The sequence below is a fragment of the Actinoplanes cyaneus genome (genome assembly GCF_016862095.1).
GTDB classification, from domain to species: domain Bacteria; phylum Actinomycetota; class Actinomycetes; order Mycobacteriales; family Micromonosporaceae; genus Actinoplanes; species Actinoplanes cyaneus.
Window position 1 is genome coordinate 1 of record NZ_BOMH01000022.1, and the last position, 55425, is coordinate 55425.

General features: G+C 72.2%; 55 protein-coding genes (1 of these 55 only partly in view). 25 read left to right on the forward strand and 30 right to left on the reverse strand.

Annotation, left to right across the window (positions count from 1 at the left end):
- Positions 1 to 1510, reverse strand: a 1510-nt coding sequence (locus Acy02nite_RS15270; protein ID WP_203741112.1) for a Clp protease N-terminal domain-containing protein, incomplete at its 3' end; no start/stop codon positions are given.
- 208 nt (positions 1511 to 1718) lie between these two features.
- Between Acy02nite_RS15270 and Acy02nite_RS15275 the strand changes: the two genes are divergently transcribed.
- Both Acy02nite_RS15275 and Acy02nite_RS15280 read left to right on the forward strand, forming a co-directional pair.
- A complete protein-coding gene (locus tag Acy02nite_RS15275; RefSeq protein WP_203741113.1) occupies positions 1719 to 2603 on the forward strand; it encodes a hypothetical protein in 885 nt (294 codons plus the stop codon).
- Between the two features lie 165 nt (positions 2604 to 2768).
- The gene (locus Acy02nite_RS15280) at positions 2769 to 3230 is read left to right on the forward strand and encodes a hypothetical protein (RefSeq protein WP_203741114.1); all 462 of its coding nucleotides are present in this window, start codon (positions 2769 to 2771) and stop codon (positions 3228 to 3230) included.
- Between the two features lie 43 nt (positions 3231 to 3273).
- Here Acy02nite_RS15280 and Acy02nite_RS15285 read toward each other — a convergent pair whose 3' ends face one another.
- From Acy02nite_RS15285 to Acy02nite_RS15305, 5 genes are all read right to left on the reverse strand, one after another.
- Positions 3274 to 5190 (reverse strand): discoidin domain-containing protein, encoded by a 1917-nt coding sequence (locus tag Acy02nite_RS15285; RefSeq protein ID WP_239174842.1) that lies wholly within the window; start codon positions 5188 to 5190, stop codon positions 3274 to 3276.
- Positions 5191 to 5330: 140 nt separating this feature from the next.
- On the reverse strand, positions 5331 to 6176 hold the full coding sequence (locus tag Acy02nite_RS15290) for a lipoyl protein ligase domain-containing protein (RefSeq protein ID WP_203741116.1): 846 nt from the start codon (positions 6174 to 6176) through the stop codon (positions 5331 to 5333).
- Positions 6173 to 7498 (reverse strand): dihydrolipoamide acetyltransferase family protein, encoded by a 1326-nt coding sequence (locus tag Acy02nite_RS15295; RefSeq protein ID WP_203741118.1) that lies wholly within the window; start codon positions 7496 to 7498, stop codon positions 6173 to 6175. Before Acy02nite_RS15295 ends, Acy02nite_RS15290 begins: the two co-directional genes overlap by 4 nt.
- Positions 7498 to 8487, reverse strand: a complete 990-nt coding sequence (locus Acy02nite_RS15300) for an alpha-ketoacid dehydrogenase subunit beta (protein ID WP_203741120.1) — start codon at positions 8485 to 8487, stop codon at positions 7498 to 7500. Before Acy02nite_RS15300 ends, Acy02nite_RS15295 begins: the two co-directional genes overlap by 1 nt.
- 73 nt (positions 8488 to 8560) lie before the next feature.
- Positions 8561 to 9643 (reverse strand): thiamine pyrophosphate-dependent dehydrogenase E1 component subunit alpha, encoded by a 1083-nt coding sequence (locus Acy02nite_RS15305; RefSeq protein WP_203741121.1) that lies wholly within the window; start codon positions 9641 to 9643, stop codon positions 8561 to 8563.
- A gap of 131 nt (positions 9644 to 9774) precedes the next feature.
- Between Acy02nite_RS15305 and Acy02nite_RS15310 the strand changes: the two genes are divergently transcribed.
- Both Acy02nite_RS15310 and Acy02nite_RS15315 read left to right on the forward strand, forming a co-directional pair.
- The gene (locus tag Acy02nite_RS15310) at positions 9775 to 10227 is read left to right on the forward strand and encodes an Lrp/AsnC family transcriptional regulator (protein ID WP_203741122.1); all 453 of its coding nucleotides are present in this window, start codon (positions 9775 to 9777) and stop codon (positions 10225 to 10227) included.
- Positions 10228 to 10394: 167 nt separating this feature from the next.
- Positions 10395 to 10820 (forward strand): Rieske (2Fe-2S) protein, encoded by a 426-nt coding sequence (locus Acy02nite_RS15315; protein ID WP_203741123.1) that lies wholly within the window; start codon positions 10395 to 10397, stop codon positions 10818 to 10820.
- On the opposite strand, the gene Acy02nite_RS15320 is transcribed toward Acy02nite_RS15315, so the two are convergent.
- Entirely contained in the window at positions 10810 to 11547 is a 738-nt protein-coding gene (locus Acy02nite_RS15320) for a LamG domain-containing protein (RefSeq protein WP_239174844.1), read from the reverse strand. The two genes, Acy02nite_RS15315 and Acy02nite_RS15320, sit on opposite strands and share 11 nt — an antisense overlap.
- 45 nt (positions 11548 to 11592) lie before the next feature.
- Positions 11593 to 11796 carry a hypothetical protein gene (locus Acy02nite_RS15325; RefSeq protein ID WP_203741125.1) on the reverse strand — a complete coding sequence of 68 codons (204 nt, stop codon included), beginning with the start codon at positions 11794 to 11796 and terminating at the stop codon, positions 11593 to 11595.
- A gap of 153 nt (positions 11797 to 11949) precedes the next feature.
- Between Acy02nite_RS15325 and Acy02nite_RS15330 the strand changes: the two genes are divergently transcribed.
- From Acy02nite_RS15330 to Acy02nite_RS15345, 4 genes are read left to right on the forward strand one after another with little or no spacing between them, the layout of a single operon-like run.
- On the forward strand, positions 11950 to 12342 hold the full coding sequence (locus tag Acy02nite_RS15330) for a PPOX class F420-dependent oxidoreductase (protein WP_203741126.1): 393 nt from the start codon (positions 11950 to 11952) through the stop codon (positions 12340 to 12342).
- A 34-nt stretch (positions 12343 to 12376) separates the two neighbouring features.
- Entirely contained in the window at positions 12377 to 12769 is a 393-nt protein-coding gene (locus Acy02nite_RS15335) for a nuclear transport factor 2 family protein (protein ID WP_203741127.1), read from the forward strand.
- A complete protein-coding gene (locus Acy02nite_RS15340; RefSeq protein ID WP_203741129.1) occupies positions 12762 to 13205 on the forward strand; it encodes a GNAT family N-acetyltransferase in 444 nt (147 codons plus the stop codon). Before Acy02nite_RS15335 ends, Acy02nite_RS15340 begins: the two co-directional genes overlap by 8 nt.
- 1 nt (position 13206) lies before the next feature.
- Entirely contained in the window at positions 13207 to 14226 is a 1020-nt protein-coding gene (locus Acy02nite_RS15345) for a threonine aldolase family protein (RefSeq protein WP_239174846.1), read from the forward strand.
- 63 nt (positions 14227 to 14289) lie between these two features.
- Here the strand turns inward: Acy02nite_RS15345 and Acy02nite_RS15350 are convergent, their stop codons facing one another.
- Genes Acy02nite_RS15350 through Acy02nite_RS15360 form a run of 3 tightly spaced genes read right to left on the reverse strand, consistent with a single transcriptional unit; the run spans position 14290 to position 16816 of the window.
- Complete coding sequence (locus tag Acy02nite_RS15350) at positions 14290 to 14538, reverse strand: hypothetical protein (RefSeq protein WP_203741133.1); 249 nt, start codon at positions 14536 to 14538, stop codon at positions 14290 to 14292.
- Complete coding sequence (locus Acy02nite_RS15355; protein WP_203741140.1) at positions 14535 to 16067, reverse strand: radical SAM protein; 1533 nt, start codon at positions 16065 to 16067, stop codon at positions 14535 to 14537. The genes Acy02nite_RS15350 and Acy02nite_RS15355 overlap by 4 nt, the downstream gene beginning before the upstream one ends.
- Positions 16055 to 16816, reverse strand: a complete 762-nt coding sequence (locus tag Acy02nite_RS15360; RefSeq protein ID WP_203741142.1) for a prolipoprotein diacylglyceryl transferase — start codon at positions 16814 to 16816, stop codon at positions 16055 to 16057. Before Acy02nite_RS15360 ends, Acy02nite_RS15355 begins: the two co-directional genes overlap by 13 nt.
- Before the next feature lie 24 nt (positions 16817 to 16840).
- Here Acy02nite_RS15360 and Acy02nite_RS15365 point away from each other — a divergent pair, with 24 nt between their 5' ends.
- Complete coding sequence (locus Acy02nite_RS15365) at positions 16841 to 17464, forward strand: hypothetical protein (protein ID WP_203741144.1); 624 nt, start codon at positions 16841 to 16843, stop codon at positions 17462 to 17464.
- 72 nt (positions 17465 to 17536) lie between these two features.
- Here the strand turns inward: Acy02nite_RS15365 and Acy02nite_RS15370 are convergent, their stop codons facing one another.
- The 3 genes from Acy02nite_RS15370 to Acy02nite_RS15380 form a co-directional block, all read right to left on the reverse strand.
- Positions 17537 to 17893 (reverse strand): nitroreductase family deazaflavin-dependent oxidoreductase, encoded by a 357-nt coding sequence (locus Acy02nite_RS15370; RefSeq protein ID WP_203741146.1) that lies wholly within the window; start codon positions 17891 to 17893, stop codon positions 17537 to 17539.
- 330 nt (positions 17894 to 18223) lie between these two features.
- Positions 18224 to 19507, reverse strand: coding sequence for a multidrug effflux MFS transporter (locus Acy02nite_RS15375; protein ID WP_203741148.1), 1284 nt, complete (start codon positions 19505 to 19507; stop codon positions 18224 to 18226).
- Between the two features lie 145 nt (positions 19508 to 19652).
- Positions 19653 to 20534 (reverse strand): TIGR03619 family F420-dependent LLM class oxidoreductase, encoded by an 882-nt coding sequence (locus Acy02nite_RS15380; protein WP_203741150.1) that lies wholly within the window; start codon positions 20532 to 20534, stop codon positions 19653 to 19655.
- 241 nt (positions 20535 to 20775) lie between these two features.
- Between Acy02nite_RS15380 and Acy02nite_RS15385 the strand changes: the two genes are divergently transcribed.
- Positions 20776 to 23280, forward strand: coding sequence for an alpha-L-rhamnosidase-related protein (locus Acy02nite_RS15385; protein ID WP_239174864.1), 2505 nt, complete (start codon positions 20776 to 20778; stop codon positions 23278 to 23280).
- Positions 23281 to 23360: 80 nt separating this feature from the next.
- Here Acy02nite_RS15385 and Acy02nite_RS15390 read toward each other — a convergent pair whose 3' ends face one another.
- The 3 genes from Acy02nite_RS15390 to Acy02nite_RS15400 form a co-directional block, all read right to left on the reverse strand.
- Positions 23361 to 24458, reverse strand: coding sequence for a LacI family DNA-binding transcriptional regulator (locus Acy02nite_RS15390; protein ID WP_203741154.1), 1098 nt, complete (start codon positions 24456 to 24458; stop codon positions 23361 to 23363).
- Positions 24459 to 24800: 342 nt separating this feature from the next.
- A complete protein-coding gene (locus Acy02nite_RS15395; RefSeq protein ID WP_239174848.1) occupies positions 24801 to 25781 on the reverse strand; it encodes a glycoside hydrolase family 5 protein in 981 nt (326 codons plus the stop codon).
- A gap of 397 nt (positions 25782 to 26178) precedes the next feature.
- Positions 26179 to 27075 (reverse strand): alpha/beta hydrolase fold domain-containing protein, encoded by an 897-nt coding sequence (locus Acy02nite_RS15400; protein ID WP_203741156.1) that lies wholly within the window; start codon positions 27073 to 27075, stop codon positions 26179 to 26181.
- 82 nt (positions 27076 to 27157) lie between these two features.
- Between Acy02nite_RS15400 and Acy02nite_RS15405 the strand changes: the two genes are divergently transcribed.
- Complete coding sequence (locus tag Acy02nite_RS15405; protein ID WP_203741158.1) at positions 27158 to 27604, forward strand: MarR family winged helix-turn-helix transcriptional regulator; 447 nt, start codon at positions 27158 to 27160, stop codon at positions 27602 to 27604.
- Positions 27605 to 27617: 13 nt separating this feature from the next.
- On the opposite strand, the gene Acy02nite_RS15410 is transcribed toward Acy02nite_RS15405, so the two are convergent.
- From Acy02nite_RS15410 to Acy02nite_RS15420, 3 genes are read right to left on the reverse strand one after another with little or no spacing between them, the layout of a single operon-like run.
- Positions 27618 to 29036, reverse strand: coding sequence for a family 43 glycosylhydrolase (locus Acy02nite_RS15410; RefSeq protein WP_203741161.1), 1419 nt, complete (start codon positions 29034 to 29036; stop codon positions 27618 to 27620).
- 59 nt (positions 29037 to 29095) lie between these two features.
- Positions 29096 to 29584 carry a hypothetical protein gene (locus Acy02nite_RS15415; RefSeq protein WP_203741163.1) on the reverse strand — a complete coding sequence of 163 codons (489 nt, stop codon included), beginning with the start codon at positions 29582 to 29584 and terminating at the stop codon, positions 29096 to 29098.
- 49 nt (positions 29585 to 29633) lie between these two features.
- Positions 29634 to 30107: a hypothetical protein gene (locus Acy02nite_RS15420; protein ID WP_203741165.1), complete on the reverse strand. Its 474-nt coding sequence runs from the start codon at positions 30105 to 30107 to the stop codon at positions 29634 to 29636.
- A gap of 250 nt (positions 30108 to 30357) precedes the next feature.
- Between Acy02nite_RS15420 and Acy02nite_RS15425 the strand changes: the two genes are divergently transcribed.
- Entirely contained in the window at positions 30358 to 31881 is a 1524-nt protein-coding gene (locus tag Acy02nite_RS15425; protein ID WP_203741167.1) for a M4 family metallopeptidase, read from the forward strand.
- Between the two features lie 108 nt (positions 31882 to 31989).
- On the opposite strand, the gene Acy02nite_RS15430 is transcribed toward Acy02nite_RS15425, so the two are convergent.
- Positions 31990 to 32592 carry a class I SAM-dependent methyltransferase gene (locus Acy02nite_RS15430; RefSeq protein WP_203741168.1) on the reverse strand — a complete coding sequence of 201 codons (603 nt, stop codon included), beginning with the start codon at positions 32590 to 32592 and terminating at the stop codon, positions 31990 to 31992.
- 130 nt (positions 32593 to 32722) lie between these two features.
- Between Acy02nite_RS15430 and Acy02nite_RS15435 the strand changes: the two genes are divergently transcribed.
- Positions 32723 to 33571 (forward strand): AraC family transcriptional regulator, encoded by an 849-nt coding sequence (locus tag Acy02nite_RS15435; protein ID WP_203741232.1) that lies wholly within the window; start codon positions 32723 to 32725, stop codon positions 33569 to 33571.
- 22 nt (positions 33572 to 33593) lie between these two features.
- Here Acy02nite_RS15435 and Acy02nite_RS15440 read toward each other — a convergent pair whose 3' ends face one another.
- Entirely contained in the window at positions 33594 to 36263 is a 2670-nt protein-coding gene (locus tag Acy02nite_RS15440) for a glycosyl hydrolase (RefSeq protein WP_203741169.1), read from the reverse strand.
- Between the two features lie 417 nt (positions 36264 to 36680).
- On the opposite strand from Acy02nite_RS15440, the gene Acy02nite_RS15445 reads away from it, so the two are divergent.
- On the forward strand, positions 36681 to 37292 hold the full coding sequence (locus Acy02nite_RS15445) for a TetR/AcrR family transcriptional regulator (protein ID WP_203741170.1): 612 nt from the start codon (positions 36681 to 36683) through the stop codon (positions 37290 to 37292).
- 197 nt (positions 37293 to 37489) lie between these two features.
- Here Acy02nite_RS15445 and Acy02nite_RS15450 read toward each other — a convergent pair whose 3' ends face one another.
- Positions 37490 to 37780 carry a helix-turn-helix domain-containing protein gene (locus tag Acy02nite_RS15450; protein ID WP_203741171.1) on the reverse strand — a complete coding sequence of 97 codons (291 nt, stop codon included), beginning with the start codon at positions 37778 to 37780 and terminating at the stop codon, positions 37490 to 37492.
- A 51-nt stretch (positions 37781 to 37831) separates the two neighbouring features.
- On the opposite strand from Acy02nite_RS15450, the gene map reads away from it, so the two are divergent.
- Positions 37832 to 38599 carry a type I methionyl aminopeptidase gene (gene map, locus Acy02nite_RS15455; protein ID WP_203741172.1) on the forward strand — a complete coding sequence of 256 codons (768 nt, stop codon included), beginning with the start codon at positions 37832 to 37834 and terminating at the stop codon, positions 38597 to 38599.
- 76 nt (positions 38600 to 38675) lie between these two features.
- Here map and Acy02nite_RS15460 read toward each other — a convergent pair whose 3' ends face one another.
- The 3 genes from Acy02nite_RS15460 to Acy02nite_RS15470 form a co-directional block, all read right to left on the reverse strand.
- Positions 38676 to 38846, reverse strand: coding sequence for a hypothetical protein (locus tag Acy02nite_RS15460; RefSeq protein WP_203741173.1), 171 nt, complete (start codon positions 38844 to 38846; stop codon positions 38676 to 38678).
- A 34-nt stretch (positions 38847 to 38880) separates the two neighbouring features.
- Entirely contained in the window at positions 38881 to 39183 is a 303-nt protein-coding gene (locus Acy02nite_RS15465) for a hypothetical protein (RefSeq protein WP_203741175.1), read from the reverse strand.
- A gap of 92 nt (positions 39184 to 39275) precedes the next feature.
- Positions 39276 to 40031, reverse strand: a complete 756-nt coding sequence (locus tag Acy02nite_RS15470; RefSeq protein ID WP_203741177.1) for a class I SAM-dependent methyltransferase — start codon at positions 40029 to 40031, stop codon at positions 39276 to 39278.
- Positions 40032 to 40119: 88 nt separating this feature from the next.
- Here Acy02nite_RS15470 and Acy02nite_RS15475 point away from each other — a divergent pair, with 88 nt between their 5' ends.
- From Acy02nite_RS15475 to Acy02nite_RS15485, 3 genes are read left to right on the forward strand one after another with little or no spacing between them, the layout of a single operon-like run.
- Complete coding sequence (locus Acy02nite_RS15475) at positions 40120 to 40653, forward strand: PadR family transcriptional regulator (RefSeq protein ID WP_203741179.1); 534 nt, start codon at positions 40120 to 40122, stop codon at positions 40651 to 40653.
- Positions 40650 to 41333 carry an ABC transporter ATP-binding protein gene (locus Acy02nite_RS15480; protein ID WP_203741181.1) on the forward strand — a complete coding sequence of 228 codons (684 nt, stop codon included), beginning with the start codon at positions 40650 to 40652 and terminating at the stop codon, positions 41331 to 41333. Before Acy02nite_RS15475 ends, Acy02nite_RS15480 begins: the two co-directional genes overlap by 4 nt.
- Positions 41330 to 43531 (forward strand): FtsX-like permease family protein, encoded by a 2202-nt coding sequence (locus Acy02nite_RS15485; protein ID WP_203741183.1) that lies wholly within the window; start codon positions 41330 to 41332, stop codon positions 43529 to 43531. Before Acy02nite_RS15480 ends, Acy02nite_RS15485 begins: the two co-directional genes overlap by 4 nt.
- A gap of 25 nt (positions 43532 to 43556) precedes the next feature.
- Here the strand turns inward: Acy02nite_RS15485 and Acy02nite_RS15490 are convergent, their stop codons facing one another.
- Positions 43557 to 44024, reverse strand: coding sequence for an OsmC family protein (locus Acy02nite_RS15490; RefSeq protein WP_203741185.1), 468 nt, complete (start codon positions 44022 to 44024; stop codon positions 43557 to 43559).
- 101 nt (positions 44025 to 44125) lie between these two features.
- Between Acy02nite_RS15490 and Acy02nite_RS15495 the strand changes: the two genes are divergently transcribed.
- The 3 genes from Acy02nite_RS15495 (at position 44126) to Acy02nite_RS15505 (ending at position 47697) form a co-directional block, all read left to right on the forward strand.
- The gene (locus Acy02nite_RS15495; protein ID WP_203741187.1) at positions 44126 to 44656 is read left to right on the forward strand and encodes a GNAT family N-acetyltransferase; all 531 of its coding nucleotides are present in this window, start codon (positions 44126 to 44128) and stop codon (positions 44654 to 44656) included.
- Between the two features lie 122 nt (positions 44657 to 44778).
- Positions 44779 to 46155: a S28 family serine protease gene (locus Acy02nite_RS15500; protein WP_203741189.1), complete on the forward strand. Its 1377-nt coding sequence runs from the start codon at positions 44779 to 44781 to the stop codon at positions 46153 to 46155.
- A gap of 300 nt (positions 46156 to 46455) precedes the next feature.
- A complete protein-coding gene (locus Acy02nite_RS15505; RefSeq protein ID WP_203741191.1) occupies positions 46456 to 47697 on the forward strand; it encodes a L,D-transpeptidase in 1242 nt (413 codons plus the stop codon).
- Positions 47698 to 47721: 24 nt separating this feature from the next.
- Here Acy02nite_RS15505 and Acy02nite_RS15510 read toward each other — a convergent pair whose 3' ends face one another.
- Complete coding sequence (locus Acy02nite_RS15510) at positions 47722 to 48090, reverse strand: hypothetical protein (RefSeq protein WP_203741193.1); 369 nt, start codon at positions 48088 to 48090, stop codon at positions 47722 to 47724.
- A gap of 250 nt (positions 48091 to 48340) precedes the next feature.
- On the opposite strand from Acy02nite_RS15510, the gene Acy02nite_RS15515 reads away from it, so the two are divergent.
- A complete protein-coding gene (locus Acy02nite_RS15515; protein ID WP_203741195.1) occupies positions 48341 to 49321 on the forward strand; it encodes an SMP-30/gluconolactonase/LRE family protein in 981 nt (326 codons plus the stop codon).
- Positions 49322 to 49409: 88 nt separating this feature from the next.
- Here Acy02nite_RS15515 and Acy02nite_RS15520 read toward each other — a convergent pair whose 3' ends face one another.
- Positions 49410 to 52094: an alpha/beta hydrolase family protein gene (locus tag Acy02nite_RS15520; protein WP_203741197.1), complete on the reverse strand. Its 2685-nt coding sequence runs from the start codon at positions 52092 to 52094 to the stop codon at positions 49410 to 49412.
- Between the two features lie 162 nt (positions 52095 to 52256).
- Here Acy02nite_RS15520 and Acy02nite_RS15525 point away from each other — a divergent pair, with 162 nt between their 5' ends.
- Together Acy02nite_RS15525 and Acy02nite_RS15530 are read left to right on the forward strand one after the other, a co-directional pair.
- The gene (locus tag Acy02nite_RS15525) at positions 52257 to 52580 is read left to right on the forward strand and encodes a YciI family protein (RefSeq protein WP_203741199.1); all 324 of its coding nucleotides are present in this window, start codon (positions 52257 to 52259) and stop codon (positions 52578 to 52580) included.
- Between the two features lie 20 nt (positions 52581 to 52600).
- Entirely contained in the window at positions 52601 to 53833 is a 1233-nt protein-coding gene (locus Acy02nite_RS15530; protein WP_203741201.1) for an RNA polymerase sigma factor, read from the forward strand.
- An 88-nt stretch (positions 53834 to 53921) separates the two neighbouring features.
- On the opposite strand, the gene Acy02nite_RS15535 is transcribed toward Acy02nite_RS15530, so the two are convergent.
- Positions 53922 to 54776 carry an aldo/keto reductase gene (locus Acy02nite_RS15535; protein WP_203741202.1) on the reverse strand — a complete coding sequence of 285 codons (855 nt, stop codon included), beginning with the start codon at positions 54774 to 54776 and terminating at the stop codon, positions 53922 to 53924.
- A gap of 97 nt (positions 54777 to 54873) precedes the next feature.
- On the opposite strand from Acy02nite_RS15535, the gene Acy02nite_RS15540 reads away from it, so the two are divergent.
- On the forward strand, positions 54874 to 55425 hold the 5' portion of the coding sequence (locus Acy02nite_RS15540) for a TetR/AcrR family transcriptional regulator (RefSeq protein WP_239174850.1). It continues 15 nt past the right edge of the window; the window shows 552 of its 567 coding nt (coding positions 1-552); it begins with the start codon at positions 54874 to 54876; the stop codon falls past the right edge of the window.

Below are 55425 nucleotides of genomic sequence, written 5' to 3' on the forward strand. Positions count from 1 at the left end.
GCGAGGTCTCCTCCTCGGTCAGCTTGTAGACCGGGATGCCCGTCCAGAGCCCGAGCACTTCCGCGATCTGCTCGTCGTCGATCTCGGACACGACGTCGAGGTCGCCGGCCTTCCACTCCTTCTCCCGCTGCGAGCGCTGGTCGAGGAGCTTCTTCTCGTCGTCACGCAGTTGCGCGGCGCGCTCGAAGTCCTGCGAGTCGATGACCGACTCCTTGTCGCGGCGCACCTGGGCGATCTTCTCGTCGAGATCGCGCAGGTCCGGCGGGGTGCTCATGCGGCGGATGCGCATCCGGGCGCCGGCCTCGTCGATCAGGTCGATCGCCTTGTCCGGCAGGAACCGGTCGGAGATGTAGCGGTCGGCGAGGGTGGCCGCCGCGACCAGGGCCGCGTCGGTGTAGGTGACCCGGTGGTGCGCCTCGTACGCATCCCGCAGGCCCTTCAGGATCTCGATCGAGTGGGCCAGGGACGGCTCGCCGACCTGGATCGGCAGCAGGCGGCGCTCGAGGGCCTTGTCCTTCTCGACGAACTTCCGGTACTCGTCGAGGGTCGTGGCGCCGATCATCTGCAGCTCGCCCCGCGCCAGCATCGGCTTGAGGATCGAGGCCGCGTCGATCGCGCCCTCGGCCGCGCCGGCCCCGACCAGGGTGTGGATCTCGTCGATGAACAGGATGATGTCGCCGCGCGTGCGGATCTCCTTGAGCACCTTCTTCAGGCGCTCCTCGAAGTCACCGCGGTACCGCGAGCCGGCCACCATCGAGCCCATGTCCATGGTGTAGAGCTGCTTCTCCTTGAGCGTCTCGGGCACGTCGCCCTTGACGATCGCCTGCGCGAGACCCTCGACCGCCGCGGTCTTGCCGACGCCGGGCTCGCCGATCAGCACCGGATTGTTCTTCCGGCGCCGGGACAGGCCCTGCATGACCTGCTCGATCTCCTTCTCCCGGCCGATGACCGGGTCGAGCTTGCCGTCACGCGCGTCCTGGGTGAGGTTGCGCCCGAACTGGTCGAGCAGAGCCGAATTCGTCGTGCCGGCCGCCTCGCCCGCCGTGCCGCCGGCCGCTGCCGCCGGCGCCTCGGTGTGGCCCGCGACCAGCTGGATCACCTGCTGGCGGACCCGGCCCAGATCGGCGCCGAGCTTGACCAGCACCTGGGCGGCGACGCCCTCACCCTCACGGATCAGCCCGAGCAGGATGTGCTCGGTGCCGATGTAGTTGTGGCCGAGCTGCAGCGCCTCCCGCAGAGACAGCTCCAGCACCTTCTTCGCCCGCGGCGTGAACGGGATGTGCCCGCTCGGCGCCTGCTGGCCCTGGCCGATGATCTCCTCAACCTGCTGCCGGACACCCTCGAGGGAGACGCCGAGGCTCTCCAGAGCCTTCGCGGCGACACCTTCGCCCTCGTGGATCAGGCCCAGCAGGACATGTTCCGTACCGATGTAGTTGTGGTTGAGCATCCGGGCCTCTTCCTGGGCCAGGACGACAACCCGGCGAGCCCGGTCGGTGAACCGCTCGAACACGACACACGTCCTCACGGCGAAGCCCCACGCACCCCGCCCAACACAACGCACGCAGACGTGCGAAAACGGACAGGTGTCACATGCGCTGAGTCGGGGCCTCTTGGCGTTGACGCGCGGCCCGCGTGGGGAACCGCACAACGCTCGTGCAGGCGCGCTGCACCACCACCTTACAACCCCGGCGGCATACGATATGCCCGGGAGGACGCCCATGAGCGCAACGCGAAACCGACGACCCGTGCCCGACCGGGCCCGCAAACGTGCGATCCGGGCGCTGGCCGCCGAGCTCGGGGTGGCGTATTCGGTCGCCGCCCGGCTGCACGCCGCGCAGAACCCGGCCGCTCGCCCGCACGCCGACGCCCCGGCCGCGAGCGTCGACGAGCACCGCGCGTGGATGTCCGACGCCCGCGCGAACCGGACGTTCCACGCCCGCGTCCACGACACCCGGCTCGCCGCCGACCTGCCGCTGGGCCGGGCCGAGCACCTGGTCCGGCGCTTCCCGCCGCTGCGCGCGATCACCGCGGCCGGCCCGCTCTACGCGGGCGAGGGCCGGGAGACGATCATCGCGATGCTGTACGCGGTTCTCCGGCACGAGTGCCCCGCGCTGTCGCCCCCGGCGGACGAGCTGGCCTGGGCCGCCGAGCTGGGCGAGGAGGCCGCCGTCGACATCGCCTGCGCCGGGCTGGACCGGGCCGCCCGGCACCTGCTCGACCAGGGCCGGTGGCAGCTGTGGGCGCGCGTGGAGACCGCTCTCACAGCCGGCGAGACCGACACCGACCGGCGGGTGCGCGACGCGGCGATCACGCTCGGGCGGGAGTTGCGCTCGACCAGTCTGCGCGGGTCGCTCGAGGGGGTCCGGCACATCCTGGACGCGGTGCTCGTGGAGCCGTTCGGGGCCCCGGCGCCGGGCACCCGGATCCGGGTCGACGGCCGGGAGGGCACGGTGATCGGCGCCGAGTGGGAGCGGTCCGGGCCACCGGCCGGGTTCCGGGTGCGGGTGGACAGCGAGCCGCTCGCCCGGGTGGTGCCGGCCGCCGAGCTCGACGGCGGCCTGGACACGGGCACGGCGCCCGAACCGGACCTGATCCCGAGCTGAGCCGCCCGGAGCGGGACGGGCCGGCCCTGTGACCGCCACGGTCCGGGGAGGCCGTGGCAACGACCCGGCCGGCCGAGGCGCCACGGTGCCCGCCTCCACGCCCGCCTCCACGGAACGTCAGCGAACGGGTGGGAACCGGCCGTCCGGCGGGTACGTCAGAACTCCATGACTCGAAGCCTTGTCCCGGCACTGCTGCTCCTGGCCGTCATCGCGGGGTGCGCCGATCAGACCGCGGGCGCCCCGGGCGGCTCCACGCCGCAGGTGAGTGGCGGCGCCACCACCCCGGCCGCCGCGGTGTTCCCGCTGGACTTCTCGCGCACCGGCGGCTTCGCAGGCTTCGACGATCGGCTGCACCTGGGCGCGGACGGCATGATGACGGTCTCGCACCGGGGTGTCGCCGGGCAGCCGGTCGCCGCCGATCCCGCCGTCATCTCCGCGTTGCAGCAGGTCCTGAGCGCGTCGAAGCTGGCGGTGGCGTCCCCTTCGAAGGGTTCGGCGGTCTGCGCGGACGGGTTCCGTTACCGGCTGGTCACCCCGTCGTGGACCTACACCGCCGACGACTGCTCGGGCGACCACCCCGAGTTCGAACGGGCGCTCGACCTGCTGATGCCTCTGCTGAAGGGCTGACCGGCGGGCACCGTGGCCGCCCGCGCCGCCCCTGCGGGCGCGGTCATCGCACGTGCCGGTAGAGCCGCAGGTCGGCGATGCTCCACCCGCTCGCGCTGCTGCCGGTCGAGGTGATCCGCAGGTAACGCGCCCGGGTGGGCGGCAGGTCGACGTCCGTGAGCTGACCGGTGCCGCTCCCGGTGGCCGCGGTCCGCCACGACGCGCCGTCGCGGCTCACCTCCAGTTTCCAGGCGCGGGCGTAGTCGCCGAGGTTGCCACCGCTGTCGATCGCCACCCGCCGGAACGTCTTGGCAGCACCCAGATCGACCTGCAGATACTGTCCCGGGGCCTGGGCGGTACCGCTGGACCAGCGGGTCGAGGCGTCACCGTCGACGGCCAGGGGCGCGCCCTCGCCGGGCGGGGACGCGACGGCCGTGGCGCCAGCCAGGGGAATCTGGCCCGGATGCGCGTCCGTCAAGCGGGGCAGGACCATCGTCGCAAGCGCCCCGCCGGGCAGCGTGTACTCGGCGATGCGGGAGCCGAGGGCCACCGCGAACGTACGCGCCTCGTCGTTCTGGTTGTGGACGACGAGCACCGTGGAGCCGTCCGGGTTGCGGAACGCCACATCCATGATCTGCCCGTTCCAGCCGGTGGTGCCGAAGGACGTGCTCGCGATCCGGACCGCGCCGGGCCGGACGAACTTCGACAGGTGACCGATCGTGAAGTATTCGGCGTCCGGCCGGACCGTGCCGTCGGGCAGCACAGTGAGCAGGCCGGTGCAGGTGCCGCAGCCACCCAGGTGCGGGCCGCCGGTGCTGTCCAGCGCGATGTTCCAGTTGACGACGGACTTCCCCCAGTTGCGGGGAACGCCGATCGCGAGGGTACGGGCGTGCCAGGTCAGCGTGCCCCGGAAGATCTGTTCTTCGGTGTCGCCGGCGCCGTGCGAACCGGAGCACTCGGTGAACCAGATGCCCTTGTCCGGGTGGGCGTCGTGCAGGGCGGTCTGCGCACTCGGGTCACCGGAATAGCAGTGGTACGCGGTTCCGGCGATCCATCTCGCGGCCGGGGTGTCCAGCAACCGGTCCGGATAGTCGGTCTCCGGGTCCTCCCCCGGCGGGGTGGAGCCCACATCGCCCGGATGCGTCTGCCAGTTGTGGTCGTACCCGAGAATCCGCGTTCCCGGGCTGAGCTTCCGCAGCATCGGGCCGAGCCGTTCGATGACCGCCGCTTCCTGCCGCACCGGCATGTCCGTGCCGGGATAACCGCCGGGTTTACGGTTCTGCGGCTCGTTCTGCACGGTCAGGTAATCGATCGGGACGCCCGCTTCGGCGTACGCCTGGACGAACCTCACCAGATAGCGCGCGTACGCGTCGTAGACCCGCGGATCATCCTTGAGCCGCCCGCCGACCAGGGAATCCGTGGTCTTCATCCAGGCCGGCGGGCTCCACGGCGTACCGAGGATGCGCAGGTCGGGGTTGAGCCGGCGGGCCTGTCGCAGCAGGGGCAGGATCTGCGCCCGGTCGTGCTCGATGCTGAAATGCCGCAGCGCGAAATCGGTCTGCCCGGCCGGCACGTCGTCATAGGTGTAATGCTCGGCGGCAGCCGTGAAATCGGACGAGCCGATCGGCTGCCGCAGAAAGCTCACCCCGATTCCCTTTTCCCGATCGAACAATTGGCGTACGGCGTTGTCCCGCGCCCGCGGCGCCAGCCGGTACAGCACGCTCGCGGCCGAGTCGGTGATCGACGCCCCGAACCCGTCCATCCGCTGATAGGTGGTCTCCGGATTGACGACGATGGTCGGATGCGCGCTCCGTCCCCGGTGGAACGTGATGGGCGCCCGCTCGTGCAGCAGTTCGCCGCGATCCACCGTGGTGACCCAGACCCGCGCCTGCCCGTCCCCGGCGGGTGGATGCGCGGTGGCCGCCGCCGGCCCGGACACGACCAGCACCATTCCGAGAAGTCCCGCCGCACCGCGCCGCATCACGTCTCCTCACTCCCAGCCTGCCGAGTGAGTCCAGAATTGTTACATCCTGAGATCGACGTCAATACGTTGTGGTTCCGGAACCCGGTGAAACAAATGAAACAACGCGATGGCCCGAGAGGGATCGCAACCCGGCCGGGTCAGCCCGGCAGTCCCGCGATCAGTACGGCGGGCAGCGTGACGGCGGGGCCGCTCACGCCGTAGGCGGCCAGGACCGCCGTGGTGACCGCGGCGACCGTCACCGCGGCGGCTGTGTCCTCGGCGGCGCCGACCGTGGACGGGTCGAAGTCGTAGCCCAGCTCCCGGTACGCCGGCGTCAGGACGGCTCGGAGGCGGGCCGCGCCGCTGACCTGGATGACGGTGCTGAACAGCCAGCCGTCCCGGGTGACGCGCTGCGCGGAGCCGACGATCTTCGCCCCGGCGGCGTGCAGGCTGTACTCGCCCGGGCAGTACTCGCGCGGGACCGGGCCGATCCGCGCCGGGACGCCGAGCCGGACGAGCATCGCGGCGTGCATCTCGGCGAAGTGCCGGAACCGTGGACCGGGGTCGGAGAGCGAGGAGCCCGACCGGTGGACGTGGTCGACCACGACACTGCCGCGGTCGTACGCGGCGAGACTGCCGCCCTGCGGCCGGATGACAGGAAGAAAGTTTCCTTCCCGGACAGCTGCCGCGGCCCGGGCGTAGCCGGGCCGCAGCGTGTCCCGGCGGCTGAACGCCGCGGTCGGCGACGGCGAGTAGACCCGGAGGATGTCGCGGGCGTCGCCGAGGCCGTGCCGCAGCAGCAGCGGCCCGAGCGCGACGTCCTGCGCCGGGCCGCTGCCGGGAAGATCGACCAGGACCACGGCCGGGCCACGGCCGGGTGCACCCGCCGGGACCACGGCTGGGTCGCGGCCGGGCACGCCCGCCGGGACCAGGGCCGGATCGCCGCCGGGCGAATCCGCCGGGACCGCGGAACGGCCGTGGCCGGTGGGATCGGCCGGGGTCACAGGTGGGCGATCGCCGAGGCCGGGTTCTCGATCGCGTCGGCGACGCGGCGCATGAAGCCGGCGGCGACGGCGCCGTCGCAGACGCGGTGGTCGAAGACGAAGCTCATCTGCGTGATCTTACGAACGCACAACTGGCCGTCGACGACCCAGGGCCGGTCCAGGATCCGGCCGAAGCCGAGGATCGCGACCTGCGGGTGGTTGATGATCGCTGCGCTGCCGTCGACGCCGAGACTGCCGTAGTTGTTCAGGGTGAAGGTTCCCGCCGACAGCTCCTCCGCGGAGACGCGTCCCTCCCGTGCCGCGGCCGTCAACCGGCGGATGTTCTCGCCGAGCGTGGTGGTGGTCATTTTCTCCGCGCCGAGCACCGCCGGTGCCATCAGGCCCCGATCCCCCTGGACCGCGATGCCGAGGTTGACCGCGTCGACGGTGACGATTTCCTGCGCCGCCGCGTCGAAGCGGGCATTCAGCACCGGGAACTCCCGCAGCGCCGCCACCGTGAACCGCGCGAGGTAGGCGAGCAACCCCGGCCCGTCCGGCGTGCTCTCGCGCAGCTCCCAGAGTTTCGTCGCGTCCACGTCGACCCACACGGTCGCCTCGGGGATCTCCGCCCGGCTCCTGGTCAGTGCCGCCGCGGCCGCCTTCCCGAAACCGTTCAGCGCCACCCGCCTCTCCCCGGCCGCCGACAGCGGCGGCGAGGCCGGAGCGGCGAGGCCCGCCGGCGCCAGGGCGGCCGCCCGAGAGCCGGCACCCGCGGATGCAACGCCGGCCGACGCGATGTCGCCCGGTGCAACGCCGGCCGGCGCGATGCCGGCCGGCTGCACCGCGAGGGCCGCCATCGCGCGCTCGACGTCGGCGCGCACGATCACGCCCCCACGCCCGGTCGGCGTCACCTTCTCCAGGTCGACGCCGTTGCTGCGCGCGAGATTGCGGACCAGCGGCGAGACCACCCGCGCCGGGCGGACGTGCGTGGCCGGCCGCACCGGCACCCGCGGCCTGCGATGCCGGCGCGACGACACGGTCGTCGAGGTGCCGTACCCCACGAGGACGCTGCCGGACCCGGCCTGCTCCTCCTCGCGGTAGGTCTCGGCGGCCAGGTCCTCCACGGTGATCAGGGGCTCGCCGACAGCGAGCGTCTCACCGGCTTTCGCGTGCAGGACGGCGACCTTTCCCGCGTACGGCGACGGCACCTCCACCATCGACTTCGCGGTCTCCACCTCGGCGATGCTCTGGTCCACCGCGACGACGTCGCCCTCGGCCACCATCCAGCGCACGATCTCGGCCTCGGTCAGCCCCTCCCCGAGGTCCGGCAGACGGAAGATCATCACTGCTCCCACTGGAGGTCGTCGACGGCGTCGAGCACCCGGTCCACGCCGGGCAGCTGGAAGTGTTCGAGCTTCGGCGGCGGGTACGGGATGTCGAACCCGGTCACCCGGCGCACCGGCGCGGCCAGGCTGGAGAAGCAGCGTTCGGTGACCCGGGCGGCGATCTCCGCGGCGACCCCGGCGAAGCCGGCCGACTCGGTGACCACCACGGCGCGGCCGGTGGCGCGGACCGCGGCGCAGACCGTCTCGTCGTCGAACGGGACGATCGAGCGCAGGTCCACCACCTGGAGCTCGCGGCCCTCCTGCGCGGCGACCTCGGCGGCTTCCAGTGCCACGGGGACGCTGGGCCCGTACGCGATGAGGGTGGCGTCCGTGCCGGCGCGGCGGATCACGGCCGTGCCGATGCCCGGCGCCCGTACCGGGAACTCGATCTCCTCCTTGCTCCAGTAGAGCTTCTTCGGTTCCAGGAAGACGACCGGGTCGGGTGCCTCGATCGCCGCTCTGAGCAGCGCGTACGCGTCAGCGGGCGTGGCCGGCGCGACGACCTGCAGCCCGGGGGTGTGCGCGTAGTACGCCTCGGAGGAGTCGCAGTGGTGCTCGACGCCGCCGATGCCACCGGCGTACGGCACCCGGATCACCATCGGCAGCCTCACCCGCCCGCGGGTGCGGTTGTGCATCTTCGCGACGTGGCTGACGATCTGCTCGAACGCCGGGTACGCGAACGCGTCGAACTGCATCTCGACGACCGGGCGCATGCCGTTCATCGCCATCCCGACCGCCATCCCGACGATGCCGGACTCGGCGAGCGGGGTGTCGAAGCACCTGTTCTCCCCGAACTCGGCGGTCAGCCCGTCGGTGATCCGGAAGACGCCGCCGAGCGGGCCGACGTCCTCGCCGAACATCACCACCGCCGGATCCTCGGCCATGGCGTCGCGCAGCGCCTGGTTCAGCGCCTGCGCCATCGACAGCTTGTCATGCGTGACCGTCATGCCGTCACCTCCGCTTCGCTCCGGCATCGCCGTGACTCCTGGACCGATCTCGATGTGGGGTTCGCCGGCCGGCTCATGACGGCGCCACCTCCCGGCTCAGCTCGTCCGCCACCAGCGCCGCCTGCTCGCGCAGCTGCGGGGTGGGCGTCGCGAAGACGTACGCGAAAAGGTCGTCGGGGTCGGGGGTGATGTCCTGGTTGAGCCCGTCGCGCAGGTGGGTGGCCGCGCGCTCCGCCTCGGCGGTGAACTCCGTCTCGACCGCGGGGGTCAGCACGCCGCGGCCGGTCAGGTAGGCGCGCAGCCGGGTGATCGGGTCGCGCTCCACCCAGGGCCGCACCTCGGCGTCGTCGCGGTAGCGGGTCGCGTCGTCGGCGTTGGTGTGCGCCTGCATGCGGTAGGTGTGCGCCTCGACGAGCTGCGGCCCCTCCCCCGCGCGGGCTCGGGCGACGGCGTCGCCGAGCACGGTGAGCAGGGCGGCCATGTCGTTGCCGTCGACGCGCTCACCGGGGATGCCGTAGCCGATGCCCTTGTGCGCGAGGGACGGCGCGTGGGTCTGGCGGGCGAGCGGCACGCTGATCGCGTACTCGTTGTTCTGGATGAAGAAAACCACCGGCGCCTGGAACACGGCGGCGAAGTTCAGCGCCTCGTGGAAATCTCCTTCGCTGGTGCCGCCGTCGCCGCACATCGCCATCACCACCGTCGGCTCGCCGCGCAGCCGGGCCGCGTGCGCCACGCCGACCGCGTGCGGCAGCTGGGTGGCCAGCGGCGTGGTGTGCGGGGCGACGTGGTGCTCGTACGGGTCGTAGCCGCAGTGCCAGTCGCCCTTGAGCAGGCTCAGCGCCTCGACCGGGTCGACGCCCTTGACCGACGCGGCGATCGTGTCGCGATAGGTCGGGAACAGCCAGTCTCCGGCGTCGAGCACCTGCGCGGCGGCGACCTGGCAGGCCTCCTGCCCGTGCGACGACGGGTAGACGGCCAGTCGGCCCTGCCTGACCAGCGCGTACGCCTGGTCGTTGAGCCGCCGGGCGGTCGTCAGCAGCCCGAGCGAGTGCAGCAGCGTCGCGTCGTCGGGCACGTCGCCGCGCGCTTCTCCCTGTGGATCGATCATGGTGACGGGGGCATCGGACGGCAACAGCCGACGGGAGTCAGGCGTCATGCGGTAATGCTGTGCCCTGGACCACAGTTGTTCCATAATCTGAGACAGATCGAGAAAGATGCGTTCCGCTTACGGCGTGACGGGGCCAACCGTCCAACCAAGTGAACGTTAAGGCGAGGAGTGGCAGACAGGTGGTCAGTGAGCTCGACGACATCGACCGGCGCATCCTCGCGGAGCTCACGCGGGACGGGCGCATGTCGATCCGCCAGCTCTCCGAATCGCTGCACATCTCGCGCGCCAACGCGTACGCCCGGGTGCAGCGCCTGCGCGAGACGAACGTGATCAGGGGATTCCGCGCGCAGATCGACCACGCCGCGGCCGGGCTGGGCACGTCCGCCTACGTGACGGTGAACCTGCACCAGGCGGAGTGGCGCGAGGTCGGCGAACGGCTGCGCACCCTGCCCGGGGTCGTGCACATCGCGCTGGTCGGCGGCGAGTTCGACGTCATCATGCTGGTGCGCGCGAAGGACAACACGGATCTGCGGCGCCTGGTCCTCGACGAGATCCAGGGCATGCCCGGCGTCGTGAACACGCGCACGTTGCTGGTCTTCGACGAGTTCGACCCGGCGGGCTTCGAGCCCTGAGCGGCGGCCCGCAAAGGCTCGCATCGACACCGGCTGCACGCAGGGGCTCGCGTCGACCGGCCGTCATACGCGCCGGCCAATCGGTTCACCATGGCAGAAATCGCCCGATCCGCATACCACGGTCGGTAAGGTTGCGCACAACGTCCAGGCCACGGGAAGCGGAAACGATGAGCGGTGTGGATCGGCGCGCGGCGATCGGCATGGCCGGGGTGGCCGGCACGGGGATGCTGCTGGCCGCCTGCGGTGACTCCGGAAGCGACTCGGGCTCCGGCTCCGGCGGGTCGGCAACCGCCACCACCGCGGGCGGCGGCGGAACCGTCATCACGAAGGCGTCCGACGTGCCGGTCGGCGGCGGGGTCATCACCGGGATCTACGTCGTGACGCAGCCCGAGGCGGGTTCCTACAAGGCGTTCTCGAGCGTCTGCACGCACCAGGGCTGCACGGTCGCCGAGGTGACCGGCAAGGCGATCAGGTGCATCTGCCACCAGAGCACATTCGACATCACGACCGGCGCCCCGACCGGTGGGCCCGCGACGAAAGCGCTGGCCGAGACCGCCGTCAAGGAGAGCGACGGCAACATCGTCACGGCGTGAGGTCCCACCCGCGTACGTGATGGAGGTGTGCGGTCTTGGGGTAGGGCCCGGAGCGAGGCCCGATCTCCCACAGGTCGATCAGCAGGAACTGCGGGTAGAGCGGGGCCTGCGCAGACCGTTTCACGACGACGCCCTCGCAGCCGATGACCGTGCCGGCCGGGCCCCAGATCGCGGTCCACGTGTGCCGCCCGGACGGGACCGGCACCTCCGACATGTCGGTGGTGAGGCGGTCGTCGTGGTGCGCCTTGATCCCGCAGCGGGCCACCGCGGCTCCGGCGTCGATCTCGAAGAGGCAGATCTCGCCGCTGTCACGGGGGTCGTGGTGCTCGGTGCCGACGGTCCAGGCGGCGAGCATGCAGCCGGCGTCGGGGCTCGCGGTCACGGTGACGTCGACGCGGCCGGCGCTCGGGGCCCAGAGCAGCCGGGTCGGTGACGCGGTGCGCACCACCAGGCCGTCCGGACGGTGCCGGTGCGTGCCCTGGTGGTTGCCGGTCTGCACGTTCGAGACGCGCAGCGGGGCATCCTCGGGGCGCCAGTCGAGCTGATCCTCGTCGATGCGCAGCCGCAGACCCCGGTCGTCGAAGTCGTAACGGGCCCCGGACCGGTCCGGAGTGGTCCAGTGGGGCAGGTAGTGATCGATCCACAGGTCCTCGCGCAGGCGGGGGCCGGCGAAGTCGTCGTCGAGGTCGGGCTGCCGCGCGGGCGGCTCGGGAAGCGTCTCCGGCACGCCGCCCATCCCACCACATCCGGCGGCGGGAGGAGACGGCTGCGCTCAGCGGCTGAGGGAGAAGCGGCGCTGCTGCTTCTTCTGGCGGCCGAAACCCTGCAGCGTGTCCGCGCCCTTGCGCAGCAGGGTGCTGGTGCGGTTCCTGCCGCGCCGCGCTTCCAGGACGTCGCCGAGCTTGCGGGCGCCGGCCGCCGCCAGCGGCACGGCGATCGCCATGATGACGAAGCGTCGGATCAGGTTGGGGATCATGGCGGGCACTCCTCGTGGCAGCGGGTCGACGCCGCTGCAATACCCGGCTCGCGACCGGCTACGCCTGGTGGCTCGAAAGGGGAAGGTCCGGCGACGCCTGTTCCGGTCAGTCGTGGTGTCCCCTCTCGGCGGCGTCACCATAGGATCTTCGTCATGACCGTCCCCGCGGAGATCGCCGCCAGCAAGCAGATCAGCCTGACCACGTTCCGCAGGAACGGGACGCCGGTGCCGACCGCCGTCTGGCACGTCGCCGAGGGCGACACGGTGACCACCGTGTCCGCGGCCGGCGCCGGCAAGGTCAAGCGGATCCGCAACAACCCGCAGGTCGAGATCACCGCCTGTGACCTGCGCGGGAAGGTGGCGCCGGGCGCGCAGACCATCCGGGGCACCGCGGTGCTGCTGCCGGAGTCGGAGACCGAGAACGCCCGCCGGCTGCTGGAGCGCCGCTACGTCACCGCGCGCATCGGCGGTTTCTTCGTGCGGCTGCTGCACCTGAAGCGCCCGGCCGGCGTCGGCATCGTCGTCACCCTGTCGTCGCCGCTGTAAAGCCCTGTCGTCACCGCTGTAGGAAGAGGTCGGCATGAAAGCGTTCCGTGACGCGGTCTACGCACGTGACACCGCCGCGATCGAGGCCCTGCTCGCCGAGAACGTGGTGTTCACCAGCCCAGTGGCGTTCAAGCCGTACCCCGGGAAGGCGATCACCGCGGCGATCCTCCGGGCAGTCCTGCGGGTCTTCGAGGACTTCCGGTACGTGAAGGAGCTTTCCGCCGCCGGCGACCGTGACCACGCGCTGGTGTTCGAGGCGACGGTCGGCGGCCGGGCGATCACCGGATGCGACTTCCTCCACCTCGACGAGGACGGCCTGATCGACGAGTTCACCGTGATGGTCCGCCCGCTGTCGGCCGCGCAGGCCCTCGCCGAGGCGATGAACGCGCAGTTCCCGCGGATCCAGCGCGAGGCCACCGATGGCTGAGGTGCGGATCAGGCGCCTGGCGGAGAGCGACCGCAACGGGTGGGAGGCGCTGGCCCGGGGCTTCCACGGGTTCTTCGGCACCGAGGTGGGTGACGACGACTACGGGCGGACCTGGCGGCGGCTGATCGACGGCTCGGAGCTCCGCGGGGCCGGTGTGTGGACCGGCGGCGAGATGACCGGCCTCGCCCACTACCTGTTCCACCCCGGGGTGTGGCGGGCCGGGCGCTGCTACCTCGCCGATCTGTTCGTGGCGCCCGCCGCGCGGCGTCAGGGGCTCGCCACCGCCCTGATCCGGTGGGTGGCCCGCGACGGCGAGGAGCACGGCTTCCCGCGCCTCTACTGGAACACCCTCGCGGACGCCGAGGCCCGGGCGCTCTATGACACCGTCGCCGACGTCACCGAACATGTCGTCTACAACTACCGCCGGGACTCGTAGGGTGACAAGTTTCGCCAGTGACAACCACTCCGGGGCGCATCCGGAGGTTCTTGCCGCGATCGCCGCCGCCAACGGAGGGCACGAGCCCAGTTACGGTGCCGACTCGTACACCGGGCGGCTCCAGGACGTGTTCCGGCACCATTTCGGGGACACCGCCCGCGCCTACCCCGTGCTCAACGGGACCGGCGCGAACGTCGTGGCGCTCCAGGCCGCCTGCGATCGCTGGGGCGCGGTGATCTGCGCGGACGGCGCGCACATCAACGTGGACGAGTGCGCGGCGCCGGAGAAGGTGGGCGGGCTCAAGCTGCTGCCCGTTCCCACGTCGCACGGCAAGATCGACCTTTCCGGCGTACGTCGTGAGGCCTGGGGTTTCGACGACGAGCACCGCGCCCGGCCGCAGGTGGTGTCGCTCTCCCAGGCCACCGAGCTCGGCACGGTCTACACCCCGGACGAGATCCGGGAGGTCGCCGGGTTCGCCCACGAGCGGGACATGCTGGTGCACCTCGACGGCGCCCGGCTCGCCAACGCGGCGGCCCACCTGGGTGAGCCGTTCCGCGCGTTCACCACCGACGCCGGGGTGGACCTCGTGTCGTTCGGCGGCACCAAGAACGGCATGCTCTTCGGTGAGGCCGTGGTGGTGCTGAACCCGCGGCTCAACCACGGCATGGACTACCTGCGCAAGTCGTCGATGCAGCTGATCTCGAAGATGCGGTTCGTCTCCGCGCAGTTCCTCGCGCTCCTCGACGGCGACCTGTGGCTGCGCAGCGCCTCGCACGCCAACGCGATGGCGGCCCGGCTCGCCGAGGGGGTGGGTGCCCTGCCCGGCGCCGAGATCGGCCACCCGGTGCAGGCCAACGCCGTGTTCGTCGGTCTGCCCGCGGCCGCCCTGGCGGCGTTGCACGAGCGGTTCGACTTCTACGACTGGCCGACCGGCGAGGCGCGCTGGATGACGTCGTTCGACACCACCGCCGAGGACGTCGACGCCCTGGTGGCAGCGACCCGCGCGGCGCTGTCCCGCTGATCCGGCCGCGGCTCCCGGCGCAGGCCCGCACCCGCGACACTCGGAACGCGGAGGTGGCCGTGACTAGGCGGGCCACCAGGTGTGCAGGGTGCCGGCGAGGGCGGCCACCAGCAGCACCGCGAGGTAGGCGACGACCAGCCGGACGTCGCGCAGCACGCAGGCCGAGCGGCGCAGCCCCTGCCGGCGCGCGCGAAGATAACCGGCCAGGCCGAGGGCGGCGAAGAAAACCACCGCCACCGGGCCGCACAGCCAGGTGAGCGCCGCGACCGTGGCGTAGACGCAGAGGCGCAGCGGATCGGGCGGCGTGGTCACCGGGACAGTCGCTGGGCGGCGAGCGCCGGCCACGCCTGGACCGCGCAGAACGGCGCGCACTGATCGCCGGACGCGCCGCGGGTGCCGACGTGCACGCAGCACTGCAGCAGCCGTTCCTCGATCATCGTGGCGATGTCCATGAACGGCTTCACGGTGATCCGCTTGACGCGTTCGGCGAGCAGGGTGCGCAGCCGCTGCCGGCCGCCGGGCAGCACGAGCGTCGCGAGGGTGCCGATGCCCAGGTCGCAGCCGGTGCAGATGTCGCGCCACAGGTCGGCGACCCGGGGGTGCGACAGCGAGGACTGTTCCGACAGCAGACCCAGCACCGACTCGCGGACGGCCCGGCGCAGCTCCGCGGGCAGGTCGCTGTCGGCGATCCGGTTCGCGACAGTGCCGGGCGCGTCCCTGAGCAGGGCCAGCAAGTTCTCCTCGCCGATCAGCGCGGTCAGTGATCGCCACTGCCCGCTGTCGTCGCGCAGCAGGTAGCCGACCGAGCAGCAGTGCGGGTGGGAGCAGGGCAGCGCGGTCAGGTCGCGCCAGGTGACCCGGCCGCCGGTCTGCGGGCCGAGGCGGGCCAGCACGCCGGTGTGGGTGAGCCGGTCGTTCGCGTCGATCGGCCCCGACCTGCCGGAGCCGAACTGCGGCTGCACGCTGACCCCGCCGACGTACGGCGTCTCCAGTGCCCGGTCGATCACCGCCCCGATCTCCCCGTCGTTCACGCCGAGCGCCGCGGTCATCGTCAGCGTGGTGAAGACCCCGGCCGCGGAGAGCCGCTCGATCGCCTGGTCCTTGTGCCGGGACAGGTCGGCGCCGCGGTGGTGGCGGTGGGCGGCCGCGGTGACACCGTCGTACTGCAGATAGATCTCGACGCGTTCCCGGTGGCGCGTGATCGTCTCGAGCAGCGCGTCGTCGTGGGCGAGGGTCAGCCCGTTGGTGTTGATCAGCACCCGCACGATCGGCCGCGCGGCCACCTCGTCGAGCAGTTCCGGCAGGCCGGGGTGCAGGGTCGGCTCGCCGCCGGAGAGCATGAGCACGTCGAGGCGGCCGTTCTCGCGGGCCAGCCGGGCGTCGATGCCGGCCAGCACGGTGGTCAGCGGCACGGGTTCGCCGGCGCCGGGCCCGGAGGCGGTGAAGCAGGTCGGGCAGCGCAGGTTGCAACCCTCGGTCAGGTCGGTGAGCAGGATGCACGTGTGCTGGGTCTGCATCTCCGGCAGTCCGTCGAGGTAGGCGGCCGGCACCGGAGTGAAGTTCCCAGTCACGTCCGGCACGTGCCGCTTGGTCGGGGCGGTCCACTGTTCCAGGTAGTTCAGGATCGCCGGGTCCTCGTCGTAGAGCGTCCGGATCAGGCCGTGCCGGGTGCAGCCGCGCTCCAGCCACACCCGCTCGTCACGGACCACCAGCCAGCCGGAGAGCCGCGCCACCTCGGTCAGGTCGCGGTGCGGATCCTCGGCGTGGCACACCGGGCAGAACGCGTTCACGTAACGGTGGATGCGGTCACCGCGCAGCGGCATCCCGGTCAGCGCGCCCATACGGTCTCCTCCTCGCGGGTGGTCAGCAGCCGGCGCAGCCGCCAGCCGAGCAGCGGCAGGCAGCAGAGCAGGAAGATCTGGGACCGGCTGAGCCCGGCGGCGACCACCTCGTTGCCGCGCACGAACTCCACCGCGAACCGGAAGGCCGCGTAGCCCACCAGATAGCCGGTGAACAGCGCGTCCGGCCGCGTGACCCGGTCCCGCAGCACGATCAGCAGGACAAGGGCGACAACCTGGAAGACGATCTCGTACGCGAACGAGGGGTGCAGCGCCACGCCCGGAGGCGTTCCCGGGAAACGGGCGGCGTCGGCCGCGCCGAGCGTGACCCCCCAGGGCGCACCGGTCGGCGTGCCGGGCCGCTCGGTGAGCAGGCAGCCGACCCGCCCGACGGCCATCCCGGCCGCGACCGCCGGCGCGAACAGGTCCCCGGAGCGCCACGGGTACCGGCACCACCGCTTGGCGACCAGCACCCCCGCGTAGGCGCCGGCCAGACCGGACAGGATGCTGCGCCCGCCGTAGAGCCACTGCTCCGCGAGGCTCGGGTTGGCGCCCGGGTCGAGGTGACGGGCCCACCCGGCGAGGCGGCCGGCCAGCAGGCCGCCGACGAGCGCGCCGCAGAGCAGGTACCAGAGCCGCGGGTCGGAGCGGCCGCGGCGGCGCACCTCGTACCCGAACGTCGCTGCGGCCACGGCCAGCCCCGCACCGACGAAGACGTCGTGCGCCGACGCCGGGAGGAGCCCGATTTGCACCCTTTGACGGTATAGCATGATCGGGTGGACCCGGCAGAGTTGCGGCGCGGCGTCGACGAACGGATCACGGCGACCCTGCGGGCCTGCCAGGTGCCCGCCGACGCGGTCGTCCCGTTCCCGCCGCATCCCGGCGTCATCGGCCCGGAACCCGGCCCGCCGGGAGTCGAGCGGCTGCGCGCCGGCATGCGGATCGACCGCCTGCCGCCCGGCACGGACCTGTTCGGCGCGGCCGCCGAGCTGTGGCGGCGCGGCGGCTGCCAGGTCACCGAGACTCACACCGCGACCGGACCGGCGCTGACCGGCGTCGACCCGCAGGGCTATCTGCTGCACCTGACCGCCGGCCCGCCCGCCGTGCTCGTCGTCGCCTCGCCGCCGCTGCCACACCGGAATCGCGGTCTCGGTCCCGGCATCGCCGCCGGCGTGATCCTCGGCCCGCTGGGCACCTGCCTGTCGTTCACCGGCAACCTCGACACCTCGGGCGGCGGGAGCCCACTGGCGGTCTGGCTCTGGCTACCGTTCCTGCTGCTGATCGGCGGTCTGCTCCTGATCCGCCCGGCGACCCGGCGGTTCGGCGCCGGCCTGCTGATCGGCGGCGCGGTCACCGGCATCGTCCTCTCCGGCATCTGCAGCAGCATGATGATCGCCTGACCGCTGGGATGGGCGACCCTCCGGCACACCGCCGCGCAGGCTCCCGGTGGTCGCGGCCGCCGCCTGAGTTCCTCAGTCCAGCTCGATCTCGACCAGGGGGCTGCCGGCTGTCCAGCTCGCCAGGCTGCCCGCCCAGTCCAGGGCCGGCACGATCTCACCGAACACCCGGGCGCGCTCGTCCGGATCGGTCACCACCCGGCCGCGTACGCGCAGATCGTGGCCGTCGAGGTGGAGCGTGAACCCGGGGTGGGCGACGAGATTGGCGTACCAGTCGCGGGCGCCCGGGCTACCGGTGAGCCAGTACCGGCCGGCCGCCACGTACCTCCACGTCTCGATGCGTCGCGGCTGCCCGCTGCGGCGGCCGACCGTGGTGATCTCCACGGTCCGCTGCCGGTCCAGCGCCTGTCGTACCTCGTCGGTCACCGTCATCCGCCCACTCTGCAACCTCAACCGAGGTTCACCTCAAGGATGGGCCGTGGCGACTCCGCGGACCTGTCGTCACCGCCGCCGGCCCGGACTACGCGCGGCGCAGGACCAGGGTGACGAATCCGAGGACCCCGCGGTAGCCGCGCAGCCAGCTGTCCCGGTGCCGCTGCGCGACCGACAGGGCCTCGGCGACGTCCGGGTGACCGGGGTTGTCCAGGGCCCAGGCCGTCGGCGACCCGGTCCACGACCACTCGTAGTCGTCCCCGGCCCGACGGCGTCAGTGAGCCGGCGCCACGACCGGCTTCCCCGCCGTGCTCGGCCGGCCCGATGGGGTCAGTGAGCCAGCGCCACGACCGGCCCCGCGGCGTGCTCGGCCGGGAGGCGGTGCGGCCGGACCACCAGGAAGCACACCAGGGTGGCGGCGAGCATGCCGGCGAAGACCACGACCGCCATCGCGACCGCGCCGACGCCGAGCACCCCGACCAGGGGCGCGGCCAGGGCGCCGACGCCGAACTGGACCGCGCCGAGCAGCGCCGCCGCGGTGCCGGCCGCCTCGCCGTGACGGGAGAGCGCCAGGGCGGGAGCGTTCGGCATGGCCAGGCCGACCATGGCCAGGACCAGCCAGAGCGGGATCAGGATGCCGACCAGGCCGCCGACCCCGGTGGCCGCCAGGAGCAGCAGGACCGAGCCGAAGGCGAGCCCGAGGACCAGCGACCCCGCGAGGATCTGCTGGGGCATCCAGCGGCGCAGCAGCCGCACGTTCAACTGGGTCGCGCCGATCAGGCCGACCGCGCCACCCGCGAACACGTACGCGAACTGTTGCTCGCTGAGCCCGAAGCCCTCCTGCAGGACGTAGGACGAGCCGCTCACGTAGGCGAACAGGGCGGCCATGGCGAGGCCGGCGACGAGGATCAGGCCCACGTAGACCCGGTCGCCGAGCAGCCGGCCGTAGTCCCGGACGGTGCCCGCGATCCCGCCGCTGCGACGGTTCTGCGGGGCGAGGGTCTCGGGCAGCACGAGGGCGGTGGCGGTGAGGATGGCCGCGGCTGCCACGGCGAGCACCACGAAGACCCCGCGCCACGAGGTGAACTGCAGGGTCTGGCCGCCGATGGTCGGGGCCAGGATGGGCGCGACGCCGACCACGAGCATCAGCCGGGAGAGCAGTTTGGCCGCGGCGAACCCGGTGAACAGGTCACGGACGACTGCCATGGCCACCACCGCGGCAGCTGCCGCACCGAGCCCCTGCAGCACCCGCAGCGAGCCGAGGACGGCCAGGTTCGGCGCGACGACGCACAGCACCGAGGCGATCAGGTGGACGGCGACGCCGGCGATCAACGGCACGCGGCGCCCGACCGCGTCGGAGAGCGGGCCGATGATCAACTGGCCGAGAGCCAGACCGACGAGGGTGCCGGTGAGCGTGAGCTGCACGGCGGCCGCGGTGACCCCGAAATTGCCGGTGATGGCGGGCAGGGCCGGCAGGTACATGTCGATGGTGAGCGGGCCGAGGGCGGTGAGGAAGCCGAGGACCAGGACGATCCGGAGGCGTCGTCCCGGTGGGAGCAGCTCTCCGGCGGTGAGGTCGTCGTCGGGCGGGGTTTCGGTGTGAGTTTCGGCCACAGTTGCGACAAGCCGCCCGGCGCCGGGTTTCTTCCGGCCGGGGATGTGCTGGTAATGACGGTCACAGCACCGGAGCGGGGCTTCCTGAGGGCTGAGATTCGACTTGCCCGATGCCCGGTCCGCCTGCTCCGGTGCCGACCGCCGCCTATCGGTTGGCCAGGCGGGCCATCAGCTTCTCCGCCACCTCCAGGGACTCGTCGACCGTGCGGGTGCAGTACGTCAGGTCGACGAAGGTGGTGTCGTACCCGGCCTTCTCCATCGCGGACACACTCGCCGCCATGGCCTCCGGGTCGTTGTCGTACGGATTCATGCGCATGACCCGCGTCAACGCCTGGGCGTCACGACCCGCCTCCTCGGCCGCCCGCCGCGCGACGTCCCAGAGGTGGAGCTGATACTGCTCGGGAAGGCCGTCCAGAGCCAGATACCCGTCGGCGCGGCGCCCGACCCGCCGCATCGCCGGCTCGGACAGCCCGCCGAGCAGGATCGGCGGCCCACCGGCCTGGGCCGGACGAAGATCGACGACTGACCGGGGTACGTCGAAGAAGGTCCCGTGATACTCCACCGGATTCTGCGTCCACCAGGCCCGGAGCAGGTCGATGGTCTCGTCGAGCCGCTGCGCCCGGGAGTTCCAGTCGACGTTCGCCGCCGTGTACTCGTCGCGCATCCAACTGGTGCCGAGCCCGACGTCGAGCCGGCCACCGCTCAGCACGTCGATCGTCGTCAACGCCCGGGCCAGCAGCGGCCCGTTGTACCAGGTGGCATTGAGCGTGCTGGAGCCGAGCCGGACACGCGACGTGGCCGCGGCCGCCGCCGCCCAGATGATCAGCGGGTCGGCCGCGCTGGTGAACTCCGGCGGATAGGGCTTCGGCTCCGCCGGATAGAGGTCACTGGGGTCGACCGGGGTCAGCAGGCGGTCGCCGACCCACAACGAGTCGTATCCGAGGGCTTCCGTCGTCCGGGCGAAACGCGCGACCCCGGCGGGATCGCCGGCCGGGCCGAGTTGTGGCAGGGCCAGTCCGAACTGCATCGTGTCTCTCCTCGACGTCGTCGTTCCTGCCCGGCCGGCGGTTTCCGTGGCCGAGGCGCATACAGGAATGAAACAGACCAAAGGATTCTCCCCGTCGGGCATCCGGTTGACATCCGTCGAGTGCTCACCGGAACCGGGCAGCCGATGAGCAGGAATTGAGCAGTGCGGATGACTGGATCACCCCATGGCCATCGATTAACATGACCGTAACGTCCGTGAAACGTTTCATTCCGAGGTGGTCATGGTCTCGTCGCAGCAATCCGGTCTTCCCCGTCGCCTGCTCCTGCAGGCGGGCCTCGCCGGCGCGGCCGTGGCCGCCGTGCCGCTGCCGGCCGCCGCGGCGTCCCCGCGCGCCGGCTGGCAGCGATACGTGATCGGCCCCGGGCGCCGGCACGTCACGCCGACGGCGGTGATCGCGTCCACCGGCGACGTCCGCAACCCCGAGGCGCTGCTGACCCGCGGCGGCCGGGTCACCGTCCTCACCCGCCCGCGGCCGGTGCCACCCCCGGCCTGGCCGACCGGCACCACCGCCACCGCGTCGTCCTTCCACGACCCGAACGGCGGCAACGACGGCACCCCGACCACATACGACCCGGGCAACGCGATCGACGGCGACCCCGGCACGTTCTGGAACGACGCGCAGCCGGCGACCTATCCGGCGGTCCTGACCGTCACCACCCCTGCCGCGATCACCCTGCCCGGCGTGACGTTGCTGTCGAACAGCGACGGCGTGCCGGTCGACTTCACCGTCGAGACGTGGGACGGCGCCGCGTGGCACCCGGCCGCCACGGTGACTGGCAACAGCGCCGTCCAGGCGCCGGTCCGGTTCACCACGCCGGTCACCACCTCGGGCGTGCGACTGACCGTGACCCGCACCCAGGACACCCCGCGCGGGCAGTACACCCGGGTGAACGCCCTGTGGCCGGGCATCGTCGAGCCGGAGACGCCGCCGAGCGTCACCGTGGACTTCGGCCGGATCGTCGTCGGCTACCCCCGGGTGACGTTCGCCCGGGCCTCGGACGATCACCCCGGCGTCCGCCTGGCGTTCTCCGAGACGCTGCGGTTCCTCTCCGACCGCTCCGACTACAGCCGCGGCGCGCCGGGCACCGATCAGTACGCCGTGCCGGCCGGCGGCGCCGACTGGCTCGACCGGAACGGGTACCAGAGCGGCAGCCAGGTGCACGCCGAGGGCCTGCACGGCTTCCGCTACCTCAAGATCACCCTCGACGCGCTGCCCGCCGACGCTCCCGCCGCGCAGCCGTACGGACAGGTCGCCGTCGACGCGGTCGCACTGGAGTTCACCGGGTACCTCGGCGCCCCCGGCTCGTACGCGGGCTGGTTCCTCTGCTCCGACGACGAGCTCAACCGCTACTGGTACGCGGCCTCGTACGCCAACGAGCTGACCGTCGACACGTTCCGGGCCACCGACTGCGATCCGCGCGACGCGGCCAGCCCCACCCTGGAGGGCAAACTCGTCCTGCACGACGGCGCCAAGCGCGACCGGGACCCGTACGTCGGCGATCTCGCCGTTTCCGGGCGCACCCTCTACCTGACCCATCCCGACGCGGCCGCCGCCGCCCGCAACGTGCTCGCCGACCTGGCCGACCACCAGCGCGCCGACGGTTTCCTGCCACCGGCCTCGATCTTCAACTACGGCCTGACGCTGTTCGAGTACCCGCTCTGGTGGGTCACCAGCAGCTGGGACTACGTGCTCTACACCGGCGATCACGCCTACGCCGCCGGGTACTGGCCGCACCTCGTCAAGCTCCTGGACGGCTGGTACCCCACCGTCACCGACGGCGACGGGCTGCTGAACAAGGGCCTCAACAACACCGGTGGGTACGGCGACTACGCGTTCCTGCCGCGTGCCGGACGCGTCACCTACTACAACGTGCTGTACGTGCAGGCGCTGCGCGACGCCGCCCGCATCGCCGCCCTGCTGGGGCACCACGCCGAGGCCGACAGCTGGACCCGGCGGGCCGCCACGGTCACCGCCGCGGTCAACGCCCGCCTGTGGGATCCGGCCGCCGGCGCCTACCTCGACACCCTCGACGGCCCGGTGCGCCACGGCCAGGACGGCAACGCCATCGCGGTCACCGCGGGCGTCGCCGACCCGGCCCGGGCGACGTCGGCGCTGCGGTATCTGGGCACGGCCACCCGGCAGCCCTACGGCAACGCGTTCATGGACAACGACACCCTGCCCGGCGTCGGTGGCGCCACCCAGCGGGTGTACGCCTTCACCTCGTACCCGGAGATCGTCGCCCGTTTCCGCGCCGGCGCCGCCGACAGTGCGATCGACCAGATCAAGCGGATGTACGGCTGGATGACCACGCACGACTCCGGCAGTGCCGCGTGGGAGGGCATCGGCCCCGGCGGCGAGCCGTACGAGGGCGGGTTCACCAGCATGGCGCACGGCTGGTCCACCGGCGTCGTGCCCGCGCTGACCACCGAGCTGCTCGGCGTGACTCCGACCGCGCCGGGCTTCACCACCTGGGCCGTGGTCCCGCACCCTGGCACGGTGACCTGGGCGAAGGGCGTCGTGCCCACGCCGCACGGCCGGCTGACGGTGTCCTGGGAGGGGACGGCCGGCTCGTTCACCCTGCGGATCACCGCGCCCGCCGGGACCAGGGGCCGGGTCACCCTGCCGGACGGGACCGGCCGCACCCGGGTCACCGTGGACGGCCGTACCGTCCGCGGGTCGTTGCCGGAGCTCGGGCCGGGCACGCACGTGATCGTCGCGCGCTGACCGCGGCCGGGAGACCCCGGCCACCTCACGCGGAGCCGGCTCCCCGGCGGTGGAGCCACCGTGCCACCCGCTGACCGCGGTCAGGCGAGCCGTGCCCGGCTGAGCGACGACTGGCGCACCACGAGTTCCGGGGCGACGATCACTCCGTGGGCCGGCCGGCGATCGCCGTCGTGGAGCCGGGAGACCATCAGCTCGACCGCGACCCGGCCCACATGGTTCTTCAGGGGCCGGACCGCGGTGAGGGCCGGCTCGGCGAGGTGGGCGATCTCGTCGTCGTAGGACACCATCGCCAGGTCCTCGGGGATGCCGATGCCCAGTTCGGCGCAGATCTGCACGACCGCGATCGCATGCGGGTCGCTGTGCACGATCAACGCCGTGACCGCCGCCCGGCGGCACCGGATCAGGCTGTCGTGGATGAGCCGGCGATGGCCGGGATCGTCCAGAGCCACCGGCTCGCGCACCACTGTCGCCGCCGAGATGCCGAGCTCGGCACAGGCGGTGAGCCAGCCGCGTAACAGGTGCTCCGAGGTGGGGCTGCCGTGGGCGAGCATCAGCGCGATCCGCCGGTGTCCGTGCTCGTACAGGTGGTGCACGGCGATCTCCAGGCCGAGGGAGTGGTCGCTGCGCACGTACTCGACGCGCCGGGGCATCGCGGCCCAGTGCCGCGGTTGCCGTTCGACCAGGACGGTCGGCACCGGCAGCCGGCCGATCCACCGCATCATGCGCTCGGCGTCGCCGGTGTCCAGGCTCGGTGCCAGCAGCAGGCCCTGCACCTGCTGGGCGTCGACGAGCCGGCCGATCTGCCGGCGGTCCTCCTCCGGGTCGTAGCTGGAACCGCGCAGCTGGATGGTGACTCCCAGGGCCCCAGCCGCGGCCTTGGCGCCCGCAACGACGGGCGGCCAGTAGAAATCCAGTGACGGCACGACCATCCCGATCGTGAACGCTCTGCTGGTCTGTGGCGGGCGACCGGACGGACGAGCGTGCTGCGGGAGCGTGGCCCCACCGTGCACCCGGGTCACCAGGTGGCGGGCGGCCAGCGTCGCGATGTCGCGGCGGATCGTGGGTTCGCTGACACCCAGGTCGACGGCGAGCTCGCGCACCCGGACGGCGCCCTTGCGCCGAAGTTCGTCCAGCACATGCTCGAGGCGCTGCACCTGGAGAAGTTCCCCTGCCGTCACGGCCTCCTCCGCCCGACTGGATGTCGATCCACAGCGTCTACCTCAGGACGGCTGTGCCGGGCCGGGAGCCGGAGCGGCCCACCGGCCGCAGGCCGGCCCGGGGCAGACCGTGAGCGCTAACAATCTGCTGCGCACCGCGGGCATGACCAAGAGAGCAACCAGGCCTTCGAAGGGGATTTCGCCTACGGGGTGACGTCAGGTGGCCACTTTGTGAACGATTGCACCGGTGTTGCGAGCATGTCAAGGCTTTCGTGCCGGCGCATCACCCCGGACGCCGGGCGGACCCCGGAGCCGCGAGGCGTCCCGGGCACCGGGGCAGTACCCGGCGCCCGGGGGCGCGATCTACAGTCCCCAGCCGTACCGGACGCGGTCACGGCCGGCGGCATTGCGGACCGTCAGGTTCAGGTCGGTCCCGCTGCCGCTGAGGGCGAACATCGAGTAGTGGTCGTAGCCGAGGCTTCCGGTGCGCTTGCCGCCGATCGCGGGCCAGTAGGTGCCACCCATCTGGTTGTCCCGCATGACCTGGGTGACGGCGCGAAGGTACCGCACGAAGTTGTCGGTGCTGCCCGCGTCGGCGTAGTTGAGGCCGGTGGACATCGGCGCTCCGTACTCGGTCGCGACCGCGCGGGAGGCGCAGTTGCCGAGGCGGGTCTGGATGTGGCTGCGGAAAGCGTCGTAGGTCATCGCGCCGTAGAAGAAGGCGTAGTAGTGGAAGGAGAGCAGCGTTCCGCTGAAACGACTGTCGTTGCAGATGTCCCGCAGATCCTGGCTGAAGCCGGTGCCGCCGATGAGCACGCGGGAGGGCACCGCCGAGTAGTGGTAGCCGAGCCAGTTCGCGGCGACGTTGCGCCAGTCCGCCGAGCTGTAGCCGTGGGGTTCGTTCATCGGCTCGAAGTAGACATTGACGTTGGAACCGTAGGTGTTGGTCACGCGGGACCACATCGTGTTCCAGGCGGCCAGGTTGGTGATCCTGCCACCGGAGGCGGCGCCGTCCTCCCAGTAGGCGAGGATGACCTTGAATCCGCGGGCGGTCGCGGCGTCGATGGCACCCCGGTAACTGTTCCACCACGTCGTACCGACGGTGTGGGTGTTGATCGGCAGGCGCACGGTGTTGACCCCGATGGCTGCCATGTCGTCGTAGAGGGCATTGGCCTTGGCCCGCACGGTCGCGTTGCTGTCGGACATGCTCAGGCCCTGGACGACGAGCGGGCTCGTGCTGAAGTTGTCACCCAGCACGGCCCAGTTCATGCCTCTGAACTGATTGGTGGCCGCGCCGGCCGGTGACGCGCCGGCGACGGCGACGACCACCGGGATCAGGGTCACCGCGGCCAGGATCCCGACGAGGACGCGACGCAGCGATCGCCGGCGGGGCGGCGCTGGTTCACATCGACCGTTACCGGCGATCTGGATCAACCTGGGGTGCTGGTGGGTCGTCACTGCCTCGTCCTTCCGCACGGGGGATTCCGGTGCTGAGCGGTGAGTCCGTGCCCTCTCGACGGGGCGCGACCGCCCTCGCCGGACGGGGCTACGCCCAGCAACACCTTGGTAGACCAAGGGCTACGGCGACGCGATCAATCGAGCCGATTCGTCCAAAAGCAGGCAGGAACGAACATGCACGGAACGCCTTGCCCGCGAGCGGGAACCCCGGGTCCGGGCCGGCACAGCGGTCCGGCTGGGTGACCCGGCGGCAGGGTCCGCCGCCGGCCCCTCCGGCCGGGGTTCACCCCGCGTCGACGACGGCCGGCAGTCTGCGGGACAGGAACGCGCCGGCCCGGTCGAGCGCGTCGTCCGCGTCGTCGAGGTCGCCGAAGTTCAGCTGGTAGACGTGCGGCAGCCCGGGCCCTGCCTCGAGGGTCACCTCGACGTCGGCGGCGGCGGCGCGCGTGGCCAGCCGGAGCGCGTCGTCGAGGAGCAGCTCGTCGGCACCGACCTGGACCAGCAGCGGCGCCAGCCCGGACAGGTCGGCGAAGATCGGGCTGGCCGCCCGGGCCGCGGCGGGGTCCGGGGTGAAGTGGTCGGCGTACCAGCGCAGCGCGTCCTCGGTGAACAGCGGGTCGGCCGCGGCCCGGGTGCGGATGCTGTCGCCGCTGAGGGTCAGGTCGGTCCACGGCGAGAAGACCGCGGCGGCGGCCGGCTGTGGCAGCCCCGCGTCCCGTGCCGCGATCAGCGTCATGACCGCCAGCCCGCCGCCGGCCGAGTCACCCGCGATCAGAATGTCGCCGGCGTCGGTCGTCTCCAGCAGTTCCCGGTACGCGGCGAGCGCGTCGTCGGCAGCGGCCGGGAAGGGGTGCTCGGGCGCGAGCCGGTAGTCCAGCGAGTACGCGGTGCCACCGGTCCGGGCGATCAGCGCCGACGCGAGCCGCGCGCCGGTGCGGGCGGACCCGACGACGTAGCCACCGCCGTGCAGGTAGAGCAGCACGGCAGGGGACGCGCCGGCCCGCAGCCGCACGGCCGGCCACCCGCCCAGGGTGGTGTCGTCGGCGCTGACCCCCGCGGCGAGCGGGCGGGACGTTCCGAAGATCTCGAATCCGGCCCGCTCCTGCGGGACGGTTCCGCGTTCGCGCGGGGTCGCGGCCAGGGCGGCTCGGACGGCGTCGCGTTGCTGCTGCCGGTTCATGTCGGCCTCCGATGAGAAGATGGCTTCCTAGGAATCAACATAGTTTCCCTGGAAGCTAATTCCCACGAATGGAAGTCGATCCGTGACGGACGCCACGACGCTCTTCACCGACCTGGTGCGCACCGAGACCCGGCTCTACAACCGCATCGACGCACGCCTGCGCGCCGAGCACGACATGTCGCTCGGCGCGCTGGAGTTCCTGCGGATCATCGGCGGGCGCCCGGTCTGCCGGGTCCACGACATCGCCCAGGAGGTCGACATCACCGTCGGGGCCACCAGCAAGGCCGTCGACCGGCTGGTCGCCCGCGGCTGGTGCGAGCGCCGCGCCAACCCGGACGACCGGCGGTCCTCCCTGCTCGTCCTGACCCCCGCCGGCGAGCAGGCGCTCGCGGCGGCCACCCCGGCCTTCGAGGCCGCGATGGCCGGGCTGACCGCCGCGCTGCCCCGGCCGGTCCTGGACCAGCTCGCCACCGGCCTGAGCCGGTGGCGGCAGCATCTGGAGCAGGACCCGGCGGATCAGGACGCGTGATCGGGCCCCGCGATCAGGCGACGTCGATCGCGTCGATCTCGGCGAAGTTCGCCCCCTTGCCGTACGCGATCGTGTTGGTGCCCTTCCTCAAGGTCACGGTCCGTTCGGTGACCTGCCAGTTGTCCCAGCCCGTGACGGGGTAGTCGACGGTGCCGGCCGCGACGCCGTCGACGGTCAGGGCGTGGCTCGCCGCGCCGCCGTCCGACCCGTTGGCGAACCGGGTGTACAGCCGGTAGTCGCCGGCCCGGGGCACGTAGACGGTGAAGGTGACCCGGCTGTCGGCGAAGTCGATGCCACCGACGACGACGCCGTTGCTGGCGCCGCCGGCCGCGTACCGCGCGTTGGCCCTGGTGAAGTCGGCGTCCTCGGCCTCGTAACGCACCTTGGCGCCCGCCACGATCGGGCGGCTGCCCTGCCAGTCGAGGCGCTGGGAGTACACCGCCCGGTAGGTGAAGTCCGGGTTCCAGCCGTGGAAGAGGATCCGGTCCTGACCGTCCGGCCCGGTCACGACGTCCTGCCCGCCGGGCCCGCGCACCGAGCCGGCGAACGCGTCGGTGGTCATCAGCGGCGCGGCAGCCTTGGTGTACGGCCCGCGAAGACTGTCCGACGTGGCGTAGCTGCTCACGTAGCTGCCGTTGCCGAAGAAGTTGGCCGAGTAGAACAGCACGTACGTCTTGCCGTGCTTCCACAGCGTCGGCGCCTCGACGAGCGTGCCCTCGAACGGCTTGTTCTGCTTGATCAGTTGCGTCTCGGCGCCGGTGCGGCGCAGCCCGTCGGCGCTGACCTGCTGCAGGTGCAGCCAGGTGTCCTGGGCACAGCAGTTGCCGTCATTCTTCCACAGGATGTACCGGCGCCCGTTCTCGGCATACGAGGACGCGTCGATCGCGCCGCCCGTCTCCGGGGTGCAGACCAGCGCGGTGTCGCGGGGCACGAACGGGCCGCCGGGCGAGGTGGCGGTCGCGGCGCCGATGCACTGCTTGTCCGACGCCCGGTCGTGGGCCACGTACCACATGACGAAGCTCTTGGGACCGGTGGCGAACACCTCCGGCGCCCACACGCCGTGGTCGCCGGAGCCGCCCGGTGGGAAGCTCCACTCCGGATCGGCCCAGGCGCCCAGCGTCGGCAGAGCGTCGCTGCTCTGCACGGTCCAGGTGACCAGGTCGGTGGAGGTGGCCCACTTGATGTGCCGGCCGTCGCTGTTGGTGGCGTAGGCGTAGTAGGTGCGGCCGACCTTCATCACGTCGGGGTCGGCGAAGTTCTGGTCGATGACCGGTGCCACCGCGGCGACGGCGGCCGGCGTGACCGGGGCGGCCGGCGTCGCCGAGGCGGCCGGGGTGATCGAGGCGGTGAGCAGGCCGGCGGACAGGGTGAGCGCGGCGGTGAGGGCGGTCGCCACACGCGGGCCACCGCGCCGGAAACGGAACTGGATCACAAAGTCCTCCACTGATGTCGGTGGATTCAGTCGAGCGATCCTCGTAAATTAGCCCACACTCAGGCGCCCACACCGGAGCCGATGATCAGAAAAGTACGACGGGTGTCGTCGTCACCCGGGCGCAACCGCACCATGGTGAGCGTGACCTCGCGTGGCCACCAGCGGGTCGGCTCCCGCCAGGCGCACTCGACGAGGGTGGCGTCCGGGCGGTCGGCGCAGTCGCCGAGCTGCTCCCAATGGTCGAGCTGGGTGGCCACGGTCTGCCGGGCCCGCAGCCACGGCGAGCCGGGCGGCATCGCGTAGATGCGCACTGTCCCCGGCCCGCGATCGTTGCGGAGCCGGGACTCGACGAGCCCGGAACGGACGGAGACGTCCTGGTCGAATCCGGCGCCGTCCGGCCACGGGGCGGCCGCCCCGGCCGGCGGGGTCACCGGATGCGCGACGCCGGCCGCCTTCCACCGCACGTAGGACACGGCCGCGAGCGTGAGCGAGGCGAGCAGCAGGAGACCGGCGATGGCGGCGACCACGCGCCGTCGACTGATCCGCACGGCCGGAGTCTAGGCAACACCCGCCACCGGTGCTCCGCGGGCGACGTGGTCACCGCCAGGCCGGGCCCTCCGGGATCTCGTCGGCGCGGTCCCGGGTCACCGGGCGGGCCCGGTCCGGGTCGAAGCCGTACCTCTCCAGGACACGCCACGAGGCGATGCCGCGGCGGACGCCGTCGCTGACCACGTAGATGCCGTCCTCGCCGACGACGCGCAGCAGGTAGGCGTCGCGGCTGAACGCCGGGCCCCGGCTGATGTCGTCCAGGTCGTCGTTGACCTCGACGCCGTCGGTGTCCTCGTAGAACCTCGTGTAGGTGGCGATGTCCGGGAAGGCGCGGGCGTATCCCTCGGGGTCGACCAGGTAGATGCTGGCGCTGCCGGGACTGCGCAAGCGCTGGCCGGACAGGTCCTCGCGCGGGCTGCTTCCCGCGCTGACCACGGCCGGCGCGGCGGGCGGTGCGGCGACGGCGGGCGCGGGGGCGAGCAGGCCGGTGGCCACGAGGGTCAGGGTCAACAGGCGTCGCACGACAGGTTCCTTTCAGGCGGTGGAGCGGTCGGTGTCAACGCTATGCACCGCTATGCCTCTTCTGGGAGGAAACGAGGAAGTCGGGACGCCCACGGCGTACGCGGGAAGGGATTGACACCTAGGGTTTTCCCTATTCCGTCAATAGACCTACATATATATCGTCACTCCTGAATCAGCCGGTCCGGCTACCCCGCCGAACCGGAGGACTACCCCGCCCATCACCCCCACGGGCGGGAAAGGAGTTCCCGAGATGGCACGTAAATCCCTGGTCGTCGGCTTGGCCGTCGGCACCGCGGCGGCCTCGGCGCTGGTCGCGGTCTCCGGCCCGGCGGCGGCGCAACCGGCCGCTCCGGCCGTCGACGCCGTGGCGGCCGCCGACTCCGTGATCGCGGCCCGCCCGGCAGCGCTGCGGGCCGGCGCCCACGACGCCTTCCAGCGGCGGCAGGTCCTGCAGTCCGCGGGCCTGACCTACGCGGCCTACGACCGCACTTACAAGGGTCTCGCGGTCAAGGGCGGTGACCTGGTCGTCGTCACCGACAACACCGGGCAGACCCGCTACACGTCGGTGGCCCAGAGCAGCCCGATCGGGGAGCTGTCGACCACCGCCAAGGTGACCGCGAGCGCGGCGATCGCCACGGCGAAGGCGCAGCTCAAGACCGTCACCGGGGTCGAGAGCACGTCGCTGGTCGTGATCGCGGGCGACACGGCACGGCTCGCCTACGAGACGACCGTCAACGGCACCGGCGCGAACGGCGTCAGCCGCCTGACCGTCGACGTGGACGCGGTGACCGGGAAGGTGATCGGCACCGAGGAGCACGTCACCGAGGTCACCGGCACCGGGACCGGCTGGATCAACGGCTCGGTGTCGCTGAACACCACGCTGTCCGGCTCCACGTACTCGCTCAAGGACCCGTCCGTCACGAACCTGAGCTGCCAGGACGCGTCCACCCGGGCGACGTTCACCGGCAGCGACAACGTGTGGGGCAACGGCGTCGGCACGAGCAAGGAGACCGGCTGCGTCGACGCGCTCTACGTCGCGCAGAAGCAGGTCGGCATGCTGTCGTCGTGGCTGGGCCGCAACGGCCAGAACGGCTCCGGCGGCGCGTGGCCGATCCGGGTCGGGCTCAACCAGCAGAACGCGTACTACGACGGCACGCAGGTCCAGATCGGCAAGAACACCGCCGGCAAGTGGATCTCGTCGGCCGACGTGGTCGGTCACGAGCTGGGTCACGGCATCGACGACAAGACGCCGGGCGGCATCTCGAAGGGCGGCACGCAGGAGTTCGTCGCCGACACGTTCGGCGCGGCCACCGAGGCGTACGCGAACAACCCGAACGACCCGTTCGACTACCAGGTCGGCGAGGAAGTGAACCTGGTCGGCAGCGGCCCGATCCGGTACATGTACAACCCGTCGCTCGCCGGTGACTCCAACTGCTACTCCAGCAGCACGCCGGGCCAGGAGGTGCACGCCGCGGCCGGTCCCGGCAACCACTGGTTCTACCTGCTGGCGCAGGGCAGCGGTGGCAACGGCCAGCCGGCCAGCTCCACCTGCAACGGCTCCACGGTGACCGGCCTGGGCATCCAGACCGCCATCAAGATCATGTACAACGCGATGCTGCTGAAGACGTCCAGCTCGTCCTACGCCAAGTACCGGGTGTGGACGCTGCAGGCCGCGAAGAACCTGTACCCGGGCAGCTGCACCCAGTTCAACGCGGTCAAGGCCGCCTGGAACGCGGTCAGCCTGCCGGCCCAGTCCGGCGAGCCCACCTGCTGATCCCTGCACCTGGTCCTTCCCCGAGGGCGGGCCGGCACGTCTCCCCCGACGTGCCGGCCCGCGCCGCGTCACGGCACGTACCGGTCACGGTGCGCGGCGCGGGCGGGCTCAGGCCGACGCGCGGTAGAAGACGACCCGGCCGAACCCGGCACGGCCCCGGCCCGTCTCGGCGGGGTTCGTCAGCCCGGCGTCGAACAGCGCCGCGAGGACGTGATCCGGTTCGGTCGCGGCCAGCCGGGACGGGCGCGGGTGCGCCCCGGCGACGTCCACGATGTGCAGCTCGCCGCCGGGGCGCAGCACCCGCCGGGCCTCGCGCAACGCCCGGCCGTGCTCGGCCCGGTCGAGGTGGTGCAGCATCAGCGAGGAGAGGACCCGGTCGACGCTCGCGTCCGGCAGGGGCAGGCTTCCGGCGTACGCGAGCTGGTAGTTGATCTCGAGGTTGTTCCTGACGGCCTTGCGGCGGGCGCGGCGCACGGAACCGGCGTCGGGGTCGATGCCGATCGCCTCGACACCCGGGCAGGCGCGGGCGAGCGCGGTCAGCACCGTGCCGGTGCCGCAACCGATCTCCAGCACCCGGTGGCCGGGGCGCGGGCCGGCGTGGCCGATCAACTGCCGGTGGACGTGACGCACGCCGGTGAGGCGGCAGAACGGGTCGTAGAGGGGCAGCAACCAGCGCAGTCCCATGGCGGGCAGATACGTCTGCTGGGTCATGTCACGCTCCTGGGATCCGACGAAACTCGGTCATACGCTCAGCCTCGTGGCCGAAGACGACGAGCACAGCGGCGAATTCGTGGAGATGATCCGACGATTCTCGGTTCCGGTCGGGCGGACCGGGGACGGCGTGACCGTCTACGGTTTCGGGCGCGCGGCCGAGGTGCTGCCGATCGGATCGGCGCGGCTGCCCGGCCCGGTGCCGCAACCCGGGATCGGCGCGCACGCACACGACTTCCTGGTGCTCTGCTACGCGCATCGCGCCGACGCGGACGTCCGGATCGACGGCCGGCGGTGGACGGTGACCGATGGTGATCTGTTCGTGTTCGCGCCGGGACAGGTGATCGGGTACGGGGGGACCGGCCGGATCGCCGACGACGGGTGGGTGGTGTGGTTCCCCGCCGACCTGGTGCGCTCGGGGGTGGGCGCGTCGTGGCGTTCGCATCCGCTGCTGTTCCCGTTCGCCCGCGGTGCCGACCGGGCGCAGCGCCTGCGGATCCCGCCGGCGGAGCGGGACGCCTGGATGGCGCGGTTCGGCGCGCTCGACACCGAGGTGCGCACGCGGGCGGACGGGTACCGGGAGGCGTCGATCGCCCATCTGACGTTGCTGCTGGTCGGTCTCGCGCGGCTGTCGGCCGAGGTCGGCGACCAACTGCGGTCCGCCGAGGAGCCGCTGCTCGGTGCGGTGTTCGACCTGATCGAGCAGCGGTACCACGAGGGGATCTCGCTGGCCGGCATCGCCGCCGAGCTCGCCCTGACCGGCAACCACCTGACGACAGTGGTGCGGCGCAAGACCGGGCGGACCGTCCAGCAGTGGATCACACAACGGCGGATGCAGGAGGCGCGCACGTTGCTGTCCGAAACTGATCTGACGGTGGCGGCGATCAGCCGGCGCGTCGGCTATCCCGACGTCAGTTACTTCATCAAGCGGTTCCGGGCCGAGCACGCTGTGACGCCCGCCCAGTGGCGCGCCGCGTAGGCACAACGGCGACCGCGGCGTCTCATCGGTACCACCTCAGGGAGGCCGGGCCGAGCAGTCCGTACGCCTGCCGGGCCGCGATGCCGAACACGGCGGGACTCGTGGTCCGCAGGCGGTTGAGCAGCGTGGTCGCGACCTCGACCTCGATGGTGTTCCGGCCGGGCCGCAACGTCAGGTCGGCGACCGGTTGCAGCACGTCGATCGGGGGCAGCAGGCGGCCGTTGAGCCGGACCCGGCTGGTGTCGACGACCTTGCCGAGCACCAGCAGCGCGCGGCCCCCGGCGCCGGCGTCGACCGTGGTGCGGTACCGGCCGATGCCGGAGACGTCGGCGAGCTCCGGGATCGACGACCACGGCGCCAGGCCGTCGAGCGTCAGCCGGTGCGTGGTCACGCCGGTCGGCTGCCAGTCCTCGACCTCGAGGTCCCAGGTGGTCAGCGGCGTCTCGGCACCGGTGAACGTGCGGGTGACGACGGGAACCCGCCGCCGCTGGCAGGTGACGAGCAGGGACTGACCGGGCTGCAGCGTGACGTGGATCCGGAGGCGGCTCCCGGCCCGGGTGTACGGGAGGCCGCGCCGCTCCCCCGTCCACGCGTCCACCGCGACCGGCACGCTGGTCCGCGACGTCGTGGTCAGCCACACGTCCTGGTCGATCGCGGTGATCACCCGGTTCTCGGCGTGGCGGGCGTTGGCCAGGTAGTAGTGGTCGGTGTCGCCGTCGACGCGGCGGACGGTCATCAGCGACGACCGGTCGTACTCCACGTCGCGCCGCACGCCGAGCGCCTCCAGCGCGGCCGGGATGCCGGTCTGGTCGGCGACGACCCGGGTGCCGGGCTGCGCCAGGAGCTCGGCCAGCAGCGGTTGCAGCGCGACCGGGTGCACGTCGGCCCAGTCACCGACGACGATCACCGGCAGGCCGGCCCGGGCGATCGCCACGAGACGGCGGGCCGCCCGTACCGGCAGGGTGTGATCCTTGCCCCGGAAGATGTCACCGTCGAGAACGACTGCCTTGTAGTGCGGCGGGCCCAGGCGTCCGTCGCGCACCGTGGCGGCCGGCAGCGACAGCGACGCCTCGTCGACGAAACCGTGCGTCCAGCCGATCGGGATGCCGTCGTTGGTGGCCCACGGGGCGCCGATCCCGGTCGCGGTGAAACCTTTCTGCCGGAAGAACGCGAGGTCCGCCCGCGCGGTGCCGGTCTGCAGGATCTTCTGGGTACGGCGGAACCAGCCGGCCACGCCGTCGATGTGCCGCCAGGTGGGCTGGCGCGGGCCCCACGCCTCGGCGTACCCGATCCCGGTGCCGTTGTAGGGCGAGAACGCGGCGAAACCGGGCCAGGCGGCGCCGGGCGCGTCCCGGTACGCGAACCCGTGCAGCACCGCCTGGTTGACGCCGCCGGCGAACACGCTGCCCATCGTCTGCAGCACCTTGTTCCAGGTGGTGCTGTAGGCGCCGTTCGCGTAGGCGGCCGACTCGCAGGAAAGAACCTTCCGCCCGGCCATGTCCCGGGCGGCGGCGAGGACCCGGAAGTCGTCGAGGTTCTTGAAGCCGAGCGATTCACCCTCCGGCACGTCGAGCAGGGTGGCGCTGCGGATCGCGTCGGTGGACAGCCCGTACGGCTGGGCGCGCAGCTTCAGCCCGAGCGAGTGCGCGAAGTCGCGCAGCGGCAGCAGGTGGTGCTCGTGGTAGAGGTCGGAGAGCACCTGGTCGAACGCGTCCCGCAGGTGGTTGGTGGTGTCGCCGCCGAACGTGTAGAGGTACTTGCCCTTCGGCGCGAGCAGCACCGGGAGCACCGGCAGCAGGTCGGTGCCGGTGCGCCTGGCGAACTCGGCCGGGAGGTCCGGTGTCCAGAGCGTCCCGTCGGCCTCCAGCTCCAGCGAGTCCTCGAACAGGTCGCCACCCGCGTCGCGGAGCAGCCGCCGGATCGAAGGCGTCAGCACGTGCGCGTTCCACGCGTCCCGGATCGCCGCGACCCCGGCCGCACTGAAGTGGTCGACCACGTAGGAGGGCGGGTCGGTGTGCGGGCCGCCCTCCGGCTGCTGCCCCGAGCCGCGCACGACATACGTGAGGAGCACCCAGTTCCCGTCCCCCACGGTGACCGTGACCTGTCCGCCGGCCGGGGTCAGGGTCCGCACCGACGCCGGGTCGAGGACCCCGGTGGAGACCAGCCGGGCGATTTGGACGGCGAAGGTTTCCGCCGCCACCGGCACGGTGATGCCACTGGTGAACGGCGTGACGGTGTGGACAAGTTCCTTCGCGGCGGCCGGGTGATCCGGGGTGATGCCGGGGACCGCGGCCGGCCAGCTCGGGCCGGCCGCCAGGTCGACGGTCAGACCACGCCGCTTGGCTTGGCGCAGCGCGGACTCGACGGCGTCGCGCCACGGGCCGGTGCCCCAGCCGTGCCCGGCCGGGTCGAGGTCGGCCCGCACACTGTGGTGCACGTCCTGGATCTCCACCCCGGCGAACCCGGCGGCGGCAATCTGGTCGACCTCCCGCGCGATCTCCACCGGGTCGACCAGACCGTGCGGCCACCACCACCGGAACTTGGCGCCGTCACCGGTCTCGGTGGCCAGGAACCCCGCGGCTCCGGAACCGGCAGCCTTCTCCGCCGGGGCGGTGGTGGCGGCGGACGCCGCGGTGGCGGGCCAGGGCGCCACGGCGGCGGCGCCGAGCGCGATGACGGTACGACGTTTCATCGGGTGACTCCCGGGGTGGTGAGAACGACGACACAGAGGGGTCCACGGAGCAGGACGGCTTCCGTCCCGGGCCGTTTCGACGCACGACGATCACGCTGCGCCAGCACAACGCTGAGCGGAGCCGCTCGCCGCCGCGCGAGAATGTGAAACGTTATAACGCGGTGGTGATCGCCACGCTATCCGCGGTCGTCGATCGCGTCAACAGCCCCTGACGGATGTCGCTGACCGGCGATTCTGCGGGCGGCGTACCGGGTCGGGTCGTCCGCGACATCACCGAGGACCCGAGGACCCGCACCGCGCCGGGGACCTGAGCGCCGGACGCCGATGTGGACCGGCCGGACGGCGGATCAGCGCCGATCGGCCCCGGCCGGGTTGTAATCTGACGGAAGGCGTTCAGGAATACGGGGGGTGGCCGCGATGAGCAGTGCGACGCCGGCCGGGCCGGGGCGCCCGCGGGACCCCGGGGTGGATCGCCGGATCACCCAGGCCGCGCTGGACGTGTTCGGGGACGCGGGGTGGGCCGGGTTCGCGATGGAGCCGGTCGCGCGGCGGGCCGGGATCGGGAAGGCGACGCTCTACCTGCGCTGGAGCAGCAAGCAGGAACTGCTCACCGACGCGCTGACGGCCGGGCTGCCGCGGATCAGCGACGTCGACACCGGCACGCTGCACGGCGACCTCGTCGAGCTGGCCACCCAGATGATCGGGCTCTACGCCGGGCCGTGCAGCAAGGCGGCGCTGCGGCTGCACCTGGAGGCGGCCTCGATCGCGGGGATCGCCGAGCACTACGGCCGGATGCGGACCGCGCAGATCGCCGCCGCCCGCGACATCATCCGTCGCGGGATCACCCGCGACGAGATCCCCGGTGGTACGTCGGTGACCCTGCTGCTGGACACGCTGGCCGGCGGCGCCATGATGCACGCGCTGACCACGCCGCCCGCCGAGCGTGCGGCGCTCACGGCCGGCGCGGCCGGGCACGCGCGGGAGCTCGTCGACTTCCTGCTGCACGCGGTGGCGACCCCGGCGCACTGACCCTCACGCGCCGGCCCGGCGCACCGACCATCACGCACCGACCCAGCGCACTGACCATCAAGCCTCGAACCGGCGCACCGATCCTCACCCGCCGGCCCGGCGCACCGAGCCTGACCCGACTGACCCGCGGCGCTGGGCGCTGGGCGTGACCCGGGCGCGCTGACCCGGGCCCGCTGAGCGCGGATCAGTGGGCGCGCTCACGCCGTACGGGAAACGGGGGTGGATCTCTGCTCGTCGAACGGCACCGCGGTGAGCCACGCGTCGGCGAGCTCGGCCAGGGGGATGCCGAGGACCTCGCTGAGGCAGACGATCGTGCCGAAGGCGGGGGTCGGCACCCGGCCGCCCTCGATCTTGCGCAGCGTCTCCGGTGAGATGCCGGCGGCCAGGGCGATCTCGGCCTGGCTGCGGGTGCCGCGGGCGGTGCGCAGCGCGGCGCCGAGACGCCGGCCGGCGGCGATCAGATCCGGGGTCAGCGGTGGGCGGATCATCGGGCTCCTCTCCGGTGGTGGTATAACTATACCGCATAGGGAGGGATCAACGTGATCGAGCTCAAGGCACCCGGGGAGATCGCCCGGATGGCCGTTACCGGGCAGTTCGTCGGCGAGTTGCTGGCGGAGCTGGCCGGCATGACCCAGGTCGGGGTCAACCTGATGGACCTGGAACACCACGCCCGCGGCCGGATCAAGGAGCGCGGCGCCCAGTCGTCCTACTGGGACTATTCGCCCTCGTTCGGGCGGGGGCCGTTCCGCAACGTGCTGTGCCTGTCGGTGAACGACGCGGTGCTGCACGGGCTGCCCCACAAGTACACACTGCGCGACGGTGACCTGCTCAGCATCGACATGGCGGTGGCCATCGACGGCTGGGTCACCGACTCCGCGGTCTCGGTGATCGCCGGCACGCCCGCCCAGGCCGACCTGCGGCTCATCGAGGCGACCGAGGTCGCCCTCGAGGCCGGCATCGCCGCCGCCAAGCCCGGCGGCCGCCTGGGCGACATCGAGGCGGCCATCGGCGGCGTCGCCCGGGAGTACGGGTACTCGGTGAACCTGGAGTTCGGCGGGCACGGCGTCGGCCGGACCATGCACGAGGCGCCGCACATCCACAACGACGGGCGCCCGGGCCGGGGCATCCGGCTGCAGCCCGGGCTGACCATCGCGATCGAGCCGTGGCTGTGCGCGACCACCGACAAGGTGAGGTACGACAAGGACGGCTGGACGATCCGCTCCGCCGACGGATCACGGACCGCGCACTCCGAGCACACCGTCGCCGTCACCGAGGACGGACCGCAGGTCCTCACCCGCCGCCCCTGACGCCGGCCATGTCATCGCAGGCATGGCTCTGCGCCGGTGAGACGCCGCGCTGACCGGTCGGGCCCGGCGGCGGGGGCTACCGGGTCCGCCGTCGATGGACGCGCAGCAGCGCGGTGATCCTGTCCGGGTCGCGGGCGCCGTTCAGCTCGGCGAGCAGATCGTCGGGGCACAGTTCGTAGAGCTCGCCCCACCAGTGGCGGCCGCGGTTGTCCCAGATCCGGTAACCGCCCGGGACGCCTCTGGCCACGTACCGCCGCCTGCTCATGAGCGTCGGCGCCGGGTCAGCCGGCGGCCATCCGGATCAGCGCGTTGCCGCCGAGCAGCACCAGGTCGGCGCCGGCGACGAAGGCCATGCTGCGCCGCATCATGTGGGCGCTCAGCTCCGGGTCGGCGCCGGTGATGCCGCGCACCGCGCAGACCAGCGCGGCGACGACCAGGGCGATGCCGGGGATCAGCAGCAGGCCCACCGTGCCGGGCGTCTTGCCCTGGGCCACCAGCAGCGTCACCATCACCGCCGGGACGACGCCGAAGAAGATCACGGCGAGCCCGCCGTACCACCGCAGCGACCGTGCCACGTCCGTCATCCCGTCACCCTTCCCTGATGCAGGAGTACATCCTGCACCGCGGCGGGAGCGGGCACGTCGGCGGCCGGGCAACACGGGGCCGCCGCCGCCCATCATGACCCGGACCGGGCCGGCGACCGCCGAGGCCGCGGGCGCCAGGCCGGGCCCGCCGGTTTGCGCGCGAGGACGAGCGAGAACCGCAGGTCGTCCTCGTCCCCGGCGGGCAGGTCCACGGACTCCACGGTGAACCCGGCCGCCCGCAGGTCGCGGCGGACCGCGACGGCCGGGGCGGTGCGGTAGTACATGACGAAGGAGGGCAGCACGACGGCGTTGCGGACCAGCATGGCCAGGTCGAAGCCGAGACTCAGCCAATACGCCCGGTTGTTCCGCGACGGCAGCTCACCGAGCCCGACGGCGAACAGCCCGCCCGGCCGCAGCGCCCGGTGCACCCCGTCGAAGAGCGCCGGCCGCTCCGAGGGCAGGAAGTGCCCGAGCGCCCCGAAGGTCACCGCCAGGTCGAAGCCCTCGGTGAACGGCAGCGCCCGCGCGTCGGCGCGCACCAGCGTGGCGCCCGGGACAGCGTCGTGCGCCTTCACCAGCATGCCGGCGCTGAAGTCGACACCGGTGACCCGCTGCCGGCACACCCTGCCCAGAAGGGTCAGGCCGGCGCCGGTGCCGCAGCAGACGTCCAGGCCCCTGTCGAACGGCCCGGCGGCGGACAGCGCCTGGACGGTCGCCTCGAGAACACCGTCCGGTGTGCGGAACGGCGTGTGGTCGAACTTGGGGGCCAGGTGGTCGTAGCCGCGTTCGACCGAGGACAGCGCCTGGACACACAGCTCACGCAGGGACGGTCCTTGAGGGGAGAACACCGGGCCGAGCGTACCCTCCGCCGGCTTCACCGAGACCAAGACGAACAGTTATGTACGCGGCGTATACTCTCAGCGTATAGTCGGCGGCATGAGTGTTCCGCTGACGTTGCTGGGGCTGCTGGAACGGGCGCCGAGCCACGGTTACGACCTGAAACGCGACTACGACACCCTCTTCGGCGTGGGCAGATCGCTCCCGTTCGGGCAGGTCTACGCGACGCTGAGCCGGCTCACCCGGGACGGCAAGGTGGTGATGGACGAGGTCTCCCCCGGCGACGGTCCCGAGCGCAAGCGCTACGTGATCACCGAGCAGGGCGCGACCGAGGTGAACACCTGGCTGGCCGACCCGGTCGCGCCGGAGCCGCACCTGCAGAGCGTCCTGTTCACCAAGGTGGTCCTGGCCCTGCTGCTGGACCGGCCCGCGGAGGCGTATCTCGACGGTCAGCGCCGCGCCCACCTCGCCCGGATGCGCGAGCTCACCACGGTCAAGCAGTCCGGCGGCCTGATCGAGAGGATGCTCGCCGATCACGCCCTGTTCCACCTCGAGGCCGACCTGCGCTGGGTCGACACGACAGCGGCCCGCCTCGACGCGCTGCGCACCGAGATCCGGCAGGTGAAGCCGTGACGGCCGCGCTGAGCGCCCGCGCGGTGGAGCTGTCGTTCGGTGCGACGCCCGCACTGCGCGGGGCCGATCTCAGCGTGGCCGCGGGCGAGATCGTCGCCGTCATGGGGCCGAGCGGCTCCGGCAAGTCGACGCTGCTGCACTGCCTTGCCGGGATCCTGGTGCCGGATGCCGGGGAGATCGTCTTCGACGGCGTACGGCTGCATGAGCTCGATGAGAACGACCGCAGTGAGCTGCGTCGTGACCGGTTCGGGTTCGTGTTCCAGTTCGGTCAGCTGGTGCCGGAGCTGACCGCGGCCGAGAACGTCGCCCTGCCCCTGCTGCTCGGCGGGATGCGCCGCGACGCCGCGATCCGCCGCGCCCGTGAGTGGTTCGGGCGGCTCGGCCTCGGCGGGCTCGACGGGCGGCGCTCCGGGGAGCTCTCCGGCGGGCAGGCGCAGCGCGTGGCTCTCGCCCGCGGGCTGGTCGCCGGGCCCGAGGTGCTCTTCGCCGACGAGCCGACCGGCGCGCTGGACTCGCTCACCGGCGAACAGGTGATGGACCTGCTCGTCGCGGCCGCCCGCGAGCAGGGCACGACGGTGGTGCTGGTGACCCACGACGCGCGGGTCGCGGCGTATGCGGATCGGGAGGTCATGGTCCGCGACGGTCGCGTGACCACCCCGGCCGAGGCGGTCGCACCGTGATCAGTCTCGGTCTCCGCCTCGCCGTGGCCGGTGGCCGGGAGGCCGTCGTCCGCCTCACCGTGCTGGCCGCCGCGGTCGCCGCCGGGGTCGGCATGCTGCTCGCCACGGTCGCCGGGATCACCGCGGTCCACGCGCAGAACGCGCGCTACTCGTGGCTGAACAGCGCGGTCACCAGCGCCGCGACCGGTCCCGAGGCGCGCGACCCGGCGCTCTGGGTGGTACGCGAGGACTACTTCCGCGGCCACCCGATGGCCCGCGTGGACGTGGCGGTCTCCGGCCCGGACGGCCCGGTCCCGCCCGGTATGACGGCGCTGCCCGGCCCCGGGGAGTACCAGGTCTCCCCCGCCCTCGACCGGCTGCTCCGCGACCACCCCGCCGACCAGCTGCGCGACCGGTTCCCCGGCCGGCAGACCGGCGTTCTCGGCCACGACGCCCTGCCCTCGCCGGAGTCCCTGATCGTCGTTGCCGGCGGCACCCGGGAGCAGGTCGGCCGCATCGCGGGCGTCACCGAGATCACCCGGATGGTCTCGGTCTCGCCGGACGAATGCCACGACTGCGTCGTCGGGATCGGCGCCGACGGCATCGTGCTGACCCTCTCCGTCGTCGCGGCCGCCCTGCTCTTCCCCCTGCTGATCTTCATCGGCACGGCGACCCGGCTCTCCGCCGCGCGACGCGAGCAGCGGTTCGCCGCGATGCGCCTGGTCGGCGCCACCCCGCGCCAGATCACCCGGCTCGCCGTGGTCGAGTCGGCCGCCGCCGCCCTGACCGGCACGCTCGCCGGGTTCGCCGTGTTCTTCGCGATCCGCGCCGGGCTGGCCCGGATCCCGTTCACCGGTGAGCCGTTCTTCCCCGGCGACCTGTCCCTGTCGCTCGCCGACGTGCTGATCGTCGCCGCCGGGGTCCCGCTCGCCGCGGCGCTGGCGGCCCGGATCGCGCTGCGGCGGGTGCGGATCTCCCCGCTCGGCGTCACCCGCCGGGTCACCCCGGACCCGCCGCGCGCCTGGCGGGTGATCCCGCTGCTGGTCGCGCTGGGCGAGCTCGCGTACCTGGTCGGCGACCGGCCGCAGACCCGGGAGGGGCAGACCGTCGGCTACCTGTCCGGGATCTTCGGCGTGATGATCGGGCTGATGATCGCCGGTCCGTGGCTGACCATGGCCGGCTCGCGCCTGCTGGCCCGGCGTGCACGGCGCCCGGCCACGCTGATCGCCGGGCGGCGGCTCGCCGACGACCCGCGGGCCGGTTTCCGCGCGGTCAGCGGCCTGATGCTGGCGCTCTTCGTGACCAGCACCGCGACCGGCGTGATCACCACGATCGTGGCCGAGCGCGGCGGCGGCACGATCGGCGCGGCCTCGCACGACTTCGTGTCGGTCGCGACCGTTCCGGACGGCCCCCACGGTGTGCCGGCGACCGGCGTCCGCCTTCCGGCCGGCACGGACGCGCACCTGATCCGGATCAACCCGGCTCCGAGAACCGCCGATTCCTGGCTGCCCGGCCTGATCGCCTGCGCGGAACTGGCCGGCCTTTCCGGTGCCGGCACCTGCCCGGCCGGGACCGAGGTGGCGCAGGTGTTCCCGAGCCTGACCGGCATCCGGGGCAGCGACGACGGCGACGGCGGTCCGGTGTGGCCCGCCTCGGCCGTGCCCGTCGCGCAGCTCGCGACGCTCGACGTGATCGATGTCGTGGTGCCGACCGACGGCTCACCGGCCGCGATCGAGCACGCCCGCACGATGCTCGGCCAGGCTTTCCCGTACGGGCGGGCGGCCGCCACCGAGGCCGACTACGCCGGTGACTTCACCCGTCAGCTGTCGCAGTTCCAGCGGCTCGCCGACGTCGCCGTCATCTCGAGCCTGGTGATCGCCGGGTGCAGCCTCGCGGTCAGCGTCACCGGCGGGCTCTCCGAGCGGCAGCGCCCGTTCGCGATGCTGCGCCTGACCGGGGTGCGACTGTCCGAGCTGCGCCGGGTCGTGGCGCTCGAGTCCGGGGTGCCGCTGCTCGCGGTGTCCCTGGTCGCGGCCGGCGCCGGTTTCCTCACCGCACACCTGTTCCTGCGCTCGCAGATGCAGTACGACCTGCACGCGCCCGACCCGGCGTACTACCTGATCGTGGCCGGCGGCCTGCTCGCCTCGGTCGCGGTGATCATGTCCACGATGCCGTTGCTGAGGCGGATGACCGGCCCGGCCGCGGCGCGCAACGAGTAGGGCGCGCGCAAACGATCAAGGTCCGTCAGGCGACCGGCTCGGGCTCGTGACGGACCGGGAAGTTGACCGAGTTGGCGATGAAGCACAGCCGGTGCGCCCGCTCGTGCAGCTCGTCCAGCAGCCCGGCCTGAGCGGGGTCGGCCAGGGTGACGCGGGGCCGCAGGACCACCTCGTCGAAGCTGCCGGCGCCGTCCGCGGTCGTGGTCATCGTGCCGTGCGGCGTGTCCGCGTAATCGGTGACCACGACCTTCGCGGCCGTGCACACGTGCAGGAACGACAGCATGTGGCACTGGGCGAGCGCGACCAGCAGCAGCTCTTCCGGGTTCCACCGGGCCGGGTCACCCCGGAACGTGGGGTCGGCGCTGCCGGCGATCGGGGCCTTGCCGTCCGCGGTGACGTCGTGGGCGCGGGAGTAGTCCCGGTACGCGCTGGTGCCCGTCCCGGTGTTCCCGGTCCAGGTCACCGTCGCCTGATATCGATGCGTCTTCGGCACCGGCCCACCCTACCGATCCAGCCGGCCCGAGAAGCGGACGCGGTGAGGTGGCAGCTCGCCGCCCGGCGGCCCCGCTGGTGACCGGACCCTACGATCGGCCGATGACTGCCATCGTGCTGCGACCGGTGACCGAGGACGATCTCGCCCTGCTCCGGCGGTTCGTGACCGAGCCGGGCCTGGTCGGGCTCGACTGGGGCGGATTCACCGACCCGCACGAGCCGGCCCGGCGGTTCGCCGCCGACGGCTACCTCGGCGGCACCAGCAGCCGGCTCATCGTCGAGAGGGAGCAGGTGGCGACCGGGTTCGTGGCGTGGGGCCGGCGTCACTTCGGCAACCCGGAGACCACGGCGTACTGGGAGATCGGCATCGCGCTGCTCCCGGAGTGGCGTGGCCAGGGCATCGGCTGGCGCGCGCAGGCGATGCTCTGCGACTACCTGTTCACCCACACGCCGCTGCAACGAGTCCAGGCCGGCACCCACCCGGAGAACATCGCCGAGCAGAAGTCACTGGTGAAGGCCGGCTTCCAGCGCGAGGGCGTGATCCGCTCCTGCGAGTTCCGTGCGGGCCGCTGGCGCGACGGTCACCTCTACAGCCGCCTGCGGGACGACCCCGCGCCGGACCTCCGGTCCTGATCGGCCGGGGTCACCGGGAACGGGCGGCGCCACGGCCGTACGCGGGCAATTGTCGCCTTTGAATGTCGACCATCGACCGGTGACGCTTTCTGTGATCGCCGCTGGTCTATATGGTGACGGGCGTGAGATCTCGCATCGTGGCAATTCTCGCCTCCGCTCTTCTCCTTCTGTCGCCGGCCACCGCCGCGCGCGCCGCTGACGACCCGCTGCTGGATCAGCTCGCGGCGATTCCCGGCCTCACCGTCGTCTCCGAGACGCCGGGCACCGGCTACCGGTTCTTCGTGCTGACCTACCGGCAGCCGGCCGACCATCGGCATCCCCGGGCCGGCACGTTCGAGCAGCGGCTGACACTGCTGCACCGGTCGAGCACCGCGCCGACGGTGCTCTACACCAACGGCTACGGGCTGGCCGCCAGCCCGCGGCCGACCCAGACCGAGCCGACGGCGCTACTGGGCGGCAACCAGGTCTCCGTAGAGCACCGCTTCTTCACGCCGTCGCGTCCGGCACCGGCGGACTGGTCGGATCTGAACATCTGGCAGGAGGCGTCCGACGAGCACCGGATCGTCACGGCGTTCAAGAGCGTCTACGCCGCCAAGTGGATCCAGACCGGCGGCAGCAAGGGTGGCATGACCTCGGTCTACCACCGGCGTTTCTACCCGGGTGACGTGGACGGCGTGGTCGCCTACGTCGCGCCGGACGACGTGATCAACCCCGAGGACAGCGCGTACGACAAGTTCTTCGACACCGTCGGCACCCCGGAGTGCCGCGCGACGCTCGACGGCGTCCAGCGGGAGGCGCTGCGCCGCCGCGACCGGCTGGTGCCCCGGCTGGAGGCGGACGCCGCCGAGCAGGGGTGGACGTTCAGCGGCTCGATCGGGACCGCCGACCGCTCGTTCGAGATGACCGTTCTCGACTCGGTGTGGGCGTTCTGGCAGTACAGCACCGCCGCGGACTGCGCGACGGTGCCGGCCGCTACCGCGTCCGACGACGAGATCTACGCCTGGATCGACACCGTGGCTGGCTGGAGTTTCTACACCGATCAGGGCCTGGCGCCCTACTGGCCGTACTACTACCAGGCGGCGAGCCAACTGGGCTGGCCGAGTCTGCGCTTCGAGCACCTGCGCGGGCTGCGCCACTACCCCGGCATCTACACGGCGAACTCGTCCCTGCCGCCGGAGCTGCGCCGTCCGCACAATCCGGTGCCGATGATCGACGTCGACCTCTGGGTGCGCACCGCGTCGGAGCGGATGCTCTTCGTCTACGGCCAGAACGACCCGTGGAGCGCCGAGCGGTTCACGCCGAGCAGGCGGGACTCCGCGCTGTACGTCGCGCCGGGGGCGAACCACGGCGCGAACATCGCGAAGCTGACCCCGGCGGACTCGGCGGCGGCGACGGCTCTGCTGCGCCGGTGGGCCGGGGTGCCGGCGTCGATCGCGGCCAAGCAGCCGGGGGACGTGCCGCTCGACGACATGCTCGGCGACCGGCGCCGCGTGCGCTGACCGATTCCCGACATGGCCCGCCGGCTCCTTTCTCGGCCGGCGGGCCATCACAAAAACCCCATTCCCGGCGTACGCCGTGAGCCCGTCCCACCTCGTGAAACGTCACTCCGGTCACGGTCGTGGCGACAAATCAGCCATCGATGGTCAGGCCGGGCAAAACGGGCCGGAAGCGGGTTGTCGAGGTTGCGTCGCGTCGCTAAATTGATCGACTTAGCAGGCAACTTTTCGGGTCTCGACCGCGTCTTTGTTACGTGCGGCCTCGATGGGCGCCGGCCGTGACCCCCCTCGATTGTGAGAGCCATGATTCAGCGACGCAAGGTCATCATCGGATCGCTCGGCGTGGCCGCCGCCGCGACCGCCGCCGGCTGCTCGTCGGGCGGCGGCAAGGCCAACGGTGACAACACCGTCTTCACCGAGTCGGTGGCGAACAACGAGGTCGTGGCCCCACCGACCGCCGCGCCGATCGAGGTGACCGTCACGCCCGCCGACAAGGCCACCGGGATCTCCCCCGCGAAGCCGGTCACCGTGGCCGTCACCGGCGGCACGCTGAAGTCCGTCGCCGTCACCACCGGCAAGACGAAGGTCGACGGCGAGCTCAAGTCCGACGGCACGTGGGAATCGACCGACGACCTGGCCTACGACAAGACGTACAAGGTCGTCGCGACCATCACCGACAGCCTGGGCGCGTCGAGCACCAAGACCACCACGTTCAAGACCCTCGAGCCGGCCCACACCGTCGACGTGACGTTCCAGGCCAACGGGCTCGCGTCGATCAAGACCGGTAAGACGTACGGGGCCGGCCAGCCGGTCATCGTCGCGTTCAGCCGCGCCGTCGACAAGAACGCGGCCGAGAAGGCCATCCAGATCACCACCTCGCCGTCGGTCGAGGGCAAGTTCTACTGGGCCGACAGCACGACCGTGCACTGGCGCCCCGCGAAGTACTGGGCGGCCGGCACCACGATCAAGGTGAAGGTCGACGGGCTCGGCGTGCGGCTCGGCAAGGGCCTCTACGGCGCCAAGAACGCGTCGACCAACTTCAGGATCGGCCGGCAGCTGATCGCGTACTCGGACAACCGCACCCACATCACCAAGGTCTTCATCGACGGCAAGCTCGTCCGCACGATGAAGAGCAGCCTCGGCCGTGGCGGCGGCACCACCGGCGCGAACGGCCAGCACATCAGCTTCTGGACCGCGGGCGGCCCGCACGTCGTGCTCTCCAAGGAGCGCTACCACACGATGAGCTCGTCGAGCTACGGCGTCAACGACCCGAGCAACCCGAACTACTACGTGACCGACAATGTGGAGTACTGCACGCGCATCACCTACTCCGGCGAGTTCCTGCACGCCGCCCCGTGGAACGGATCGCTGGGCCGGGCCAACCTGTCGCACGGCTGCATCAACCTCAGCATGGCCGACGCCAAGTGGGTCTACGAGAACTTCATCCTCGGCGACATCGTCGACGTGAAGAACAGCCCGCGCAAGCTGCCGATCTACAACGGCCTCGGTGACTGGACCGTCTCCTTCGACAAGTACGGTCACTGACCCCGTGGCGGAGGAGGGCGGCCCTCACCAGATGAGGATGCCGCCCTCGTTGCGCCGGGCGTGGAACGTCATGTAGATCATGGTGCTGAGGTTGCGTTCGACGTAGTGCTCGTGCGCGGTGTAGATCGTCGGCGCCTCCAGGGTCGCGGCGGTGATCTGCGGCGCGTGGGCCAGCAGGGTCGCGCACTCCCGCAGGAAGTCGCCGGTCTCCTCGGACCGGACCCGCAGGTAGCCGTGGGTCAACTGCGGAAGATAGGTGGCGCCCAGTTCGCGGATCACCGGCGCCGCCCACAACCGTTCGGAGCCGACGCCGTCGAAGATGCCGTAGGGCGTCTCCTCGAACGCGTACTGGTCGTCCGGCCCCTCGCTGATGATGTGGATGCTCAGGCTCATGGTCCGGCCACTGTAACCACCGCACGCCGGTCCGGCGCGAGGTCCCGGCTGGTGCTCATGGGCGTTATCGGGGCCAGATAACGCCCATGAGCACCAGCCGACCACCGCGAGCCGCACCGCGGCAGGGAGCACCGGCGACGGTCCGGAGGGGCGGGGGCATGCCGGGGCCGGGGGTCACGGCGTACCGGCGCGGGGTGTTGATCGGTCGTGGCGGGCGGCGCAGACTCACGGGAACCCTCCGGAGGTGCGCATGAGCCGTCGCCTGATCCACCCTCGCCGATGGCGGCCGCCCACCGCGGCCGATCCCGGCCGGACGGCTCCGCTGCGGATCGAGCGGCGGCTGGAGACCGGCGGGCACGGGCCCGAGGACGTCGTCTTCGATCACGCCGGGCAGGTCGTGACGGGTCTCGCGGACGGGCGGATCGTCCGGATCGATCCGGAGTCCGGCGAGCGGATTGTGCTGGCCAGGACCGGTGGGCGGCCGCTCGGACTGCACCCGCGCGCGGACGGCGGCGTGCTGGTCTGCGATCACGACAAGGGCCTTCTGGAGGTACGACCGGACGGCACCACCCACGTCCTGGTGGACCGGGTCGACGGCGAGCCGCTGACGTTCGCCAGCAACGTGGTCGAGGGGCGCGACGGCACGATCTGGTTCACCACGTCGACCACCCGGTGGAGTCTCGACGAGCACGTCGGCGACGTCATGGAGCACACCTGCACGGGCCGGCTGCTCCGCCGTGACCCGGACGGCACGGTGACCACGCTGCTGAGCGATCTGAAGTTCGGCAACGGGCTGGTGCTCGCGCCCGACGAGTCGTACGTGCTGGTCGCCGAGACCACGGGGTACCGGATCCGCCGCGTCCGGCGTGACGGCCGCACCGATCTGCTGGTCGAGAACCTGCCCGGCTTCCCGGACAACATGTGGCTGGGCAGCGACGGCCTGCTCTGGGTGGCGATCGCCGCGCCGCGCAACCCGCTGGTCGACCGGCTGCTGCCGCTGCCCGGTCTCCTGCGGCTGCTGGTGTGGAACCTGCCCGAGGCCGTCCGCCCAAAGGCCGCCCCGATCGCCTGGGTGATGGCGTTCGGCCTGGACGGCGAGCGGGTGCACGACCTGCGGGCGGCCGACGGCTCGTACGGGTTCGTCACCTCGGTGGCCGAACGGGACGGCACGATCGTCGTGGGCAGCCTGACCGAGAACGACATAGCCGTCCTCCTGCGCGACGACATCTGAGGCGGGGTGTCGCAGTGCGACCGACCGGGTGCGAGGCCCGGGCGGTTCGCTGATCGCGTCGTCGCGGCCGGCGAACCGCCCGGACGGCTCAGTCGGTGACCGTGCCGGCGGCGAATCCGACCGGGATCGGGTCGCCGAAGTCCGCCGGGTACACCAGCGCCTGGAAGCGGACGTTCTCCGGGCCCTCGGCGAGCCCGTCGGTCACCGTCGGCACCGTCACCTCGACGGTGGTGGTCCCCGGCTCGATCGGGACGACCACACCGGCGGCGGTCGCGGACAACGGCCGGGACGGCTCCGGGTCCTCACCGGAGGAGCCGGTGAACCACTCCGGGTCCACATCGGTCGAGGACAGCTCCGGCCCGGTCGCCGGCGCCTGCGGCAGCAGGACCAGGTAGAGGTAGTCGTCGGCGGGCGCCGACAGCCGCACCGTCCAGGTCAGCGGCGCGCCCTCGGCCACGGTGGCGACCGCCGGGGTGATCGTGAACTCAGGGAACGGATCGTCCTCCCGGGTCCGGACACCGCCGATGTAGTCGCCGACCACGGCGTTGCCGATCGCCTTGGCGGTCAGCGCATAGGCGCGATCACCGCCGTACGTCGTGTTGCCGGTCACCGCGATCGGCACCGTCAGCCTCGTGCGGCCCGGCTTGATGTCGGCGACCCAGGAGGTCGTCTCGTAGGTCTTCGGGTCGGTCAGGAACAGCCGGACCCGCGCCGGCGACTTGCCGTAGGAGGTGACCGGCACGGCGTACGTCCTCGTCCCGTCGCCACCCTCGTCCACCGACAGGCCTCCGACGTCGACCCGGTCGAGCGCGGCCACCCGCGGCGCGGGGGTTCCGGGCCGCCAGCCCCACGCGTCGATCAGCCAGGCCGGCCCGGCACCGCGCGGCGTGAGCTCGAGGCGGCTCACCGCCCGCACCCCGGACGGCAGCGGCAGCCGGATCTCCTGAGCCCAGTACGAGCTGGTCAGGTCGCTGCCGGGCACCCCGGTGACGGTGGCCGTGCCCAGGTCCACCCGCCGGCCGCGATCGTCGGCGACCGCCACGCCGAACGAGGTGGCGGGCGCGTTCGGCGGCACGATCAGCCGCAGTGCCAGGGCCCGGGACCCGGCGGTCGGCATCGCCGTCGCCGGGCGCACCGTGGCCGTCGCGGTCCCGGTCAGCGCCACCGCCCAGCGCCCGGGTTCGGGCGAGGCGAACGGCACGAAGTGCGGCGAGGCCGTGACGGACTCCAGGCAGGCGTCCTCCGCGGTCTCCGGGACCTCGGCGCAGAGCCGGCCGCCACGGACGTCGAGTCCCGCGTCCGGAAGGACGACCGGGGTCCGGCCGGCGCCGACCGCGTGGGTCAGCACCCGGGCGGGGCCGGCCGACGGTGCGCGCACGCCGGAACCGTCCAGCAGCGGCCGGGCCCGGTCGTCCGCGGCGACGAACAGCCGCGCCGCGGTCGCGATGTAGGTGGCGCCGGCCGTCTGCTGCTGCTGCGGGGTCAGCCGGGTGGGAGCGGTCCCCGGCGTGCACACCGGGTCGGGCTCCGGGCTGGTGAAGTCGTCGATCGAGGGGCTGGACGCCTGGCCCGGCGTCCACTCGGTGTTGAAGAAGTTGTGGTTGGCGCCGACCATGTAGAGGGCGCTGTGCAACGCGCGGCCCGAGCCGATGCCGCGCGGTGCGTCGACGTACATCTGGCCCTGCAGGTCGGAGACGTCACCGTCGCAGCCGGGCAGGATCGTCGCCGACGGCACGTCCGGGTGCGGGTTCTGCCCGAACGCGGTCGGGCCGATCAGCAGCAGGCCGCGGATCGTCCAGCGCACCCGGCCGTGGTAGTCGTCCTGACCGGCCGGTGGCGGCGTGAGGCTGTCCAGCGCGGCCCGGCTGACCCCTTCGCCGCCTCGCGAGTGCCCGACGAGGAGCACGTGCGACAGGTCCGCCCGCGCGCCCGCCCGGACGACGGCCGGAGCCTTCCCGCGCCCGCTGCCGGACCAGTCGGCCCAGTGTGCGAGGTGCGTCCGGACCAGCGACGAGCGGGCCTGGGCGCCGCGGTCGTCGTCGCCGTTGTCGTACGCGTTGATGCCGTTGGACGACAGGGAGACCGTGACGTAGCCCTGCGACGCGAGCAGTTGCTGCGCCTGCAGGTAACCGCGGTAGCTGGGCACCGCCCGGGAGCCGGGCTTGCACGGCCAGTCGAGGCTGATCGTGCTCATGGTGTCGCCGGAGTGGCACGTCCAGTGCCGGCCGTGCAGGAACAGCGCCAGCGGCCGATTGCCCGGCGCGTTCGTCGGCGCGACCACGACGGCCTGCATCTCGACCGGCTCCGGATAGTCCGACAGCCGTACGCCGGGCAGCGTGTACTCCCCGGTTGTCGTCGCGTAGGGCCCGGTCACCCCGGGATCGACCGCGTTGACCGGCTGCGCGGGCGCGGCGGCCGGCGGGGTGATCGTCCGCCGCTGGGTGGTCGCGGGCGCCGCCGCGTCGACCCGCCGGCCGCCGATCCTCACCTGCAGATCGGTGAGCTTGCCGGGGTCGATCCCGCGCAGGACGAAGGTGCGCAGGTCCGCGGTGTCCTCGGCCCGGCCCAGCAGCCGGTCACCGGCCCAGAACTCGACGGCCGCGTCCCCCGGCGGGATGACCCGGTCGCTCCTCCAGGTCAGGGTGTGCCTGCCGAGGGACCAGCCAGGGGGCAGCGCGCTCGTCGCCGGTGCGGGTGGATCGGCCGACGCCGGCACGGAGGTTCCCAGCAGAAGTGTGCCCACCGCCAGCGCGGCGACCATGATTCTTCGCATATGGCCGTTTCTAGTCGACCCATGCAAATCGTTCGATGAGCTGCCGGAGGCCGGATTCCGTGCAGAATCCGCCGGCGTTGTCGGTCCGGCGCGGTCCCGTTCGTGGCAGTGGTGAGAGGCTGCCGGTGAGAGGTGGCCCCGACGCACAGGAGATGACCCGGCATGCAGTACCTGATTTCCGTGATCGACGACGGTACCGGCCTGGCCAGCGACGAGGAGCAGGCCGCCATCGACGTGTTCAACGAGGGGCTCAAGGCCGGCGGGCACTGGGTCTTCGCCGGTGGCCTGGGCGGGCCGGACACGGGCACCACCATCGACAATCGCAACGGCGCCGGGCTGATCACCGACGGGCCGTTCGTGGAGACCAAGGAGTACCTCATCGGCTTCTGGATCATCGAGGCGCCGGATCTGGATGTGGCGCTGAAACTGGCCGCCGAGGGGTCGCGGGCCTGCCACCGCAAGACCGAGGTCCGTCCGTTCCTGTGACTGAGAATGCTGCCTTTCCTGTGAGCGAGAGCGCTGCCCGGGAGGCGGTCACCCGGGCCCACCGCACCGAGTGGGCCCGGATCGTCGCCGGTCTGACCAGGCGTTTCGGCGATCTGGGCATCGCCGAGGAGGCCGCCGCGGAGGCGTTCGCGACCGCCGTCGCGCGGTGGCCGGCCGACGGCGTGCCGCCGAACCCGGGCGCCTGGCTGACCACGACCGCCGGCCGCAAGGCCATCGACCGGCTCCGCCGCGAGAAGAGGCGCGGCGAGGTGGAGCAGGAGGCTTCGATGTGGTACGACGACTCGCCGCCCGAGCCGGTCGGCGCGATCGAGGACGAGCGGCTCCGGCTGATCTTCACGTGCTGTCACCCGGCGCTGGCGATGGAGACCCGGGTCGCGCTGACGCTGCGCATGGTCGGCGGCCTGACCGTGCCCGAGATCGCCCGCGCCTTCCTGGTCCGGGAGACCGCCATGGAGCAGCGGATCACCAGGGCGAAGGCCAAGATCAGGACGGCGCGGATCCCGTACCGGGTGCCGGCCGCCGAGGATCTGGCGGTGCGCGTCGACGGTGTGCTCGCGGTGCTGTTCCTGGTCTTCAACGAGGGTTACCTGACGACCGGGGCGGGGCCCGACCCGGTGCGGCACGAGCTGACCGCCGAGGCGATCCGGCTGACCCGGCTGATCCGCTCGCTGCTGCCCGGCGACGGCGAGGTGGCCGGCCTGCTCGCGCTGATGCTGCTCACCGAGGCCCGCCGCGCCGCCCGCATCTCGGCGAGCGGCGACCTGGTCACCCTGGGCGAGCAGAACCGCGGCGCCTGGGACGCCTCGCTGATCGCCGAGGGCCACCGCCTGGTCCGGGAGCGCCTGGCCAGTGGCGTGGCGCCGGGCCGCTACCAGATCCTGGCCGCGATCAACGCCGTCCACACGTCCGCCCGCGAGGCCCGGGACACCGACTGGTCCCAGATCGTCGCGCTCTACGACCGGCTGGTCCGCGTCGACCCGTCCCCGATCGTGGCACTGAACCGGGCGGTCGCGGTCGCCGAGCTCGACGGCCCGGAGGTGGCCCTGGCCACGGTGGACCGCCTCGAGCCCGCGCTGGCCGGTTACCACGCGTTCCACGTGGCCCGCGCCGAGTTCCTGCGCCGGCTGGGCCGCGGTGACGAGTCGCGGGAGGCCTACGACCGGGCCATCGCCCTGGCCGCGAACCCCGCCGAGGCCGCCCACCTCACCCGCCGCCGGGACCAGCTCGGCTAGGGCCCTGCCTGACGGATCACCCCGGGCTGCGGCGTGGCCCAAGCGGTGTCTCGTAGTGCGGCCGGGCTGCGGCGTGCCCGGTCGCGCCTCAGCCGAGCGCGTCGAACGCGGTGATCGCCTCCTGGTCCAGTTCGATGGCGGCGACGGCGACGTTCTCGGCCAGGTGGGCGAGGCTGCGCGTGCCGGGGATCAGCAGCGTGGCCGGGCTGTGCGCCAGCAGCCAGGCCAGGCCGGCCTGGGCGGGCGTGATGCCGAGACGCGCGGCGTGCGCGACGACCACCGGGTGGGCACCGACGCTGGGGATCTGGTCGAAGGCCGAGCCCAGCGGAAAGTAGGGCACCCAGGCGATGTCCCGCGCCGCGCACTCCGCCAGGACGTCCTCGTGATCGCGGGTGAGGACGTTGTAGAGGTTCTGCACGCAGACGATGCCGGCCGGCAGGGCTTGGCGCAGCTGGGCGAGGCTGACGTGGCTCAGGCCGATCGCGCCGATCTTGCCCTCGTCGCGCAGCGCGATCAGCTCGGCCAGCTGGCTGTCCAGGTCGACGAGCTGGTCACCGGTCACGACCAGGCCGGGCGGCATGTCGGTGCGGCGCAGGTTCACCACCGCGACCTGCTCGGTGCCGAGCGCTCGCAGGTTCTCCTCGACCTGCGCCCGCAGCTCGGCCGGTTTCTGCGCGGCGACCAGGTGCCGGGTGGGGTGTGCGGCCGCGCCGACCTTCGTGACCAGGCGCAGGTTCGCGGCGTACGGCCGCAAGGCGCTCCTGATCCGGTCGTTGACCTTGCCGTCGCCGTAGAACTGAGCGGTGTCGAGGTGGTCGACGCCGAGCTCGACGGCCCGGCGCAGGATCGTGACGGCGTCCGCGGCGTCACCGTCCCCGAGCTGCATGGCGCCGTAGCCGATCCGCAGGACGTCGTGGTCGCCGAGCTTCCCGTACAGGGTCATGATGGTCCTCCGATACGATGGCGGCCGAAGCGGAATCGATTCCGCTTGCCCGAGGACGACCCTAACAGAAGCGGAATCGATTCCGCTTCAGGAGGTGATGACGGTTTCCGCACCCGAACGGCGTCCCGTCGCGCGCAAGGACGCCCAGCGCAACCGGCAGCGGATCATCGACGCCGCCACCCAGGCCTTCGCCTCCGGGCAGGAGCTCGTCAAGATCGAGGCGATCGCGAAGGAGGCCGGGGTCGGCGTCGGCACGCTCTACCGCAACTTCCCGTCGCGGGAGGCGCTGGTCGAGGAGGTCTACCGCAGCGAGCTCGCCCGGCTCTGCGCGATGGCCCCGCACCTGGCCGCCGACCTGTCCCCGCCCGAGGCGATGCGCGAGTTCATGCGCCGCTACCAGGACTTCGTCGCCACCAAGCGCGGGATGGCCGAGGCGCTGCGGGCCGCGATCGCCAGCGGGGCGATCAATCACGGTCAGACCCGGGAACATCTCAACGGCGCCGTCGCCGTCATCCTTGCCGCCGGGCGGGCCGACACGAGCCTGCGGGCCGACGTCGTGCCGGACGACGTCACCGCGAGCATGGCCGGGATCATGCTGGCCGCCGTGGACCCCGATCAGGCCGGCCGGATGCTGCGCCTGCTCGTCGAC

Bases quoted from the DNA above. Each gene is read 5' to 3' on its own strand.
- Acy02nite_RS15525 (WP_203741199.1), top strand. From the start codon at position 52,257: ATGCAGTACCTGATTTCCGTGATCGACGACGGTACCGGCCTGGCCAGC.
- Acy02nite_RS15315 (WP_203741123.1), top strand. From the start codon at position 10,395: ATGAGCGGTGTGGATCGGCGCGCGGCGATCGGCATGGCCGGGGTGGCC.
- Acy02nite_RS15425 (WP_203741167.1), top strand. From the start codon at position 30,358: ATGGCACGTAAATCCCTGGTCGTCGGCTTGGCCGTCGGCACCGCGGCG.
- Acy02nite_RS15370 (WP_203741146.1), bottom strand. From the start codon at position 17,893: ATGACGGTGACCGACGAGGTACGACAGGCGCTGGACCGGCAGCGGACC.
- Acy02nite_RS15300 (WP_203741120.1), bottom strand. From the start codon at position 8,487: ATGACGGTCACGCATGACAAGCTGTCGATGGCGCAGGCGCTGAACCAG.
- Acy02nite_RS15335 (WP_203741127.1), top strand. From the start codon at position 12,377: ATGAAAGCGTTCCGTGACGCGGTCTACGCACGTGACACCGCCGCGATC.
- Acy02nite_RS15510 (WP_203741193.1), bottom strand. From the start codon at position 48,090: ATGAGCCTGAGCATCCACATCATCAGCGAGGGGCCGGACGACCAGTAC.
- Acy02nite_RS15400 (WP_203741156.1), bottom strand. From the start codon at position 27,075: ATGAACCGGCAGCAGCAACGCGACGCCGTCCGAGCCGCCCTGGCCGCG.
- Acy02nite_RS15440 (WP_203741169.1), bottom strand. From the start codon at position 36,263: ATGAAACGTCGTACCGTCATCGCGCTCGGCGCCGCCGCCGTGGCGCCC.
- Acy02nite_RS15465 (WP_203741175.1), bottom strand. From the start codon at position 39,183: ATGACGGACGTGGCACGGTCGCTGCGGTGGTACGGCGGGCTCGCCGTG.
- Acy02nite_RS15340 (WP_203741129.1), top strand. From the start codon at position 12,762: ATGGCTGAGGTGCGGATCAGGCGCCTGGCGGAGAGCGACCGCAACGGG.
- Acy02nite_RS15280 (WP_203741114.1), top strand. From the start codon at position 2,769: ATGACTCGAAGCCTTGTCCCGGCACTGCTGCTCCTGGCCGTCATCGCG.
- Acy02nite_RS15355 (WP_203741140.1), bottom strand. From the start codon at position 16,067: ATGGGCGCGCTGACCGGGATGCCGCTGCGCGGTGACCGCATCCACCGT.
- Acy02nite_RS15385 (WP_239174864.1), top strand. From the start codon at position 20,776: ATGGTCTCGTCGCAGCAATCCGGTCTTCCCCGTCGCCTGCTCCTGCAG.
- Acy02nite_RS15495 (WP_203741187.1), top strand. From the start codon at position 44,126: ATGACTGCCATCGTGCTGCGACCGGTGACCGAGGACGATCTCGCCCTG.
- Acy02nite_RS15295 (WP_203741118.1), bottom strand. From the start codon at position 7,498: ATGATCTTCCGTCTGCCGGACCTCGGGGAGGGGCTGACCGAGGCCGAG.
- Acy02nite_RS15275 (WP_203741113.1), top strand. From the start codon at position 1,719: ATGAGCGCAACGCGAAACCGACGACCCGTGCCCGACCGGGCCCGCAAA.
- Acy02nite_RS15285 (WP_239174842.1), bottom strand. From the start codon at position 5,190: ATGCGGCGCGGTGCGGCGGGACTTCTCGGAATGGTGCTGGTCGTGTCC.
- Acy02nite_RS15515 (WP_203741195.1), top strand. From the start codon at position 48,341: ATGAGCCGTCGCCTGATCCACCCTCGCCGATGGCGGCCGCCCACCGCG.
- Acy02nite_RS15330 (WP_203741126.1), top strand. From the start codon at position 11,950: ATGACCGTCCCCGCGGAGATCGCCGCCAGCAAGCAGATCAGCCTGACC.
- Acy02nite_RS15535 (WP_203741202.1), bottom strand. From the start codon at position 54,776: ATGACCCTGTACGGGAAGCTCGGCGACCACGACGTCCTGCGGATCGGC.
- Acy02nite_RS15305 (WP_203741121.1), bottom strand. From the start codon at position 9,643: ATGACGCCTGACTCCCGTCGGCTGTTGCCGTCCGATGCCCCCGTCACC.
- Acy02nite_RS15475 (WP_203741179.1), top strand. From the start codon at position 40,120: ATGAGTGTTCCGCTGACGTTGCTGGGGCTGCTGGAACGGGCGCCGAGC.
- Acy02nite_RS15430 (WP_203741168.1), bottom strand. From the start codon at position 32,592: ATGACCCAGCAGACGTATCTGCCCGCCATGGGACTGCGCTGGTTGCTG.
- Acy02nite_RS15445 (WP_203741170.1), top strand. From the start codon at position 36,681: ATGAGCAGTGCGACGCCGGCCGGGCCGGGGCGCCCGCGGGACCCCGGG.
- Acy02nite_RS15520 (WP_203741197.1), bottom strand. From the start codon at position 52,094: ATGCGAAGAATCATGGTCGCCGCGCTGGCGGTGGGCACACTTCTGCTG.
- Acy02nite_RS15450 (WP_203741171.1), bottom strand. From the start codon at position 37,780: ATGATCCGCCCACCGCTGACCCCGGATCTGATCGCCGCCGGCCGGCGT.
- Acy02nite_RS15380 (WP_203741150.1), bottom strand. From the start codon at position 20,534: ATGCAGTTCGGACTGGCCCTGCCACAACTCGGCCCGGCCGGCGATCCC.
- Acy02nite_RS15325 (WP_203741125.1), bottom strand. From the start codon at position 11,796: ATGATCCCCAACCTGATCCGACGCTTCGTCATCATGGCGATCGCCGTG.
- Acy02nite_RS15505 (WP_203741191.1), top strand. From the start codon at position 46,456: ATGATTCAGCGACGCAAGGTCATCATCGGATCGCTCGGCGTGGCCGCC.